Raw genomic sequence first — 57,671 nt, 5'->3', positions numbered from 1 at the left:
TAGTAACTCTGGTAGTGACAGACCGTGCGCAGGTCGGCGTCGGGGAAGTAGCCGCGGTCGGACATCACGGCGTAGAGCGCCTCGACGCAGTGGCCCTTGCTCTGCACGTAGCGATCACGCGTGGGAGAGGCGACGGTCTCGGGCGCGACGTTGAGCACGCGGTGGTAGAGCGTATTCAGGATGTCGAGGCACGACAACCCGCCGCCGGTGTGGCCGGCGCCCGCCTCGTGGATGAGGCGCAGCATGCGGCGGCGGAGCGCGAAGGATTTGAGCGCGAGATCGCGGTCGGTCATGTCACTCCTGCGGCGCGGCGTGGTGATAGACTTCCCAGCCGAGATAGCGCTCGAAGGCCTCGGCGAGCACGCCGGCGGTGCGCGAGGCGTTCATAACGACATGGTGCTCGAAGCCCTCGCGGCAGACGTGGCGCATGAGTTTTTGCAGCTGCGGCACGTGCGCGACGGCGCGGTTGCCGAAGGTCTTCAGTTCGTCGTTGGTGAGCGCGCCTTCGCCGACGTAGGTGCGGATCTTGCCGGCAACGTCGTCCGTCGTGATGCGGCTGTAGGTGAGCGGCGCGGCCGGCGTGCGGCCGTCGAGCGCGCCCCAGGTGTTCTCGACGCCGAGCGTGGAGCCGAGGATGGGCGCGTTGAGGATCTTGACGTCGGGCAGGAACGATTTCGCCCAGTTGCCGCAATGAAAGAGCACGCACTTGTCGTCCGCGGTGCCGTAGTTGTTGTTCCAATCGACGAGCGCGCTCGGCGACTGCGACGCGAGCTGCATCGCATACATCGTGAGCACGCCGGTGACGTCGACCTCGCACGCGCTGGGGAGGAGACTCTCGCTCATCATGCTCATCGACGTGCAGACGTTGCAACCGTGGTTGGCCTGCAGCGAGGTCCAGCACTGGATGGCGGTCGCGTCGAGGTGGTGGGCGGCGACGAAATCGTCGAGCACGACACCGAGGCGTGCCATCTGCGCGAGCTTCGCGGGCGGGACGGCGGTGGCATTCGCGTAGGCGCGGATTTCTTCGATCTTGGCGACGAGCTTTGCATCCTTGTCACCGAGTTTGCCAGCGGCGCCGAGAATCTCGGACAGGTCGACCGTGGTGACGGAGATGCCGTTACGCTCGAGAATTTTCTCCGAGTAGCGGACAGTGTTGAACGCGCCCGGTCGTGCCCCGACGGCACCGATGCGGACGCGGCGGAGACCCTGCACGACGCGGCAGACAGCAACAAAGTTCTCAAGGTCGGCACGGAACGATGCGTCGCCCGGATGCACGACGTGCTTCGTCGTGAGCGTGTAGGCGATGCCGGCCTGGCGGAGATTGTTGCAGACGGAAATCTTGCCGCACCACGAGTCGCGGCGGCGCACGACGTCGAGCTTGTCGAGGTCGTCGGGGTAACCTTGCACGAGCACGGGCACGTTCAGCCCGGCGAGCTTCAGCGTGTCGGCCACACCCTTCTCATCGCCGAAATTCGGCAGGCACACGAGGACGCCGCTGAGGCGGTCGCGGTGCTGGCGGAAGAGTTCGGCGCATTTGCGCGCATCATTGTGCGTCTCGACGCTGCCCAGCTTCGTGGCATTCGCGTCGAGCATGATGGCCTCGAGGCCAAGTTCGCCGAAGAGCTTCGTGATGTCCGCGCGGGCGTCCGGCACGAGCCGGTCGGGGAAGAAGTCGCGGTTGCCGAAGATGACGCCGAGCGCCACGGGAGTTTTTTTCATGGGAACGACCGGCGCAGTTCCGGGCCGCGCCGAATGGGGCTGTTGAGGAAGTAGAAAAAGGGGTGCGCGCGGCCACGCTGGACCGCCGGAAAAGCCTATCGTAACTTCCGGGAGGTTTCTTCCGCCTTTGCGCCGAATTTCGCCGGAATCCTAAGCCGGAAAATTGCGGCAATCTGGACCGCGAACCGCCGATTTCAGCGCAACATCTCCGGCCAGCCTCACGCGCGGTCGTATCGCGGGAGTTGCGCAAGCGCCGCCACGAGTCTTCAGGCAGTGTGCCGCGCTGACGACGCGAGGGGGGGGCTCAGCGCGCGAGCTCGGCGGCGCGCCGCTCGCGCCAGACCGGCTCGAGGCCGGCGGCGGCCTTGATCGCGGTGCCGACCTGCGGACCGTTGTTCAACCAGACGTTGCCCGGGCCGGTGGCATTCTTGAGGAAGCGCTCGGCCGGACACCAGTTGTCGCGCACGGTGATGAACGACGAACCCTCGTCGGTGTAGAGATAGAACCAGTGCTCGGGATCGTGCACGAAGGGGCTCATGACGATCGGCTCGACGACGTTCTCGCTGACGATCGTGCCGGGTTGGTTCGAGAGCGTGTAGATGCCGGCGTTGTCGGCCGTGCGCGTGGCGACGCGCCGCAGCAGGTTGGCGTGCACGCGATTGTTGCGCATCGCGTTCGGCGTGCGCGTCCAGCCGAAGCCCAGGCTGATGCCCGTGTAGGATGTGTCGCGCACCTCGTTGTGCTCGATCGCGGTGTCGCGCACGAAGCCGGCGATGATCGCCACCCCGCCCCAGTCCTCGTTGGCGCAATCGGCGATGAGGTTGTTCGCAACGCGAATGCCGGAGACCACCGCGCGGTCGTCGGCCGGCGCGTAGGGCAGATGCGCCTCGAATCCTCCCTCGGCAAACGCGCCGAGCATCACGCCGTTGATGCCGATGTCGCGCCCGACACAGCCCTCGACGGCGCTGTCGCGGACGCCGGATTGCAGATCGATGCCATTCGCGGCCGCGTGGCGCACGGTGCAATCGACCAGACGCACGTCGCGCGCGCCGCTCACTTCGATCGCGGCCGGCGGGCGGCCGAGCCATGCCTGGTTGTCGAGGCTTCGCCAGTCGGGCGTGCCTTTCGGCTTCAGCGCATACGCGTCGGTCATGAACAAGCCCGCCTGCAACGGCACATGGCCGAGCAGCGACGGACGCAGCCACGTCGTGTGCGCGAACTCGACGCCCTCGACCGTCACATGCTCGACCGGACGGTCGAGCGTGCCGGCGACGCGGACGAGCGTCTCCAGCGCGGGCGCGATCACCTCGGCCTGAGCAAGATCCTCGCCCGAGCGTGGCCAATAATAGACAACGCCGGCGCGCAGGTCGGCGAACCACTCGCCGGGCGCGTCGAGATAGGCAATCGAGTTGGCGAGGAAGAACGCGGCGTTCTTGCCGTCTTTACCCGGCATCGGCGGCTGCGGCCACGGATGCTCAAATTCCACGCGGCTCTCCGGATCGTGAAACTCCACGCGCGCGACCTCGCCGGCCACGGCGCGCGACTTTATCCGCAGCACGGCGATCTCCCATGCTTGGAGCAGAATCATCTCCACCCCGCGCAAATCTTCCGGCAGCGCGAGACTCGCGGGGAATTCCGCACGGCGCGCCGTGCGGTCCCACCCGGTCAGGCGCTCCATCGCGTCGCCGTTCGGCGTGCGCGCGCGGATGGCTTTGCGCCCGGTCACCCAGAGTTGCCGGAATTCGAGCGCGCGTCCGTTAAACATCGGCAACGGCGCCACCCACACATGACCACGCGCGGCGGCGGGCAACCCCGCAGGCGTTTCGTCGGCCGGCCGCCAGTCCACCACGCGAACGCCGCCGCTCACGATCGGACGTTCGTCCCGGGCCGCGACGATCCGCGTCGGCGCGGTCGCCGTGCCGCTGTCTTCGGGACGCAGAAGAATCGGCTCGTAGAGCGAATAGGTGCCACCGCGCAGGACGACGCTCACGCCGTCCGCAGCGGCCGGGTCCTTGAGCCGGCGCCATTCGCGGCCCTTGCGCAACGCGGCGGACACGGTGGCGAGCGGCGCTTCCGCCGTGCCGGCGTTCGTATCCGCGCCCGCGGGCGCGACCCAGATTTCGCCGGCCTCAGCGACGAGCGCGCCGACCAGCGCGAGGGCGGCGAGGCACGCCGCTTTCATTTCTTGGTTCCCTCGTGCATGGCGTGCTGCAGACGATACTCGCGCGGCGTGCAGCCGCAGGCGCGGCGGAAGGTCTCGTTGAAGCGGCTGATCGAGTTGAAGCCCGACGCGAACGCGACCTCGACGATCTTGTCGTCGGTCGTGGCGAGCAGGCGCTGCGCGTGCGAGATGCGATGGTGCATGAGGTAATCGAGCAGCGTCGTCCCAAACGCCTTCTTGAAGAGACCCATCGCGTAATTCGGATGCAGGCCGACGCTGCGGCCGATCTCGGTCACGGTGAGCTGCTCGGTGTAGCGCTGGGCGATGACGCAGGCGATTTGCTCGACCTTGTTGAGTTCGCCGCCTTGCAGGCTGGTGGCGCGCGCCTTGGCTTTCGGGCCGGCCGCGCCGACGGCCAGCGGCAGCGCTCCGATCATGCGCCGCAAGCGCGCCTCCATCTCGAGCATGACGACGTGGCGCACATCGTCGTCGGGTTGCTGGAGATCCTGCTCCCACTGCGCAAAGAGGTCGTGGTCGTGCCGTTCTCGCGGGCCGAGTTTTTCGGTGAGCACCTCGCCGCGCAGCAACGGCTGCACGAAACGATCGGTCAGCTTGCACTGCAGGAACCACGCGAGCGGTATCGTCGCGACGAAATACGAGGTCTCCTTCGCGAAATCGACGATTTGGTGCGGGATCGCGGCCCAGAAGACGTTGAGCGAACCGGCCTCGAGCTGCACCTTGCGCCCGCCGAGCAGGTAGCTGACGTGACCCTTGGTGAGCAGGTTCAGCTCGATCTCATTGTGGTGATCCGGCCGCCGCATGGGCGAAGGCGTCCAGTGCACGCAGGAAAATCCATACGGCGTGAAGTCGGGACGATCGGGATCGAAGGAGACGTAGGGCAAGTCTTAGGAACGCGACAAAAACAGCGGGAAAACCGATAGCAGCGAACCGGGAAATTGGATAAGAATATTTTCAGGTCAACCCCCACAGTCCTCCGGGCCGAAAAATTTCCGTGCCATCGTTGAATCCTGCCACTCGGCCGCTGCGAGCAGCGCGCGCTGCGCTGCTCGGCGTGAGCATTGTCTGGTTCGCCGCGACCGCACTTGCCGCGCCGCTCGCGTGGAAAAGCACCGCCACCGGCACGGATGTGCCGGTCGAGCTGCGCGACCCCACCCACGTCACGACCGCACCGGCTCCGCTGATCATCTACCTGAAGAACCTCGCCGCGCCGCGCATCGGCACCGAGAGCGACGAGGCCATCCTCGCCGATTTCGACCGCACCGGCTATCGGGTGGCGATCTTCGACTACGCGAAAAATGCCCGCGCGCGCTGGCCGTGGCTCAACCGCGATTTTACCGAGCTCCGCGCCGCGATTCACCGGCGCGCTTTTCTCGCCGACATGAAACTCGATCCCGCGCACATCTTCATCGTGCCCGCCGGCTACCGACTGGCGCGCGAGGTGCCGTTCGCCCGCGACGGCGCACGCGTGCTCGCGATGGACATCCTTTACCCGGCGAAGCCCGCGCGCCCGGTCGGCACGGTTCTCGAATTCTCCTGCGACAACGCCGACCGCATGGGCAACTTCTCGCTGCAATTCTGCACCGACACGCTGCTCGAGGGCGCGGCGACCGAGGGTTTCGCCGCTGCGATGGCCGACCATCCCGTGCCCGCGCCCTACAAGGGACTCGATGCCATGCCCGAGTGCGCGCAACGCATCAAAGCCGCCGTGCGCACGCTGCGCGCCGTCGCCACGGAGCTGCCGCTTGACGGTCGCATCGTCCCGGTCGGCTTCTCGCGTGGCAGCGGCATGGCGCTGCTGCTCGCGACGACGCGCGGCCACGCGGAATTCGACTCGCTCGGCGAGCATCGCGCCGTCTCCAGCGACGTGCAGGGCGCCGTCGTGCTCTCGGGTCGCTTCACCTACCTCGATCTGCTCCCGCACGACGCGATGATTCCGCGCTACGTAGCTGCGTGGGGTGAGCGCACGGCGCACAATGAGGTCTGGCGCGCGCATGGCGCGCTCGATTTTCTCCGCGGCCCGACGGTGCCGCTGTTTCTCAGCATCAACGCCACCGAATCTCCCGATGCCCTGCACCAGATGAAAGTGCTGCGCGCGCGACTCGGCGAACTCGGCTCGCCGTTCGAATATCATCCGGAAGCGGAGCCGCGCGGTCACCGTGTGCCGCTCGCGCCGGAAGTGCTGAATCCCCTGCTCTCCTACTTGCGCGCCCAGCTCGGAGCAGCCGCGCCCGCGCCTGCGCCGTCTCCTCTTCCAGCTCGCCTCCCGTCCCCATGAAACTCCGGCTCGCCGCCCTGCTTTGGCTCTGCGCCACGCTCGCACTCGTCCGCGCGCAGGAATTCGCCCCCACCGGCATCACGAACTCCTCGCGCGTGCCCGAGACCGCGCTGCCGCCGCCGGTCGTGCCCGACGCCGCCCGCTTCAACGACTACTTCGAGCCGCTCCGCACCGAACACGCCGCGATTTCCCCTGACGGACGCTACCTCGCCTTTTCCATTCGCGAAGAAAGCAAGCTCTACGTCGTCACCGCCGACTTGAATCAACCCGACGCCGCGCGCGCCAAGATCCTCGTCGCCGACGACGCGACGTCGACTCCGGCGCAAATCGCGCATCAGTTCGAGCCCACTCCTGCGCGCATCCTCTGGATGTCGTGGGCCACGCCGACGCGCCTGGTCATCCAGACCAACCGCGTCACCGACACCGCGATCGGATTTCCGCCCCGCTGGATCAGCGCATCGGGCACCCTTTTCGGAATCGACTTCGACGGCCGCAACGCCGGCCAGCTCGTCGGCCCGCGCGATTTAGCCGAGAGCCAGCTCGAGATCCCCCAATCGACGCTTGTCGACCGATTCACCGTGCAGCGCAACGACACCTCGTTCGAGCAGCGCGTGAACACGCCCGACCGTCCCGCCGCCACCGACACCTCCGGCGGCAAATTCGGCAACGACCTCAACGTCGCGGCCAACCCCGAGCTCGCCTCGACCCCGGAGGCCGCCGCCTCGACACTCACCGAACGTCCGGGCAAGGAGCCGCGCTCGCTGCGCACGTTGCGCCGCGATCCGCTGCACCCGGCCGCCGTGCATCTGCTCGCCACGGGCGTCGGCGAATCGCGTTCGCTCCAGCTTTTCTCCGTCGACACCACGACCGGCAAGCTGACCGGCGTGAACAGCGATCGCGTCCGCGCCGATCAGGACTTCCTGCTCGATCAACAGGGTTTCATGCGGCTCACGATCCCGAACTCGATGCTCACGCGGTTTCCGTTCCGCTACGACTATCTCGGCGCAAAAGCGGAAAGCGCCGGCCGGCCGCTCGCCACCGTCCTCGGTTTCGGCGAGTTCGCGATCTCCCCGCAGAACTATTTCGGCGAACGCGAACTGCCGCTCGGCTTCGACTCGAGCGGCGACATCCTCTTCTACGCCTCCAACCGCGGGCGCGACACCTTCGCCGTCTACGGTCGCCATCTGAGCACCGGCCAGCCGGCCAACGTCGCGTTCGAGAGCCCGCACTTCGACCTCATCGGCGCGCCGACCGACGCGTTCCCGCCCGACACGCTCGTCTTCGATCCGCACACCTTGGAATTCGCCGGCATCCGCTACGACGCCGCGATGCGCACGGCCGCGTGGCTCAAGCCCGAGTGGCGCGACGTGCAGGCCACGCTGGAGAAAAAATTCCCCGGCCACGCCGTCGACATCCTCGACTGGGACGCGGCCGGCCGGCGCTTCATCGTCGCGACGCAAAGCCCCGCCGACGCGGGTGCGTTCTACGTCTTCGACCGCGAACGCAGCCAGCTCTCGCAATTCGCGCGCCGGGCGCCGTGGCTCGATGCGCAACACACCTTCGCCACGATTCCGTGGCGCTACGAGCGCACCGACGGCACGCCGATCACCGGCCTCATCACCGTGCCGACCAGCGCGCGCATCAAGCCTTTCCCCATGGTCATCGTCTGCCCCGACGTCCCGTGGCAGCATGTCAGTTCGAATTTCCGCACGGAGATCCAGGCCCTCACCGACATGGGTTTCGCCGTCGTGCAATTCAACGGCCGCGGCGCGTGGGGACTCGGCGTGAAACACCGCGATGCCCTTCGCGCCGGCTACGATCTCGTGCAGGTCGACGACATCGTCACGACCATCGACGAGTTGGAAAAACGTTTTCAGGTGAACCCGAAGCGCGTCGCGCTCTTTGGCCGCGGGCACGGCGGGTTCATCGCCTTGCGCGCGCTGCAGGATCATCCGGAGCGCTTCCGTTGCGCCGTCGCCCTCGACGCGCCGATCGACCTCGCCGGATGGATTCGCGAGCAATACTGGACCGAGGGCGCGGCCTACCCGCAACTGGTCCGTAGTGCGTTCGGCGACGAGGCGCGCCTCGCCGCCGCGCCGCTCCGGAGCCACCCGGAGAAAATTAGGAAGCCGATCCTCGTGCTCTCATTCCCGGGTCGCGAAGGCGAATTGCGCCGCGGACAATATCTCGCCGCCCGCGCCTTCGCCGCCGCCGCCGAAAAAAATACCGATGTCACTTTCGGGGATTTGCCGACCGACTACGCCCGCGGACTCCCGCGCGCGCGCGCCGGCTCGTTCGCCAAGGTCGAGGAGTTCCTCAACCTCCACGTCTACAGTTACAACGTGAAGCCCGGCGACGTTCGCGAAGTGAAGGAGTCCGCCAAATAAACCGCGCGCCCTGCCGCGGCCGCGCGCCGCGATTTGCGGATTTGTATTTCCGGAATTCTCATCTCGGGCTTAGGAACTAGGCAAATTTCGTCCGAGTGTCGGGAGAATCGGGTATCCGCTCATGGTATAACCCCCATACCCAATCGACCGCGAGCCACCTCCTCGCGGGTTATCCACCCCTCAAACCCTGCACACCGATGCGCTGTATACCACCCACCCGGGCCGGAGCGATGTTGTCTCTTTGCGTCCGCTTCTCCCGCGTCCTCGCGCTGGCCTTCGCCACCACGCTGATCACCGTCTCCGCCACGGCCCAAACTCCCGCCACCGGCACGATCCGCGGTAACGTCACCAACGCCACCAACGGCCGCACGCTCGAGAACGTCGTGCTCCGTGTCAGCGGCGGCAAACAGGCGATCTCCAATTCCTACGGCGACTACGAGTTCACCGGCGTGCCCGCCGGCGAAGTCCAGGTGCGCGCCAGCTACGTCGGCGAGCCCGACATCGTCGCGACCGTCAACGTCGCCGCCGGCGACGTCACGCGCCGCGATTTCGTTTTCCGCGAGAACGCCGTGGAGGGCCAACCCCAGACGAACAAGAACGGCGCCGTCGAACTCAGTCCCTACACCGTCAACGCCGAGCGCTACCGCAATGCGCGCGCCGTGGCCACGGCCGAGGAGAAGAATTCGATCAACATCAAGAACGTCGTCTCCACCGACCAGTTCGGCTACATCCCGAGCGGCAACGTCGGCGAGTTCGTGAAATTCCTCCCCGGCATCCAGCTCGACTACGGCACCCCGAGCGGCGGCGCCGGCGGCTTCGCCGACAGCGCGGCGCAAGGCGTCTCCGTTCGCGGTTTCGGTCCCGAAGACACTACCATCCTCATCGACGGCCTGCCAGTCACCGCCACTCTCCCGGGCAGCCTCACCCGCCAGGTCGGCCTCGACCAGCTCTCGATCAACAACGCCGAGCGCGTCGAACTCATCAAGGTCGCCACGCCCGACATGCCGATGAACTCCGTCGGCGGTCAGATCAACCTGATCACGCGCAACTCGTTCGAATACGCGAAGCCTACCTACAGCGGCCGCCTCTTTTTCAACTGGAATGACATGCAGACGAGCGTCTTCAAGAAGACGCCCGGCCCGGTGAACAAGGCCACCTACAAGACGACGCCCGGCTTCGACGGCACCGCCGCCTACCCTTTCAGCAAAACGTTCGGCGTCTCTTTCAGCGCCGCGTGGAATCAGGAGTTTACCGACAGCTGGCGCGCCCAGCCGCTGTGGAACAACAACCAAGCGGCGAACTACCAAACCGGCGCCTTCGTCAACGCGGCCGGCCAGGCGTCGTCCCTCGCGAATCCCGTCCTCACGCGCTACCAGATTACCGACACGCCCATGATCACCGAGAAACGCTCGGGCAACTTCCGCGTCGATTGGCGCCCCACGCCCAACCAGACGGTCAAGGCGAACGTCCAATACAGCTCCTACGACGGCCGCGAAGCGCAACGCCGCCTCGACTTCCGCCCCACCATCGCCGCCACCGGCGCGGATTGGGACGCCACCAAGGTCGTCGGCACCACTGCCAACAGCACCATCGCCAGCACCGTCACCACCCGCGACCGCGTGGGCAACACCCTCAGCGGCCAGCTGCAATACGACGCTAATTTCTGGGGCTTCCAGATCAACGCGGCCGGCAGCTACTCCACGTCCAAGGCCGACTACGAGGACGAAAAGAACGGCCACTTCTCCGGTCTCGACCTCAACCTGAATCCCGGTCGCGTCGCGCTCTACGGCCTCGACCGCGGCATTCCGAACCAAGTCCTCGCCTACACGCGCACCACGAATCTGCCGGTCGACTACACGCAACTCGCCAACTGGTCCGGCACCTCCGGCGCCAAGGCGCAATCCGGCGAAGCCCACAATGAGCGCGACATCGGTCTCTGGAAGATCGACGTTTCCCGCCCGCTCGACTTCCTGCACTTCCTCGGTTCGAACAGCCTCACCGTCCAGACGGGCTATCGCCACGACGAGGAAACCAACAGAAAGTCCGGCCGCGGCACCGGCTACGCGCAGATTCTGAAGCCCGGCGCGAGCTTCACGGTCGCCGACATTCTCGACACCGACTACCTCAATCAAAGCCCCGGCTTCGGCCTGGCGCCGCAGCAATGGGCGTCGACCTACAAGCTCTATCAGCTGAACCAGGCGCAGAACATTTTCTACGCTCCCACCGAAAACGAATCCACCAACACCGCGGTCAACAACTACGCCAGCTACGTCAATCAGCAGAAGGACCTCAAGGAGAGCACCGACGCCTGGTATGGCATGATCTCGGGCCGCTTCTTCGACGGCCGCCTCAGCTTCGTCGGCGGCATGCGTCAGGAATCCAAGTCCCGCGTCGGCAAGGCCCCCTTCACCGACAACAAGTGGAATTTCGTGAAGAACAACGACGGCACGCTCTACTATGATGCTGCCCATCCGGCCGGCGTGACGACCAACAGCGCCTCGAGCGATCTCTTCGCCAGCACCGCCGCCGGCACCACGCTGCGCAACGCCCTCACCGCCGCCGGCATCGCTTTCCCGACCACGCCCTACGGCGCAGTCGCCAGCGACATCAACGCCAAGCGCCTCCAGCTCATCCCGCTCCGGGAAGTCGACCAGCACATCACCGGCGATCCCTCCTACAGCTTCAACACCGTCTATCAGCTCACCAAGAAGATCAACCTGAAGGCCGCCTTCTCCCGCTCCTTCAAGCTCCAGAATCTCGAGGACGGCAACGTCGGCGTCATCTCCGGCAACAACCAGTTCAGCTTCACCGAATACACGCCCACCGAACAGACGTCGAACAACGGTGCGAAAGGCCAGATCTCGATCGCCAATCCCGCCCTCAAGCCCGAAACCTCCAAGAACTGGGACTTCGAAGCCTCCTACTACAACGATAATGGCGGCAAATTCACCGTCTCCTATTACACCAAGTCGATCACCAACCAGGCGATGACGCTCACGACCTACTCGGGCACGCCCGCTTTCAACGCCGTCATCACCGCCATGGGTCTCGATCCAGCTGAATACGAGGACTGGCGCATCGTCACCTCAACCAACGCCGACACCGTGCAGAAGACCTCCGGCTGGGAATTCGAAATTCGCCAGGACCTCGGCGTGTTCGGTCACTGGGGCCGCCGCTTCTCCGGCTTCGCCAGCTACTCGATGACCGACTTCCCCGCTCCCGCCGCGGCGCAACCCGTCTCGATCACCAATCCCAACGGCACCACGACGGTCTTCACTCCCTCCGTGAAGACCGTCACGCTCCGCGCCAACCGCTTCGGTGGCGCCGGCCTCCAATACGCCGGCGACAAACTCACCGTCCAAATGCGCGCTGCCTACCGGAACGACAACGAAGACGCCTCCACGCGAATCACTGTCAACGTCAACGGCACGCCCGTCATCATCCGCAAAATCCAGCCCGCCGAGACTCGCGTCGATCTCAATGTCAGCTACCTCTTGAGCAAGCACTACAGCCTGTTCCTCAGCGGCCGCGACATCTTCAACGGCGAGCGCGAGCAAATCTGGCGCGACGATAACGGCCAGCTCGCCGGCTACGCCAACCTCTCCGACCTGCGCCGCTTCGGCGTCACCTGGACCTTCGGCGTCAGCGGCTCCTGGTAATTTTGCTTGGGGGTTAGTTTGTTTGCAATCGGCCCGGTCTCTCGCGGACCGGGCCTTTTTTCTCGAATACCATCGTCATACCGTAGCGTTCCACCGCTCGCTCGCGTCTTCTCCGCACATGTTCGCCCGCGTCCTCCGCCCGCTCGCTTTCGCCGCCATCCTCGCTCTCGCCCGCGCCGGCGACACGCCGCCTCCTCCGCCCGCGGAACTCGTGCAACGCGCCGAAAAAATCGTCGCCGCACTGCACCTCGCCGACTCCGCGCAGGCCGTCCGCGTGCGCGACCTCGTTGCCCGCCAATACGAGCAGCTCCGCGGGATTCACCAGCTGCGCGACACCGGCCTCAAAACCGCGAAGGAGTCCGCCGACAACAAGGCCGCCGCCGAAAAGCGCCGCGCCGAAGTCCTCGCACAAACCGACGCGCGCCTGTCCACGCTCCACGCCCAATACCTCGCCGCTCTCGCCGCCGAACTCACGCCCGTGCAGATCGACGCCGTGAAAGACGGCATGACCTACGGCGTGCTCCCGCTCACGTTCCGCGTCTACCAACAGATGCTGCCCGATCTCACCGCCGAGCAGAAGGCCCATATCCTCGCCTGGCTCACCGAAGCGCGCGAGCACGCCATGGACGGCAGCACCTCCGAGGAGAAGCACGCTTGGTTCGGCAAATACAAGGGCCGCATCAACAATTACCTCGCGAAAGCCGGCTACAACATGAAGGAAGCCGAAAAAAATCTCACCCACCCCGCCGCGCCCGCGGCCAAGTAATCCGCCCCGTTTTCATCGCTCCCATGAAGCTCCATCATCTTACGCGCCGCACCGTCGCCGCGCTCGCGCTCGGATTCATCGCGACCGTCGCTCTCGCCCAAGGCTACCCGCAAGTTCCCGCCGATCTCAAAGCCGCCGCCGAAAAACAAAAGCAGGCCGCCGACCGGCGCTCCGACGAGATTTTCGCCCGCCAGCTGCCCGAGATCGAAGCCTGGGCGGCAAAAGGGAAACCCTACCTGCCCGGCGCCGCCAAGCCCGCCGATCTGCCACAGGCGAAGATTCCCGCGTTCCCCGGCGCGTGGGGCGGCGGCATGTATTCCTTCGGCGGCCGCGGCGGCAAAGTCATCGTCGTCACCTCGCTCGCCGACTCCGGCCCCGGCACGCTGCGCGAGGCGCTCGAGACCGCCGGCCCGCGCATCATCGTCTTCAACGTCGCCGGCATCATTCATCTGAAAGACCATCTCCGCATCCGCGCCCCCTACGTCACGCTCGTCGGCAACACCGCGCCGGGCGACGGCGTCTGCATCGCCGGCAACACCGTCGAAATCGAAACCCACGACGTCATCGTCCGCCACCTGCGTTTCCGCCGCGGCGAGACCGACCCGGCCGACCGCGACGATTCCCTCGGCGGCAATCCGGTCGGCAACATCATGATCGATCACGTCTCCACCTCGTGGAGCCTCGACGAGAACCTCTCGATGTATCGCCACATGTATCAGCCGCCCGGCGGCGGCAAGGAGCTCAAGCTCCCCACGGTGAACATCACGATCCAGAATAGCATCTCGTCCGAGTCGCTCAGCACCTATCACCACGCCTTCGGCTCCACCATCGGTGGACTCAACAGCACGTTCCACCACAACCTCTGGGCCTGCAACACCGGCCGCAACCCGAGCGTCGGCATGTATGGCGACTTCACCTTCGCCAACAACGTCCTCTTCAACTGGCGCCACCGCACCATCGACGGCGGCGACCACGCCAGCCTCTACAACATCATCAACAACTACTTCAAACCCGGCCCCGGCACGCCGGACGACGACGTCGCCTACCGCATCCTCAAACCCGAGTCCGAGCGCAGCCGCACTGCCGTGAATCACTTCGGCAAAGCCTACGTCGCCGGCAACGTCGTCGAGGGCAACGCGCGCGTGACGAAAGACAACTGGGACGGCGGCGTGCAGCCCGACGTCGTCAGCCGCGAGCGCAAATTCCGCGAGTTGATGGCCGCAGCTCCGAAAGACGGCGCGAAGCGCGACGAGTTCGCCGCGAAAACCCAGGCCCACGTCGACTCCCTGAAGTTCTACGTCGAGACCGAAGCCGACGCGCTCAAAGCCATTCGCGTCAACGAACCGTTCGCGCACGCGCAATTCCCGCTCACCTCCGCGCAGGAAGCCTTCGCCTACGTCGTCGCTCACGCCGGCGCCTACCTGCCCACGCGCGACGCCGTCGACGCCCGCGTGCTCGAACAAGTCCGCACCGGCAAAATCCCGCCGCGCACCATCTCGCCCGAGACACCGAAACTCGCCAAATTCTACGGCTACCAGCAGAAATTCACCGACGAGCTCCCCCGTTACGTCGCCGCCGGATTCGTGACCAACCCGAGCGAAGTCGGCGGCTATCCCGACTACCAAGGCACCCCCTACGTCGACAGCGACGGCGACGGCATGCCCGACGCGTGGGAAACCGCGCACGGCCTCAATCCGCACGACGCGTCGGACGCGCTCAAGGACGCCAACGGCGACGGCTACACCAACATCGAGAAATTCATCTACGGCCTCGACCCGCGCGCGCCGAAGACCGACTGGACCGACCTAAAAAACAACGTCGACCCGCTCGCGCAGAAATAACTCCGCAATTCCATCGGGCCGTTCGTCGAACGGCCCTTTTCCTTTTTGCCCGGTGGCCCACGACCTCCAGGCGCGGGTTTTCCCGATAACCTTCATCCGCTCCCCCGCCACATGCGCCTTTCGACGCTCGCCGCCACACTCCTCCTCGCCGCCACGTCTTCGGTCACCGCGGCAACGCCCGCGCCGACTTCGCCTTCAGGCTCCCAGCCCTCAGCTCTAGGCACTCAACTCTGGTTCAGCCATCCCGCCGCCAAATGGGAAGAGGCGCTCCCGATCGGCAACGGTCGCCTCGGCGCCATGGTTTTCGGCGGCACCGCCGACGAGCGCATCCAGTTCAACGAAGACACGCTCTGGCTCGGAAAACCGCACGACTACGTTCGCGCCGGCTCCGGCACAGCCCTCCCGGAAGTCCGCCGCCTCCTCGCCGCCGGCGACGTGAAAGCCGCCGAGACGCTCGCGCGCGCCCAAGTCCTCAGCGATCCCGTCCGCCAGAAAGCCTACCAACCGTTCGGCGACCTTCGCCTGCACTTCCCCGGCCACGCCGCCGCGAGCAACTATCGCCGCTCGCTCGAACTCGATACCGCCCTCGCCTCCACGCGCTACAACGTCGACGGCGTGACCTTCACCCGCACCGTCTTCGCGAGTTACCCGGACAACGTGATCATCGTCCGCCTCGAAGCCGACCGACCCGGCGCGCTCACCTTCACGCTAAAACTCGATTCGCCGCACAAGGACGCCGCGACCGAACCGCTCGCCGGTTCAAACGGACTCACGCTCACTGGCCGCGTCCAACCCGACGGCCTCCGTTTCGAGGCGCTCGTCACTGTCGATCACGAGGGCGGCACGCTGGCCGTCGCCGAAAACACCCTCACTCTTACCGGCGCCACCACCGCCACGCTCCGCCTCGTTGCCGCGACGAGCTTCGTCTCTTGGCAGGACATCAGCGGCGATCCCATCGCGCGCTGCGCTGATTACCTCGCGAAACTTGCGCCGCATTCCTACGCGCAGCTCCTCTCGCGCCACATCGCCGATCACCAGAAACTCTTTCGTCGCGTCGCGCTCGATCTCGGCTCCACGCCCGCCGCTGATCTTCCAACCGACGAACGCCTCCGCCGCGCCAAAGTCGCCGGCAACATCGACGCCGACCCCGCGCTCGCCGCGCTCGAATTCGCCTACGGCCGCTACTTGCTCATCGCCAGCAGCCGCCCCGGTTCGCAGCCCGCCAACCTCCAAGGCGTCTGGAACGAGCTCCTCAACCCACCGTGGGAATCGAAATACACCACGAACATCAATTTCGAGATGAACTACTGGCTCGCGGAGACCACCGGCCTCGGCGAATGCCACGAGCCCTTCTTCGCCGCCATCGACGACCTGCGCATCAGCGGCGCGCGCACCGCGCAAAAGCTCTACGGCGCACGCGGCTGGGTGCTGCACCACAACTTCGACCTCTGGCGCGGCACCGCCCCGATCAACAACATCGACGGCATCTGGCCCACTGGCGGCGCCTGGCTCTGCTGGCATCTCTGGGAGCGCTACCTTTTCACCGGAGACCGCGACTTCCTCGCGCAACGCGCCTACCCGGCGATGAAGGAAGCATCCCTCTTCTTCGTCGACAGCCTCATCCGCGAACCGAAGCACGGCTGGCTCGTCACCTCGCCGTCATTTTCCCCCGAGCAAGGCACGATGACGATCGGTCCCGCGATGGACACGCAGCTCATCCGCGCCCTCTGGCGCACCACGCGCGACGCCGCGCGCACGCTCGGACGCGACGCCGACTTCGCCGCCGAGCTCGACGCAAAACTGCAACAGCTCCCGCCCGACCTCATCGGCCAGCACGGCCAGCTCCAGGAGTGGCTCGACGACGTCGACGTGCCCAACAACGTCCACCGCCACATGTCGCCCCTCTGGGCGCTGTATCCCGGCGACGCTTTCACTCCCGCCAACGCGCCTGTCTACGCCGCCGCGAAAAAGCTCCTCGGATGGCGCGGCGACGGCAGCACCGGCTGGAGCTACGCGTGGCGCATTCCGCTCTGGGCGCGCGTCGGCGACGGCAACATGGCCTACCGCCAGCTCTCGCTGCTGCTCACGAAACGCACGCTCCCGAATCTCTTCGACCTTTGCGGCCCGTTCCAGATCGACGGCAACTTCGGCGCCACGGCCGGCATCGTCGAAATGCTCCTCCAAAGCCATCAACGCACCGCCGACGGCACCGTCATCCTCGACCTGCTCCCCGCGCTCCCGAAATCGTGGCCGACGGGCAGCATTAAGGGCCTCCGCGCCCGCGACGGCTTCACCGTCGATCTCGCCTGGCGCGACGGCGCACTTACCCACGCCGTCATCCGTTCGCACCTCGGCCGCCCGGCGCTGGTTCGCTCCGGCTCGTCCACGCTGCAACTCACCTTGCCCGCCGACGCCGAGCGCTCGCTCGACGCCCAGTTGCGCTGATCAGCGTTGCAGCGCCCGCAGTGCGGCCTCAGCCGCTTCGGCCGTGCGCCACGCGCTGACCGGCAACTCGTCGGCGCTCTTGAAAACCCGGAGCGCATCGGGCGACTCCAGCGCGACGTGCGACTCGTCGAAATCCGTCTTCAAACCGAACTGCTGCGCGAGGAAACGATACATCGCCGCCCGCTTCGCCGGACCGTAATCGTGCCCCTCGCCCGCCAGGTGGACGTTGGCCACCTTTGTCGGCGCATCGAAGAGACCGTAGACGTGCTGCAGAAAGGGAAACTCGCTCTCCGGCGTGAACTGCGTCCAGTCCTTGCCGTCCGAGACCACCAGCTGCGGCCGCGGGGCGGCGAGCGCGGCGATCATCGCATTGCTCGCGAAATGCTCCGGGCTGCGATGGATCGGCAGCCCACTCTCGCACGGACAACCGCCGAAGAAATACCCCGACACCATCACGACCGGCACGCTGACCGCGATCCGCGGCTCGAGCGCCGCGAGCAGGAACGCCTGCGCGCCGCCGCCGGATTCGCCGGTCACCGCGATGCGCTTCGCATCCACGCCGGGCAGCGACGCCAGAAAATCCACCGCGCGCAGCGCCGTCCACAGCTGCATCGTGAGCGAAAACGGCCGCCGATGCGCCTCGGGGCCGAAAGCGATGAGCGAGTCGCCATAGCCGAACATGTCGAGCGAGAGCACGACGGCGCCGCAGCGCGCCAGTGTCGCGCTGCGGCGCTGCACGCTCTCGGTAAACCTTCCGTGCCGCGCCCAATCCTCGGGCGCGTTCACTCCGGGTGTGTGGCCGTGCGTGGTCAGCACCGCCGGTGCGAGCTTCGCCGCCCGCAGCGGCCGGTAGAGATTGCCGCCGACAAACACCCCCGGCACGGGCTCGAACATCACGTTCTGCACCGTGTAGCCGTCGTGCGCCCGCGGCTCGCTCACCATCGCGTTCAACGGCGTGCGGCGCGGCCACGGCGCGAGGCCCGCGCCTTCCTGGATTTTCCGCCGCATCACGTCCGCATAGGCGGCCCAGGACGCCCGCGTGTCGAATTCCTTCGCCGCCGCGCGCAACACCGCATCGCCCTGCTCGGGCGTCAAAAAATCGCGCACGCACAACGCCGGGCCGTTCGCTGGCGCAGACGGCACAGACGACGGCAGCCAATTCACCGCCGCCGACGCCGCGGCGGCGGATGCGAACAGCAAGACCAGAGACTTCACCATGGGGCTTCGAAGGAGTAGACGCCTGACACCACCTCGATAACGGCACGGTCGCCCTCGGTGCGAACGAATTTTACCCCGACCGCCTGTGCAAGCGGCACGCCGCTCTCACGCACAGCGCTCGCTTCGCGCGTCGGCAGATGGATCGTTGCCGTCGCGTTTGCCGGCACAACCACGTGCAACCTGAATTTCCCCGCCGACGTCGCTGGCCCGGCAGCGATCGCCTCGCGCTCCCAACGCACCCGAAAATCGCCGCGCAGCGTCCGTTGCGTCGCCTCGGCCCAAGTGAGATCGCCGACCGGCTGCGGCCGAATGATCGCGTGCGCGAAGCCGGGCCGCTCCGGATCGGGCGCGATGCCTGCCACGCGCTGGTAGAACCACTCGGTGATTTGCCCGAGCATGAAATGATTGTGCGAGGCGCCGAGCGAGGCGTGCCACGATTCGGTGAGTGCGGTGGCCCCGAGCTTCAGCTGATAACCGTAGCCCGGCTTCTCGTCCTGATTGATCAGCCGATAGATCACATCGTCGCGCCCGGCCTGCGCGAGCGCGAGCAGCAGGTAACGAAAACCGATGTCGCCCGCGGTCGCATAACCCTTGGCCTCGACATCCTGGATCAAGGCCGCGAGCACCGCCGGACGGTCGCGCTCCTCGACGAGGCCCAGCGCGAGCGGAATGCACAGCGACGCCTGCGATGCCGTGCCGTAGAGGCCGTCGGCGCGGCGGAATTTGGCGATGTAGGCGCGACGGATTTCCTCGGCGCGCTTCGCGTAGTGCGCGGCGGCGTCGGATTGGCCGAGCAGCGCCGCCGTCCGGGCGAGAGAGCGCGCGTCCTCGAAGAGGAACGCCGTGGCCGTGATCGGTGCCGGCGTGAGGTTCGCGCGCTTGCCGCTGTTCAGTTCGTAGTCATACCAGTCGCCGAGTCCGTCACTCAGGATGTCGTGCTCCGCGCGCGACTCGAGGAAGGCGAAGTAGCGCTGCATCGCCGGATAATTGTCGCGCAGGAGCGAGTCGTCGCCGGTGAAGTCGCGCTGCTGCCACGGCACGAGGAGGAACGCCGCGCCCCACTCCGCCGCGTTGCGGAAAGCGCCTTTGAACTCGACGTATTCGGGCGCGATGTTCGGCACGAGTCCGTCGGGCAGCTGCGCCTCGGCCATGTCGCGCATCGCCTTCGCGTAAGTGCGCGTCACATCGAACTCATGGCGAATCGCGGGACCGTTGAGATGGAATTGCTCGATCCAGCCGAGTTTCTCGCGATGCGGGCAGTCCGTCAGGATCGACACGAGGTTCGACGCCTGCGCCCACCGCACCAGACCACGAATGCGATTCAGCAACGGATTCGAGGTGGCAAACTCTCCCGCCGCGGCGGCCGCCGCGCGCACGATCACCATTTGCAGCCGGTCGATCTTCGGCGCGACGCCGCCACTCGCCGCCGGAATCAGCTCCGCGCGGAGGTAGCGCGAGCCGACATAGTAGAATTGCGGGAACCAGGTCTCCGCGCCATCGGTGGCCTTCGTGTATTGCCACCACGCGCTGCCGCGATGCGCGCCGCCCATCGTGCCGCGCTCGATGCTGCCATCCGCTTTCACGACTTCGCCCGGCACGAGGCGCACCGTGACCCCCGCCGGGCCGCTCACCGTGAGCCGCGGCATGAACGACGTGTTCTGACCGAAATCGAACAGCACCGCGCCATCCGCGAGCGGACGCACGCTGACCGGGTCGCGTGTTTCCTGCGCGCGCAGCGGCTCATTGGCAAACGAGAGACCGCGCAGCGCGCCGAGCGGTGCCGTCGCCCGCTTCACCGGCGACCAACCGTCGGCCTTCGCGCCAGCGCGACTCCAATTCTCCGGCAGTCGCCGCGCATCGTAATCCTCGCCGCCGTAGGCGCTCGACCATGTGATCGGCCCCGGATGCGTGCGCCAGTCGTCGTCCGTGCCGACGAACTCCACGGTGCCGTCCGCATACTCGAGCCGCAGCTGCGCGATGGCGCGGAGTTCGCCGTAGTTGCTCGTGAATTTCGCGAAGCGGTTGTCCTTGCGCTCGACGTAATACATGCCGCGTCCGAGCGCGAGACCGATGGCGTTCGCTCCGGCGGCGAGCTGTGCCGTGACATCGTGGGTGTTGTAGAGAACGGTATCGCGGTAATCGGTCCAGCCGGGGGCGAGCAGATCGGCACCGACCTTCGCGCCATTGAGGAACGCCTCGTATTGCCCCAAACCGGTGACATGCAGCACGGCGCGCGTCAGCCCGGGCTTGACCGCGAACTCGCGCCGGAACAGCGCACCTTCGGCGCTCGGGGCCGCTTCGATCCACCGCGCCCGCCAGTCCTCCGATCGCAACACGCCCATCGTCCACTGCGCCGGAGCGCTCCACGGCGTCGGTTTCCCCGCCGCATCCCAGGCACGGACCTTCCAGAACACGCGCTGTGAACTCGTGAGCGCCCGCCCCGCGTAGGCAATCCATGTCGTCTCCTCCGATGTCACCCGGCCGCTGTCCCACAGATCGCCGCGCTCCGCCTCAAGTTGCGCGGGCGACGTGGCGACGAGCACCTGCCAAGCGGTTTGGCGCGAGCCGCGAGCCGCGGCATCGTCGTCGCGCACCTGCCAGCTCAAACGCGGAGTCGCGGCGTCGACGCCCAGCGGATCGACGGTGCTCTCGCACTTCAAGTTCACGACCTGCAACGCCGCCGAGGCAGCGGTGACCGCCCAGAACCAGGACAACGCAGCGAGCAGCTTCATAGTTTTTTCGGATCGAGCACCATGTGTTTGATGCGCGCGCGGTCCCAAGTGTAAGTGATGTGGACGAGTCCATCCCGCGTCTGAATGACCGCCGGATAAGCGTAGCCGGCCTTGTTCGGCTCTGTCTCTAGCGTCAGCACTCGCTCCCAATGCACGCCGTCCTTCGAGATCGCCACATCGAGCGGCCACCGGTCGCCCTTCGCCTCCTCCGCGCGATGGCCGCTGTGATTGTAGACGAGCAACTGTCGCCCGTCCGCGAGCGTGACGGCGTCGGTGCCGGAGTTCGGGTTCGGCAAATCGATCGCCGTGAGCGCGGACCAGGTCTTGCCGCCGTCCTTGGACCAAGTCTGCGCGTTCACGCCCTGGCGCGTGCGCGCGATCGCCTGCAAGCGTCCGTCGGTGTGGAAGAGCACGCTCGGCTGGATCGCATCGAAATGCGGGCCTTGCGGGACGGGCGCAGTGCGCGTCCACGTGGCGCCGCGATCGCGCGAGATCTCGAAGTGCAGCAGCCAGCCTTCCTTGTTGCCCTCGGTGCTCGAGGGCGAGAGCCAAGCGCCATCGGCGAGCTCGACCGGTTTGTTTTTAATCGGACCGAGGATGCCGTCAGGCAGGCGCGCCGGTTTGCTCCACGTTTTGCCGCCATCGCCCGAAGTCGTGACCATGCCCCACCATTTCGCCGGCGACGGGCCGACTTTGTAGAAGAGAAACAGCGGCGCGTTCTTCGGCGCAAAGAGCACGGGATTCCACGTCGGCTCGCGTTTGCCGTCGGCCTGCACACCGTTCGCCACTTCGACCGCTTCGGTCCAGTGACCCTCGACGCAGCGCGCCACCCAGATGCCGACGTCCGGCGCACGCTCCTTGGTGCCGCCAAACCATGCAGCGACCAGCTGCCCCGGCGCGACCTCCGCAATCGTCGACGCGTGACACGACGGATACGGCGCCTTTTCGAAGATGAATTCCGCTTTGACGAGCGCACCTGCTGGCGTCGCCGAGAGCGCTGCGAAGCTGAGTGCAAACCATAGAACGAGGTGACGCATAGATGAAAATCAGACCGCCGTGGCTGGTGTCGTCGGCACATCGCGCCGCGCGAAGACAAACACTGCCGCGAGGAGCAACGCCGCGCTCACAACGTAGACCACGCCGCCGAACGCGATCGCTTCGCTCATGTTGTCGATGTCGCGGGCATGGCGGCCGTATTTCGTCGCGAGGCCCACCGCGATCGGTCCAAGCGCACCGCCGCCCCAGCCCACGGTATTCATGATGCCCGCCGCGGTCGCGCGCGCGCGCGGCTCGACCACGTCGTAGAGCGCGGCAAAGATGTTCGCATCGTAGAGTCCCTTGCAGAGGCCGAAGATCGTCATCGCCACGAGCAGCGTGCGCACGTCCGTGGTCAATCCCACGAGCGCCACGAAACCCGCGCCGACAACCAGACCGATCGCCTGCACGAGAATGCGGCCGCCGGCGAAACGTCGCGCGAGCTTGTCGGCCAGCCAGCCTCCGACCGGCACGCTCAACGCGCTGGCGAGGTGAATGAACACCGACCCCGACAGACCCGCCGTCGTGAGACGGAAGTGAAATTTCTCCGTGAGAAACGTCGGCGTCCAAGTGAGGAAGACCGTCGCGACGAGATTCGCGCCGAGGAACGCCAGCATCAGCAGCACCGCGGTCGGCTTGCGGAAAATCCCCGCCAGCGTCTCGCGCACGCCCATCGGTGCCGGCGGCACCTCCGTCGCGGGCCCTGCGGATTTGTCACTTATTAAGTGACAACCGCCCGGGGTCGCCGCGGAGACGTCGGCCTCGCCGCGCGCCGGTTCGCGCAGGAAACGCCAGAGCACGAGCGCGAGCGCGACGCCAGCCGCTCCGAAGAAATAAAAACCGACGCGCCAGCCCATCTCCTCGGCGAACCACGCGCCGAGCCAGCTGCCGCCGATCGTGCCGGCATAGACGCTCGACTGGTGCAGCGACATCGCGCGCGACCGCGTGGTGCGATCGTGGTAGTCGCTGACCAGCGACATCGTCGCCGGAAAATAAAAGGTTTCACCGAACCCTTCGAGCGCGCGCACGGTGACGAATTGCCAGAATTGCGTGCACGCACCCGTGAAGACCGTCACGCCGCTCCAGAAGACGCAGCCGCCGAGGATGAGCATCTTGCGCGACATGCGGTCGGCGATGAGTCCGGCCAGCGGCGCGCCGGCCGCGTAGACCCACGCGAACGCCGAGCCGATGATCCCGAGTTGCACCGCGTCGAAGCCGAACTCGGCTTTCAGGCGCGGGAAAACCGAGAAGATCGCCTGCCGGTCCGCGTAGTTGAAAAAGCAGACGAACCACAGCATGCCCACGACCGCCCACTTGTAGTTTCGGTGCGCGGGCATGGACGTCAGGGCTGCGGCGGCTGCGCTGCGGGCCAGGCCGTGAGCAGCTGCTCCATCTCGGCGCGCGTGACCGCCACGATGCAGCCGTGGCGCGCATGCGCGGGCATCCGGATGCGCTCGCTCACATCCTCCCAATGCTGCAAATCGCGCGACCGCACCAGGCCAATGGCGTCGAGCCGGTGCTTGTCGAAATAGACGCGATACTCGCCGCCCACCTTGATCGCGGTCGGGCCCTCGGCCCAATAATTGCCGGTCAACGCCGGCGACGCCTCGCTCCACGGGCCCTCGGCGGTCTCGCCGCGGATCATCCGGATGTTCTTCTCGGTTTTCGGCTGCACGGTCTCGTTCTTCACGAACATCAGCCAGTGCCCGTCGTCGTCGCGCAGCAGGTTCGCGTCGATGACGTTGAAACCGCCGTCGTAGAGCAGGCGCGTCGGCTCGAACGTCATGAAGTCCTTCGTCGTCGTCGCGTAGATGCGGTGATTGCGCTCGGGCTTCGTGTTCGAGAGCTCTGTCTCGCGGAATTTTCCGAGGATCGTCGTCGACCAGAAGATCAGGTAGCGCTGGCGGGCATCGTCCCAGACGATCTCGGGCGCCCAGCAATTCTGCGCCCGCGGCTCGTGCGCCATCACCGGCAGAGTTTTCTGCTCGGACCAATGCACGAGATCCTTCGACGACGTGTAGCCGATGTCGCGTCCGGTCCAGCCGGTCGTCCACACGAGGTGCCACGTGCCGTCCGGACCGCGATAGAGACACGGATCGCGCATCAGTTTCTTCTCGCCGGCACCGGCGGTCGGCGTGAGGAGCGGCTTGCCGCCGTTCAGCATCTCGAAGGCGAAGCCGTCGCGGCTCCACGCGAGCCGGAAGCCCTCGGTCTCCTTGTCGTGGTAGAAATACGCGAACAGGTAGCATGTCGCGGGCAACGCCGGCTCGGCCGCGCGCAGCGGCGCGAAAAGCGCGACGATCAAAACGACCCACGCGGGGCAAATGCCAACGCTGCGGCGGCTCATGATCCTTCGAGCAAGAGTTCGAGTTTCACGGGCTGGCCGTCCGCTCCGATGCGGCGGACGCGCACGGCCATGCCGGGTTTGCCGGGCAACGGCACCTTGCGGCCTTGCGCGTCGACGAAGTGGTAATTGTCCAGCTTCCGGGTCACGAACTCGCCCGGCACCGGCGTGATCGTCATCGCCCACGTGTCGATGACTTCCACGACGTAACGCTGGCCGTCGGCGACGCCGTTCTTGTAGAGCTTGAACTCCCACTCGGTCGGCTGCGCGCGGCCAAAGTAAGTGAGGTAATACGTCGCGGGCACGCCGCCGGTGTTCGGATCCTGCCACTTGTCGATCGGGTCAATGCCCTGCGCCGGGCCTTCCTCGAGAATCTTCCGCAGGAACGCCAACCGCGGCGCGCTTTGGCCCTTCAACACACCGCCGAAGGATGTCCACGTGTCCTCGTTCTCGAGGAAGTAATCGCCGTGCCCGACGTAAGTCCCCGCGACCGTGCCGCACCAGAAACGGTGCACCATTTCCTCGCCGCTGAGCTGTCCCCAGCGATACGGGCTGCGCCCCTCGTATTTCACCTCATCGTAGACGACCGGCTTGCGCCACACGCCGCGATACATCTCGGCCCGACCGGGCTCCTCGACGGCCGCGCCGTTCTGGATGGAAGCGTGCGTGACCCAGGCCTTGTTGTTGTCGTAGAGCGCGGCGCCGTTGTGGATCGAGCGGAGATGGCCGTAGGGATCGCAGGCCTGGACGAGCGCACCGAGGCGATCCCAATCCGCTTCGGTCTTCGTGCGGAGGAAATCGTATTCGTTCGCGAGCGACCACCAGACGTTGCGGAACGCGCCGAAGCGCGCGACGACGTAGCGCACGAAGCGCTCGTCCGCGGCGGCGTCCATCGTCTCGAAGCCCCATTTGCCATACGGGTTGAAGAGAATCACGTCCGCCTCCACGCCGAGGTCGCGCAGCTGCGCGATCCGCATTTCGAAGTGGCGGAAATAGTCCGGGTTGAACCGCGCGTAGTCCCAGCCGTGCGGCGGCGTGCCGGCGAACGGCCAGCGCGGCGGCGCGAACTTGCCCTGAAACGGATTCGGCTGCGGCGTGAGCAGCATGCGGGCCTTGTTGAACGGCGCGGCCGCCAGCGTGCGCAGCGTTTCTTCCTGCACCGCCTCGGGCGTGTCGGTCCAGTTGTAGATCGTGGTGCCGATCTGCTTGAACGGCGTCCCGTCCGCGTAGGCGAAATGGAACGTGTGGACCACGCGCACCGGGCCATGGTTGCCCTTCGCCGGCGCCGTCGCGGTGAACACGCCGAGCTTGCCGGTCAGCGGCCAGCGATTGCTCTTCGTTTCGTAGCGCCACTCGCCAACCGCGCCCGGCATGAAGCGCACCTTGTAGACGCCGTCGCCGTCGTAGAAGCCAGGCACTTCGAGCGTCGTCGCGCCGTTCGTGAACACCGCGCTGACGCGCACATCGACGAAGGGATTTGCCTCATCGGGGCCTTTCAGCTCGAGCTCGAACACACCCCATTTCTCGACGGTGGCGGGCGCAGCCGCAAACGAGGGCCGCGCGACAGCCAGCAGAAGGGCGAACGCTAGAGCGAACGAACGAGTCAGTTTCATGGGGAAATGGGATCAGGGCTGCACGTCGCCGGCCTCGGGCAAACCCGTGAGGATCGCCTTGCCAGGGAACTTGGTGCGATACTCGGCGGCCATCGCGGCGATCGAGGCGGCGCTCGGACGTCCGCTTTTCCACAGGCGCAGATGCTGCCGCGGCGCGAGGTCCGTGCCGCCGTGCGGCGCGAATTCGTCGCCCTTCGCCGTGCGGAACCAGTAGGTGAGATCGATCACGTCGACGACCGCCGCGCGCTTCGCCTCCGCGAGGATCGCATCCTGCACGTCCTTGCACGCGCTGAGTGCGATGAGCGGGTGTCGCCCCGTCTCGGCCTCCCACTCGGCCACGACATCGAGCCAGAACTGCATGAAGGACAGCGGCCCGCTGTTCTCCGCGCTGAGCGTGTGGATGACGTTCGGCTCGTCCGCGAGATTGGCGAGACATTGCCGGATGTAGGCGCGGTGCAGCGCGCGATACGCCGGGTCGGACAAGTCGTAGAACTCTGCGGCCATCTTCACCGTGTCGCCATCGAACGGCGGCGGCTCGGTGAAGCGCGTGCCGTTGACGTTGTTTGTCGGACGCCACGGCGAATCCACCCAATGCGCGCCCGCCTCGATGATGTTGTGCTGAAAATACATCTCGTTCACGAGCACGAGCCCCTTCTGGCGCGCGAGCGCGGCGAACTCCCGCAGGCGCGCGAAATACCAAGCGTTGTATTTCGTGAGATCGTAGCGGCTGAGCCCGTCCCACGCGCGCCCCTGCCCGCTGCGCGCGAACGGTTGCTCGAAGAACGGCGGCCACACGTCGCCGTCCGGCCGGCGCATACGTTCGTGGTCCATCCGGCGTCGCTCATACCACAATCCGTAGTGATGCCGCAGCACGACCTGCTTCTGCGCCACCATCGCATCGGTCAACTGGTCGAGATCGTCGGTAAGGAACGCGCCATGCATGCCCGGCGCGAAACGCGTGATCGCCGGCTTCGTCGGCTCGGCGCCGGCATAGAGATATCCGCGCCACCACGAGATGTCCTCCTCGCGTCCGCTCAGCCGCGCGCCGCCGACCGTGAGCACGCCGTTCGCGAGCGCCAGCGGCTTGCCCGGCGCGCGCGGTTTCGGCGCAATGCGCGCGGCAAGATCAGTGACCGCCCCCTCGATATGCGGCGCATTGTCGATCGTGTGGCGCCGCGGCAGCAACGCATCAAGTGCGGCGGTGCCACTTCGGGCGGCAAGTTGCGCGCGATACAGGCTCTCGGGTTTAATGAACTCGTTAACCTCACTCCAGTAACCGTCGCCCACGAATTGCCCCCACACGCCGTCGGCCCAGTTCTGCGCGGTCGGCGGCTGACGGCAGATCACGACCGGCGCGGAGCACTGCCACAGCATCGAATTCGCCGCGGCCCAACCGACGCCCTGGTTCCATGTCTCGCGGTTGTTCAATTCCAGCGTGCCGCCATCGAGCGTGACGTTGTCGAACAGGAGGCCCGACGCCCAGCTGCCCACCGAGCCGCTGAAACCCGTGCTGCGCTCGGCGCGGCACTCGAGAAACACATTCGGCCCGCCGGTCAGATAACCGACCGTGAAGTCGTTGCGCCCGTCCTCCGCGCGGCAACGTAGGAACAGCGTCTGCTCGCCGCTCGTGTGGAAAGTGTGCCGACGATAGCCGCCGAGCTCCGAAACTGGCGCGACCGACGCGCAGTCCTGCACCGTCACCCGCCGGCAGCCCGCACCGACATTGAAGACCGTGCCCGCAAAATGCGCCGCCGTGATCTCCGCCACCCAGCCGTCCTCGACGTGCTCGAAGAACACCGCTTCCCACGCGTGCTGCTCGTCGAGCGGATTCGCCGCATCGTAGACCGACTCGCAGCGCAAATTCTCCACGCCGACATGGCGCAACCGGCCGCTCGCCTTGATCGCCGCCAGCTTGCCGCCGCCGAACTTCGCCTCGAGCGCCGTCGTGAGCGGCGCATCGAGCGTGACGACATTGCCCTCGATCGCTGCGATCGTGCGCGTCCACCGCAGCGTCATCGCCGCCGGCTTCCACGCGAATTGCTGCCGCCCCGGTGCCACATCCATGCCGAGTTCGTGCGACCACTCCTTCGTCGTCGGCCGCGTGATCGCAACCGTCTCGCCCACGCCCAGACCGCTCGCGTCGCTGAGCGTCAGCCGCGTCGCGCCGACCGGCACGCGCGCGTCCGTGACCGCCCGCGCCGAGCCAAAATCTTCCTTCGCCACGCCGCGCGCCGCGATCAGTGCGCCGCGCTCGGTTCCGGCCGCAACCAGCACGGTCTTTTCACCCGCGCCGCGCAGCACGACGCCGCTCGCTTGGATCCGGAGCCGCCCGGCCAATTCGTAGCGGCCCGGCAGCAGTTGCACCGCGCCGCGAAAACCTTGCGCATCGGCCGGCCGGTCCGCGACGAAGTCCAACGCCGCCTGAATGCGCGCAGTCGCATCGCCCGCCGCCGGCGCCACCACAATCGCCGCCGGCACCAGCGGCAGCGCCACGCCGCCACCCGCATAGCCGGCCGTCGAAAAATCCGGCACGCGATCGCCATTCGCGTCGGCGACATATTCCACCTTGCCGCTCGCCGCGCGCACGACCGGCGGACGCTGCACAGCGAACACGAGCGCGGGAGCCAGCGCGATCAGGGCGGCGAACGAAAGTCGGATTCTCATGGCTTGGGCAATTCCGCGGTAAGTCGGCTCACATTATCGGCGCGGGCGGCAAGTTTGCCATCCACGAACAGTCGGAAGCCGCGCGCCCCGAACCGGCTGCCGTCACGGTCCCATTCGATCGCGAGCTCGTGTCCGTGGTAGCGCACGCCTTCGAGGCGGAACCACGCCCACGCGTCCGCCGGCAGCAGCGGCGCGACTTCGATCATGTTGTCCGCCCTTGGTCGCAAGCCGATCACCTCCGCGATCAGCAGATCGGCGAAGGTCGAGTGGTTGTAGAAACGACTCCGCGGATTCGCGCCCATGATCCACTCGCCCGTTTTCTCGTCGAGATACTCGCCGACATAAGGCCTGCCGTCGTAGCGGTGGCAGTGCACATAGGCGCAAAACGCCGCAAAGAAATCGCGCACCGTGACGACGTCCTGCGGGTAATCGCGCAGCACGCGACCAAGCGCCGTCAACGTCTGCGATGTCGCGAACGGCCACACCGCGCCATCCCACTCACACGTCCGAATGCCGCGCGTGCGGAACGTCGGATCGCGCCGCTCGGCCGTCGTGATGCCTACCGGCGCCTTGAAACCGCCCTCATCGAGGAGCTGCTTCCAGGCGATCTCGTAGCCGTGCCCGCTTTCCGGGAGACCAAAATACCACGGAATGAAACCGATCTGCTCGCGCACCGGGATTCGCTCGAGCTGCTCCGTGCGCGACGTGAAAAACGCGCGCTCCGGGTCCCACAGCGTGTCCTGCACGAATCGCCGCAACTGCGCGGCTTTCGCGGAAAATTCCTGCGCGAGTCCGTCGCGGCCCGCCGCGTGCGCAAGCGCCGCGATCGCGGTGGCATTGCCGAACATGTAGCTGCTGATCGTCGGACGGACATTCTGCACCTCGCGCCCGCCGCTGATGGATTCCTCCATCGCATCGCGCACATCGTATTGCCAGAAGAGTCCGTCAGGCCGGCCGTTCTCCTTTTCCCACGCGCGATAATCCGCCACCAAATCGTCGAGCAACGCCGTCGCGCCGCGTATGTCGCCCGTCGCGAGTGCGCGCTGCCACACGGAGAACGCGAGCCATTGCGAGTATCGGTGCAGGTGTGTCTGCGGCGCGCCGGCGTTGCCGCGCAGCCAATAAAGCAGGTAGTCGTCGGCGAACGTCGGATCGCGCAGCCACCGCAGTTCCATCAAGTGATGGCCCAACGCGCTGCTGATCGGCCGCGGCTTGGTGATGAACTCCGTGAACACCCAGCGCCCGCTCGCCGGGTCGCGTTTCAGGTGCTTGCGCAGCGACCACCAGCGAAACCAGTAGATCTCCTCGACCTCGGCGTCCGCACAGGTGAACGACGGGACATTCGCCCGCAGCCACGCCGCGGCCCCGGCATTCGGCACCGCGTTGACCACGCCCTCGTCCTCCATCGCGTTGAACCGCGCGACGTGCCGCGCGATCGCGTCGTCGCCGTCCGCCGCCCGCACGCCCACCCAACCCACGGCGCAAAGCGCGACGAGCAAAAGGGAGCGGGGTGACAGCAAGGGGAGCACAGCGGGGAACGACACCGGCAAAGACGCGCGGACGAGCGTCTCGATTTCGTCCGCGATGTCCAGACAGGTGCCACACGGCCTCAGGGCCGGAATCTGAACGCAGCATCCTAACGAAAGCCTCCGCGAATTACTCCCGGCGGCAGGAATATTTCTTTCGGAATCATAATGCACCCGCGCCCGCCCAGCCCGATGCCTTTTCCGCCGCCTCGGTGCGCCGCCTCTCCGACCACCGGCCAGCCAGCGATTAACGAAATCCTCCGTCGCCTCGCACGGCGCACCGTCATCGCGACCACACGCGTGCGCGTCTTTTTTTCCACGCCGGGAGCGGTCACGTTCCGCCATTGCCATCGCCAATTTCACGGTCACTGGATATCGGTGCCCGGCTCGCGCCATGAGTCGGCCCGTCTGCTCATGCGCCGTCACCACCCCTCCCGCTCCGCCTCCGCCGGCCCGCTGCGCGCCGCGCGACCCGGCCGGCTTTTCGCATGAACGACGCCCGGCCCATCACATTGCTCCAGCCCGCCCGGATCGCATTCGGCGCCGGCTGCACCGCGAACGCCGCGCTCGAGTTTTCCCGCGGGCAACATCGCCGCGCCGTTATCGTCACCACCGGCGCACTCGCGCCCGCCGCCGAGTCGCTCGCGGCCACTCTGCGCGGCGCCGACATCGTTGCGGAAATTTTCGTCGAACCGGCGACCGAGCCTACCGTCGCCAGCTGCGAGGACCTGCGGCGCCGCACCCGCGCCGCACAGCCTGACGTCGTCTACGCGCTCGGCGGCGGCAGCGTGCTCGACGTCGCGAAGCTCGCCGCCGCGCTGCACGATCGCGACGAACCGGTGGAAAATTTCTTCGGCAGCGGCCTCGTCCCGCCGCGACACACCGCCCTGGCCTGCCTCCCGACCACCGCCGGCACCGGCAGCGAGGTCTCTCCCAACGCTCTCCTCCTCGATGAATCCGCACAGGCCAAGAAGGCCGTCATCAGCCCGGTCCTCGTGCCCGACATCGCCATCGTCGATCCGGAGCTGATGCGCTCGCTCCCGCCGGCGCTTACGGCGACGACCGGCATCGACGCGCTCGCCCACTGTCTCGAAGCTTACGCGAGTCTCTCCGCCCATCCCGTCGTCGACCACTATGCGTTGGAAGGCGTGCGCCTGATCGCCGCGCATCTCCCGCGTGCCGTCGCCGACGGCAACGACATGGCCGCGCGCGCCGCGGTCGCGCTCGGCAGCCTTTACGGCGGCCTCTGCCTCGGTCCGGTCAACACGAACGGCGTGCACGCGCTCGCCTACCCGCTCGGCGGTGAACATCACCTGCCGCACGGCCTGTCCATCGCACTGCTGCTGCCGCACGTCGTCGCGTTCAACTGCTCCGCGCTGCCCGAACGGCACGCGGCGCTCGCCCGCGCGCTCGGCGCGCCCGACCGCACCGACGCCGCGTCGACCGCCGCCCAATTACCCGAGCGCCTCCACGCGCTGCTCGCCGCGTGCCGCGTGCCGCTGGGCCTCCAGCGCCACGACATTCCCCGCCACCGTCTCACGCACCTCGCGGAGGCCGGATTGCTCGTCACGCGTCTGCTGAAGAACAATCCGCGTCCCGTTTCGCGCGCCGACGCCATCGCCATCTACGAAGCCGCCTACTACGCATGAAGACCTTTCCTCACGACGGTGTCATCGTCCCGTTGGTCACTCCGGCCACCGCGGACGGTCGCCTCGACGAATTCGGCGCCGAGCGTCTCGTCGCCCACGTCGCCGGCCACGGCTGCGGCCTGCTCATCGCCGGCACGACCGGCGAAGTCGCCTCGCTGCCCGACGCCGTGCGTCGCCGCTTCGTCGAGATCGCCGTGCGCGTCTCCGCCGGCCGCGTCCCCGTGCTCGCGTGCGTCGCGCACAACTGCCTCGCGGACAGTGTCGCCCTCGCACGCGAACACCTCCGCATCGGCGCCGACGCCGTCGTCGGCATGCTGCCCAACTACTTCAAACTCGAGCCCGCCGAGATGCAGCGCTACTTCGAGCAACTCGCCGCCGCGACGCCCGGTCCGCTTTATCTCTACAACATTCCCGCGACCGTCGGCATGTCGATCCCGCTCGATGTTTTCGCCGCGCTCTCCGCGCGCGAAAACATCGTCGGCCTGAAGGACTCCGAGGCCACGCCCGGCCGCAAGGAGGCGCTCGCCGAGCGCTTCGCGGGGCGCGCCGACTTCGCCCTCTTCATGGGCGCCGCCGCGCACAGCACCGCCGCGTTGCGGATCGGTTTTCGGGGCTTCGTGCCCAGCTCCGGCAACCTCCGTCCCGATCTCGCCGCCCAACTCTTCGCCGCGGCGCGCGCCGGCGACTGGCCCCGGGCGGAGCAACTGCAGCGCGACTCGGATGCGGTCACCGCCGTCTATCAGAAAGGCCGCACGCTCGGCCAATCCCTCGCCGCGTTGAAGGCGGCGTTGGACTTGCAGGGCATCTGCGGCTCCGCGATGTTCTCTCCGCTCGCCCCTCTTTCCTCCGCGGCCCGCACCGGCCTGCGCGCCGAACTCGACTCCCTCTCCTGCCCGCCATGCCCCGCCTGCCGCTGATCGTCATCGCCGACGACCTTACCGGCGCCGCCGAACTCGCGGCGCTGGCCCACCAAGCCGGCCTGCGCGCCGTGGTGCTCACCGAGCCGCCGCGCCGCGCCGTCCCGGCCGACGTCATCGTGTGCGACAGCGGCACGCGCCTCGCCTCTCCCGCCGCCGCCGCCCGCGCCGTCAAGCTGCTGGCCCGTCGCCTGCGCGCCATCCCGAACGGCGGCATCTTCAAGAAAGTCGACTCTGTCCTCCGCGGCAACGTCATGGTCGAGATCGAGGCCTGCATGGAAGTGTTCGGGCTCGAGCGCACGCTGCTCGTGCCGTGCAATCCGTCGCTCGGCCGCAGTATCAACAACGGCCGCTACTACATCGCCGGCGTGCCGCTGCACAAAACGCCCTTCGCCCGCGAGCCGCATCATCCGCGCAAAACTTGCCTCGTCGACCGCCTCCTCGCGGACGGCACCTCCGCCGTGAAGTGCCACCACCCCGCCGAGGAGTTGCCACGCGCCGGCGTGAGCGTGGGCGAGGCCAGCAGCCCCGCCGATGTCGCACTCTGGGCCTCGCGCCTCGACGCCGGGACCTTCCCCGCTGGCGGCGCGGATTTCTTCCGCATGTGGCTCCAGCATCTGCGCGTGGGCAAGCGCATCGCGCCCGCCCCGCCGCCGCGCATGCGGGCGACACTCATGCTGAGTGGCACCGCGACCCCGACCGATCCGGTCACGCCGCTGCCGGGTCCCGCCCTCGCGCTCGATCCCGTCAAGCTGCCGAAGCCCGGCCCGCTCGCCGCCGCCGCGTTCGCCCACTTGCGCGCCGGCAAAATGGTATCCGTCTTCATCCAGGCCAAGCCCAAGGGCGGCAAAGGCTCCTCGCCGGCCATCAACCGGATCTTCCTCCACCTCATCCGCCGCCTCCGCCCCACGAAAGCGTTCGACCACGTGCTCATCGCCGGCGGCACCACCACCGCGCTCGTGCTCGAATCGCTCGACTGGCACCGTCTCGAAGTCGTCCACGTCTGGGGCCCGGGCGTCGTGACGCTGCGCCCCATCGAGGCGCCCGCGATTCTCGTGACGACGAAACCGGGCAGTTACCAATGGCCGGTCAATCTGCGCCGGCATTTCTCCGCCCCCGTGGAGCTCGCCGCCGGATGACCTCCACCCCGCTCATCGCACTGACCCTCGGCGATCCCGCCGGCACCGGCCCGGAGCTGATTCTCAAGGCCCTCGCGCAACCCGATGTCCGCGCGCTCGGCCCGCTGCTCGTCATCGGCGACGCCGCCGTCCTCGCGCGCGCGCAACGCTACACCGGCACGACGTTGCCGATCCGCACCGTCAAAAAAGCGGCCGACGCCCCCGCCTTTGCCGCCGACGGCATCGCGGTGCTCGACCTCGCCAACATCGACGCCGCGCGCCACCAGCTCGGCCGCGTCGACCCGATGTGCGGTCAGGCCGCCTACGAATCCATCCAGCGCGCCACCGAACTCGCGCTCGCCGGCGACGTCGGCGCGATCGTCACTTCAGCGATCAACAAGGCCGCGCTCAACGCCGCCGGCCACCACTTCGACGGCCACACCGGCCTGCTCGCGCATCTGTGCGGCGCACCCGGCGCCACCATGATGCTCGTCGCCGACACGCTGCGCGTCAGCCATGTCTCGACCCACGTATCGCTGCGCCAGGCCATCGATCGCGTCCGCCCCGAGCGCATCGTGAAAGTCCTCCAGCTCACGCACGACGCCGTGCGCCGCCTCGGCATCGCCCAACCGCGCCTTGCCGTCGCCGGCCTCAATCCGCACGCCGGCGAAGGCGGCCTCTTCGGCGACGAGGAGGAAAAATTCATCGCCCCCGCCATCGCGCAGGCGCGCGCCCTCGGCCTCGATGCGCACGGGCCGTTCGCGGGCGACACGGTTTTCTTCCGCACGCTCCAGCGCGAGTTCGACGCCGCCGTGGCGATGTATCACGATCAAGGCCACGTCGCCGCCAAGATGCTCGGCATCTGGCGCGGCGTGAACGTCACGCTCGGCCTCCCGATCGTCCGCACCTCCGTCGAGCACGGCACGGATTTCGCCAACGCCGGCACCGGCCGCGGCGATCCGCGCAGTCTTGTCGAAGCGATCAAGCTCGCCGCCAGCATGGCGCGCAACCGCACGCCCGCCGCCGCATGATGCCACGCTGGCTAAGCTTCCTCTGCCTGCCCGCCGCGCTGGCCGCCGCGCCGTCCGCACCGCCGTTCGTTTTCACCGGCACCGAACGCGCCGACTCCACCTCCGACGGCGGCCTGCGCCCGGTCGCCGGCGTGCAGAACATTCAAGTCTATCGCGCCAATCGCACCCACCCCGCCAACGCAGACAAACTCGGCCACACCTATTTTCACCAGCCGATGCTCGCGTGGTGGCGCGGCAAGTTCTACCTCGAGTTTCTCAGCAATCCCGTCGGCGAGCACCAGGGCGCAGGCTCGACGTGGCTCACCAGTTCCGCCGACGGCGTGGCGTGGGACGCGCCGCGCGTGATCTTCCCGCCGTTCGCGCTGCCCGACGGCACGTCGACCCTCGCGCACCAGCGCATGGGTTTCTACGTCGCGCCCGCCGGCCAGCTGCTTGCCCTCGCGTTCTACGGGAAGCTGCCCGAACCGAATGACGGCACCGGCCTCGGCCGCGCCGTGCGCGAGCTGCACGAGGACGGTTCGCTCGGGCCGATCTACTTCATCCGCTTCAACGCGAAGCAGCCGTTCGCGAACTTTACGCCGCCCTACCCGCTCTACACGGCGTCGCCGGCCCGCAGCTTCGTCGCCGCGTGCGACGCGCTGCTCGCGAACAAACTCATGACCGGCCAGTGGTGGGAAGAGGACCAGCTCGACGAGAGCGGCTTCTACACCATCCGCGGCAAGGCGATGTCCTCCGTCCACCGCCCCGACGGTGCCGTCCTCGGCGTCTGGAAGAACGCGCTCGTCGCCCTCTCGCGCGACGAGGGCCGCACCTGGACGGAAAAGCAATTCGGCACTAACCTGCCCAACAACACCTCGAAATACGCGCTAGCGCGCACTGGCGACGACCGCTTCGCGCTGTTCCTCAATCCGACCAACCGGCTGCGCTTCCCGCTCGCGGTGATGACCAGCGACGACGCCGAGCATTTTTCCCAGCTGCTGACCGTCCACGGCGAGACGCCCGACCAGCGCTTCGCGGGCAATTTCAAGAACCTCGGTCCACAATACGTCCGCGCCATCGCGGAGGGCAATGGCACGCCGCCCGACCACGCGCAGGCGACGTGGGTCACCTACAGCGTCAACAAGGAGGACATCTGGGTCGCGCGTGTGCCCACCCCGATCACCGGCCGGGTTACCGGCGCCGTGCACGATGATTTCGAAAGCGACGCCGTCGGCACACTGCCCGCCGGGTGGAATGTCTACAGCCCGCTCTGGGCGCCGGTGCGCGTCGTCGATGCCCCTGTGGGAGCTCGCTCGCTCGCGACAGCTTCAAGTGTCGATTCGCGAGCAAACGCACTCCCGCACTCCCAGTCGAACCACGCGCTCGAGCTGCGCGACGAGGATCCCTACGACTACGCGCGCGCCACGCGCATCTTCCCCGAGACGCACGGCTTGAAAGCCGCGTTCAAGGTTCTGCCGCGCCAGACCAACGCGCGCCTCGAGATCGAACTCACCGACGCCCGTGGCAACCGTCAGCTGTTCCTCGCACTCGGCGAAGACGGTCGCGTCTGGGTTTCGCACGAGGGCGTGTGGACCGACAACGGCGCCTACCGCGTCGGTGAATGGCTTGCGTTCGTCTACGACGCCTCGCCCAAATCCACCTCCGACCGCGGCGATCTTTTTCTCAACGGTCAATCGGCCACGCCGCGCGCGATCGGTCCGACCGAGGCGACGACGACGGTCGAGCGACTCACCTTCCGCACCGGCCCGGCGCGCCCGCGGCCCTTCGGCGGCCGCGACCTTGCTGGTGCCGACGAGAAAACGCCCGCCACTTCCTTTTTGATCGACGATGTCACGCTCACACCGGTGGCGTCGCCGTAGCTTTCGCTGTTCGTCACTTTCCCCATGAATTCCCTCCGCTGGCTGGATCTCGCGGTCATTGCCGTCTACATGCTCGGCATGATCGCGCTCGGCCTGCGCTACAGCCGCCGGCAGAAGACGACCGAGGATTACTTCGTGGCCGGGCGCTCGATTCCGGCGTGGGCGATGGGCGTGTCGATCTTCGCCACGCTGATCAGCAGCATCACGTTCATCGCCTATCCGGGCGGCGCGTTCGGCGGCAACTGGGCCGAGCTCGTGCCCGGCTTCATGGTGGTCGTCGTTCTGGTGCTCGTGGGCTCGATCATCATTCCGTTTTTCCGCGAGGTCGTCCGCATGAGCGCGTTCGAGTATTTCGAAAAGCGCTTCGGCTACAGCGTGCGGCTCTACACCTCCCTCGGTTTCACGCTCGGGCATTTTTCGAAGATGGGCTTCGTGTTCTACCTCGTCGCGCTGACGGTGCAGAGTCTCACTGGCTGGGACATGTCGCTCGTCATCGTCGCCTCGGGCGTCGTCACGGTAATCTACACCTACGCGGGCGGCCTCGAAGCAGTCATCTGGACCGACGTCGCGCAGGGTTTCATCATGTGGTTCGGCATCGCGATCAGCCTCGGCACGCTGCTCGTGCTGATGCCGGGCGGCGCCGCGGCGGGTTTTCAGCTCGCGTGGGAAAACCACAAGTTCGACCTCGGCACATTGAAATTCGACCTCACCGGCAAGAGCTTCTGGGTCATGGCCGCCTACGGCTTCTTCTGGTATCTGCAAAAATACACTGCCGACCAAACGATCATCCAGCGCTACCTCGTGGCGAAGGACGACCGCTCGGCCATCCGCGGCGTCGCCCTCGGGGCGCTCCTCTGCATCCCGGTGTGGGCGCTCTTCCTTCTCATCGGGACGCTCACCTGGAGCTATTATCAACTGTCTGGCGAAGTCCTGCCGCCGCACATCGTGAAGCCCGACCAGTTCTATCCGCACTTCCTCACCACGCACGTGCCGGCCGGTTTCGCCGGCGTGATCATGGCGTCGCTCTTCGCCGCCGCCATGTCGACGATCTCGTCCGACCTCAATTGCTTCGCCGTCGTCGGCGTGGAGGATTTCTACACGAAGCTCCGACAAAACTCCACGGACCGCGAACGCCTTTTCATGGGCCGCGTGATCGTCGCCGTCGCCGGCGCGCTCTGCACCCTCGTCGCGCTCTGGCTGGCGAGCACCAAGGGCACGGCGCTTTCGCTCTACTTCACCGCCACTTCCATCCTCGCCGGCGGTCTCTTCGGCGTGTTCGCCCTGGCCTTTCTCAGCACCCGCGCGCATCTCCGCGGCCTCTGGGTGGGCATCGCGGCGTGCATCCTCTTCACCGCCTACGCGACATTCACCTCCGGCAAGGCGCCCGTCCTCGACCTCGGCACGTGGAACTTCAAGCTCAACGGTGTGCTCATCGGCGTCATCGGCCATCTCCTCGTGGTCGTGATCGGCTACGTCGGCAGCCTCGTCATTCCCGGCCCGCGCGCCCCGGCCGGCCTGACGATCTGGGGCTGGCGCGCACAGCGCCTCGCAGCGACAACCGCTTCCTGATCATGCGTGCGTGGCTCTTTCTTGCTGTCTTCCTCCCGTTTCTCGCGGCCCAAGCCGCGATCGAGATCCCCTCCGACGCCTCGCCGCGCGTGCGCTACGGCGCCGAGCGACTTGAGCACGCGCTCCCGTCTCCCGCACCGCACGTCGTCTTGACCAAGGACATTTCGCTGCGTGGCCTGCTCCAGCCCGAGGGCTTCCAGATCACTAAGTCAGCCGGCGGAACCATCGTCGTCTCCGCCCTCGACGACTCCGGCCTGCTCTACGGCTGCCTCGAGCTCGCGGACCGCCTCAAGTCCGGCCAGCCGCTTCCCTCCCGCTTCACCGACGCCCCGCAATTCGTCCTGCGCGGCCCGTGCATCGGCATGCAGAAGACCTACCTGCTGCCGGGCCGGAAGGTCTACGAGTATCCCTACACGCCCGAGGAATTCCCGTTCTTCTACGACAAGGCCACCTGGACCGAATACCTCGACTACCTCGCGAGCCTGCGGATGAACACGCTCTACCTCTGGAACGGCCATCCCTTCGCCTCGCTCGTCAAGCTGCCCGATTACCCCGAGGCACTCGAGGTCTCGCCCGAGACCTTCGCGCGCAACGTCGAGATGTTCCGCTGGCTCGCCGCCGAGTGCGACCGCCGCGGCATCTGGCTCGTCCAGCAATTCTACAGCATCATCATCTCCAAGCCCCTCGCGGAGAAACACGGCCTCTCCACCCAGCTGCACGCGTGGAACGACCTCGCCGCCGACTATACGCGCAAATCGATCGCCGCCTTCGTTTGCGAGTATCCCAACGTCGGCCTCATGCCTTGCCTCGGCGAAGCGTTGCAGGAACAAGCCACGCAAACGCGCTGGATGACCGAGGTGATCCTCCCGGGCGTAAAGGACGGCATGGCCGCCGCCGGCCTGACCCGCGAGCCGCCCGTCATCATGCGCACCCACGCGACCGATGCCACCAAGGTCATGCCCGAGGCCTTGAAGGTCTACCGCAACCTCTACACCGAGGCGAAATTCAACGGCGAATCGCTCACCACGTGGGAGCCGCGCGGCGTCCGCCAGCAGCTCCACCTGGCGATGAGCCGCCTCGGCTCCACCCACATCGCCAACGTCCACATCCTCGCCAACCTCGAGCCCTTCCGCTACGGCAACGTCGAGTTCATCCAGAAATCCGTCGTCGCCATGCGCGACCGCCTCGGCGCCCACGGCCTGCACCTCTACCCGCTGTTCTACTGGGACTGGCCCGTCTCGCCCGACATCACCCCGACGCCGCTGAAGCAATGGGAGCGCGACTGGATCTGGTTCGAGGCGTGGGCGCGTTACGCGTGGAATCCCGACCGCCCCGCCGCTGGCGAGCGCGCCTACTGGATCGGGCGCCTCGCCGAGCGCTACGGCGAGGCGGCCGCGCCGCACATCCTCGACGCCTACAACGCCGCCGGCGAGTGCGCGCCGCGCATCCTGCGCCGCTTCGGCATCACCGAGGGCAACCGCCAGACCATGTCGCTCGGCATGACGCTCGACCAACTCGTGCGCCCCGAGAAATACCGCGAGTTCCCAGAACTCTGGGAATCGCAATCGCCCCCGGGCGAGCGTCTGAAGGAGTTCGCCGAACGCGAGGCCAAGGGCCTTCCGCACGAGGGCGAAACGCCGCTCTCGATCAATGCCGAAGTCCTCGACTTCTCCGCCCGCGCCCTCGCCGCCATCGATGCCGCCGCTCCGCTCGTGACCGCCAACCGCGATGAGTTCGAGCGCCTGCGCAACGACGTCCGCTGCATCCGCGCGCTCTCGCAAAGCTACACTGCGAAAACCACCGCAGCACTCGAAGTCCTGCGTTATCAGCAAACCAAAGACATCGCGCACATGCGGACCGCCGAAGGTGAACTAGCTGCGAGCCTGGATCATTATCGCACCCTCGCCGCACTCACCAAGGACACCTACAAGGCCGCCAACTCGATGCAGACCAGCCAGCGCCGCGTCCCGCTCCCCGGCGGTGTCGGCGGCCACGCCGCGAACTATCACTGGACGCAACTTCTGCCGGTCTACGAAAAGGAACTCGCCGATTTCCGCGCCCAAGTCGCCGCGCTCGAGCATCAGGCGTCCGGCCGCACCCACGCACCGTTCCCCGCCGCGGACTTCAAGCTGCTCACGCCCGGTCTCGAAACCTTCACCGCCCAGGTCGGCAACACGGCCTTCAGCGACTCGGAGGCGGTCATCAAGTCCCTCGCACCCGAACTCGAAGGATTGCAGGGTATCAAGCTCTCGCTCGCCGCCACGCGCGCCCCGGCTCCGTTGAAGATCCAGTTCTCTTGCGCGAAACCCGTGCGCGTCCTCGTCGGCTACTTCCAGGCGAGCGGCCCCGAGTGGCGCAAGCCGCCCGAACTCGAGACCGACGCCACCGCCGGCGAGCGCGGCGGCGTCGAGGCGCTGCTGACACACGCCGTCGAGTTCGACTCGTTGCCAGCCTTGAACGTCCACGCCTTCGACTACCCGGCCGGCACCCACACGCTCGATGTGCGCGGCACCGGCGCCTTCGCCATCCTCGGCATCGTCCAACCCTAGTCCGCCATGCGCTCCGTGCTTCGCCTCCTCGCCGCCACCCTGCTCGCGCTCGCCGTCTCGCGTCTCGAAGCCGACGGTGCGCCGCTCTCGACCGAGACGCTCTACCTCTCCGGCACCGGCAGCCACGACGCCGTGCCGTGGGACTTCTTCTGCACCGGCGGCCGCAACAGCGGCGTCTGGACAAAGATCGCCGTCCCGTCCTGCTGGGAACAGCAGGGCTTCGGCACCTACGACTACGGCGTGGAGTTCAAGCCGAGCAAACGCCTCACCACGCAGCAGCGCGTGCCGGATGAAAAGGGCATCTACCGTCGCGAGTTCACCGTGCCCGCCGAGTGGAAGGGCCGCGTCGTGCGCTTGATCTTCGACGGCGTCCTGACCGACACCGAGGCGACGCTCAACGGCCAATCCGTCGGCCCCGCGCACCAAGGCGGCTTCTACCAGTTCCGCTACGACATCACCGACAAGCTCCGCTTCGACGGCCCGAACCGCCTCGAGGTCACCGTCAGCAAACGCTCCGCCAACACCAGCGTGAACGTCGCCGAGCGCATGGGCGACTACTGGAACTTCGGCGGCATTTTCCGCCCCGTCCGCCTCGAGGCGCTGCCGCCGCAGTTCATCGACCGCGTCGCCATCGATGCCAAAGCCGACGGCGCCTTCCGCGCGGACGTTTTCCTCGGCGGCAATCTTCCCGCCGGCAATCAGGTCGTCGCTCAGGTGAAAACCCTCGCCGGTGAACCCGTCGGTGCGCCGATCGGCGCCGCCGTGCCGAGTGGCGCGCGCGAAGTCACCCTGCGCGGGCAAATCGCCTCGCCCGCGACATGGACCGCGGAAACGCCGAACCTCTACCGCGTCGATATCACGCTCAACGCCGGCACCTTCGCGCCCTCCGGCCACACCATCACCCAGCGCTTCGGCTTCCGCACCTTCGAGCTGCGCCCCGGCGACGGCCTCTATCTCAACGGCCGCAAGATCGTCCTCAAGGGCACCAACCGCCACAGCTTCTGGCCCGAAACCGGCCGCACGCTCTCGCCCGAGCGCCACCGCGAGGACGTTCGCCTCCTGAAAGAGGCCAACATGAACGCGGTCCGGATGTCGCATTACCCGCCCGACGCCGAGTTTCTCGACCTCTGCGACGAGGCCGGGCTCTACGTGCTCGACGAGCTCAGCGGCTGGCAAGGCCACTACGACACGCCGACCGGCCGCCGCCTCATCGGGCAGATGGTCGCGCGCGACGTGAACCACCCGAGCATTCTGTTTTGGGACAACGGCAACGAGGGCGGCTGGAACACCGAGAACGACGACGAGTTCGCCAAACACGACCCGCAGCAGCGCCCGGTCCTGCACCCGGGACCGCTGTCGCCGCCGTTTGCCTTCCGCGGCATGAACACGCGGCACTACCGCGAATACGGCGAGACCGCGACGTTCACCGACGGTCCCGACATCTTCCTGCCGACCGAGTTTCTCCACGGTCTCTTCGACGGCGGCCACGGCGCCGGACTCGACGACTTCTGGCCGCTGATGAGCGAGAAGCCGCACGCCGCCGGCGGCTTCCTCTGGTCGTGGATGGACGAAGCCGTCGCCCGCACCGACGAGAACGGCCGCCTCGACGCTCGCCGCGACCTCGCGCCCGACGGCATGGTCGGTCCGCACCACGAAAAGGAAGGCAGCTTCTACACCGTGCGCGAGATCTGGTCGCCCGTGCAGATCCCGCTGCGCGATTTGCCCGCCGATTTCGCCGGCACGCTGCCCGTGCGCAACAGCTACGATTTCCTCAGTCTGTCGACCGTCACGTTCGAGTGGCGCCTGATGAAGTTCGCCCCGCCCGGCGCGCCGCTTTTCCACCGCACCCTGCTCGCGCTCGGACGCTTCGCCGGCCCGGACGTCGCCGCCCGCGCCGATGGGGAACTCAAGCTCGCGCTCCCCGCCGACTGGCGCGACGCCGATGTCCTTTTGCTCACCGCGACCGACTCGCAGCAACGCGAACTCTGGACCTGGTCGTGGCGCTGGAAATCCGGCGCCGCGGCGATCGGACACGCGACGGAAACGAAGTCCGCCGTGCAACTCGACAATCTCGACGCCGAAATCGTCGTGACGTCCGGCCGCAACTCGGCGCGCTTCGACCGGCGATCTGGTCTGCTCCTGTCGCTCGCCCGCGACGGCCGACGCATCTCGCTGGGCGGCGGCCCGCGCCTTGTCGCCTACAAGCGCAACGAGCGCCTGTTCGAGCCGGTCGCACTGGCCGAGCCGAAGGCCACGACGGTCCAGGCGACCCGTGCAACCGATCACGCGACCGTCACCACCGAGGGCAACGGCTCACTCCGTCACTTTGCGTGGACCTTCACCGCGGACGGCGACCTGCGGCTCGACTACGAATTCACCGGTCCCGGCACGGTCGACTTGCTCGGCCTCGATTTCGACTACCCCGAGGAGAAGATGAAATCCAAGGAGTGGTTCGGCAGCGGCCCGTATCGCGTCTGGGCCAACCGGCTCAAGGGCGGCTCGCTCTGGCGCTGGGACACGGAATACAACGACAACATCCCCGGCCTCACCTGGCAGCTGCCCGAGTTCAAAGGCTGGTTCTCGCGCTGGGAATGGATGGCGTTCACGACCACCGAGGGCCGTTTCGCGCTGCTCAACGACGGCGGCTCGCCCTACGTCGGCGTCTACTCGCCGCGCGACGGCAAAAACAACCCCGTGCTCACCCTGCCGCGCCTCGGCCTCGGTGTCTACCAGGTCATTCCCGCCATCGGCACGAAAGGTTCCCTGCCCTCGAACCTCGGCCCGCAAGGCCAGCCACAGAACATCACGGGCACCGTCAAGGGCTCGCTCGTCATCCGCCTGCTCGAGCAACCGTGAGCCTGCGGCGCACAGTCGTCCTTGCCTTCGCGCTATGCGCCGCGATCGCCTTTGCCGCGGAGCCGCGCCGCGAGTGGCCACTCGCCGACGGCTGGCGCACCGCGATGGACGAGACGAATCGCGCGCGCTACGACGGTTTCGAACAACCCGCGTTCGACGACTCAGCGTGGCAAACCGTCAGCGTGCCGCACAACTGGGACGACTACGGCGGCCTCCGTCGGACCGTGCACGGCAATCTCCACGGCTACGCGTGGTATCGCCGCAGCTTCGCGGTCCCCGCGAGCGAGCAGGGCCGGCGCGTCTTCCTCTTCTTCGAAGGCGTCGGCTCCTACGCCACCGTGTGGATGAACGGCCAACTCGCCGGCCGACACGCCGGCGGCCGCACTACCTTCACACTCGAAGTCACCGATCTCGTCCGCTTCGACGCGCCCAACTTGCTCGCCGTCCGCGCCGATCACCCAGCCGGCATCACCGATCTGCCTTGGGTGTGCGGCGGCTGCTCGCCCCAGCCCGGCTTTTCCGAAGGCAGCCAGCCAATGGGAATCTTTCGTCCGGTCACGCTGCTCACCACCGGCGACATTCGCGTGGCGCCCTTTGGGGTGCACGTCTGGAACGACGAGACCGCGACCGCCGCTTCCGCCACGCTTCACTACACGATCGAACTCAACGGCCGTTTCCCCACCCGCTCGCTCGTGGTTGAAAACCGAGTCCTCGACGCTCAAGGCAAGATCCTCGTCACGCACCAAGCCCCCGTCCGCTTCCCCGGAGAATCCATGACGCTCCGGAATTCGCTGCCCCTCGGTTACGTGACGCTGTGGTCCCCGGATCAACCCTATCTCTACACGCTCGAAACCACCGTGCTCGAGGATGGAAACCGCCTCGTCGACCGCGTCGAGACTCCCTTCGGCATCCGCACCATCCATTGGCCCGCGCCCGATGCGCCGTTGCCCGCGGCCTTTCTCCTCAACGGGCAGCCCGTCTTCATCAACGGCACCTGCGAATACGAGCACAACCTCGGCGCCAGCCACGCATTCATTGCCGAGCAAATCGCCGCGCGCGTCGCGCAGATCCGCGCCGCGGGCTTCAACGCCTTCCGCGACGCCCACCAGCCGCACAACCTCCGCTATCAGGACTACTGGGACCGCGAGGGACTCCTGTGGTGGCCGCAGATGGCCGCGCAGGTGTGGTTCGACACGCCGGAATTCCGCGCCAACTTCAAGCAGCTGCTCCGCGAGTGGGTGCGCGAGCGCCGCAACAGCCCATCGCTCGTGCTGTGGGGGCTCGCCAACGAGAGCAAGCTGCCTGCCGACTTCGCCGCCGAGTGCGTGGCCATCATCCGCGAACTCGATCCGACCACGCCGTCGCAGCGCCTCGTCACCACATGCAACGCGGGCAAAGGCACCGACTGGAACGTCCCGCAAAACTGGTCCGGCACCTACGGCGGCAAGCCCGAGGACTACGCCGAAGACCTGAAGCGTCAGCGCCTCGTCGGCGAATACGGTGCCTGGCGCAGCCTCGGCCTGCACTCCGAAGGCGGCTTCATCGCCGACGGCCCGCGCAGCGAATCGCGCGCCGACGCCCTCCTTGCCACCAAGATCCGCCTCGCCGAGTCCGTGCGCGCGGAGGTGCCCGGGCACTTCCACTGGCTCTTCGCCACGCACGAAAACCCCGGCCGCACCATCGGCTCGAAAGGCCAGCAAGGCACCGACGGCTGGGCCGAACTCGACCGCCTCGGTCCCGCCAACAACAAGGGTCTGCTCACGCTCTGGGGCGAGCCGACCGACGCCTTCTACCTTTTCCGCGCCAGCTACGCACCGCCGTCCGACCCGATGGTCTATATTGTCTCGCACACCTGGCCCGACCGCTGGGATGCGCCGGGCGTGAAGGACGGCATCGAGGTGTATTCCAACTGCGACGAGGTCGAGCTCTTCAACGACGCCGGCGGACGCGAATCGCTCGGCGTCCGTCGGAACGGCGGACGCGGCGTGCCGTTCCGGTGGGACGGCGTGAACGTCCGCAACAGCGTCCTCGCCGCCGAGGGCCGCATCGGCGGCCAGGTGGTCGCCCGCGACGCGATTGTCCTTCACCATCTGCCCGCCGCGCCGCATCAGGCGGAACTGCTCGGCGCGACGGCCGATCTCACCGCACCCGAGCCGGGCCAGAACTATCTCTACCGCGTGAATTGCGGCGGCCCCGACTACACCGACCGCCATGGCGCGCTCTGGCAAGCGGACGACGGCTCGGTGAGCCGGCCCGGCTGGCAAAGCTATTCCTGGGCGATCGGCTACGAGGATCTGCCCAACCGCTTCGGCAGCCTGCGCGTGAGCAGCGAGATCGTCCGCGGCACGGAGGAGCAGGCGCTTTTCCAGACCTACCGTTACGGCCGGGAAAAACTCTCCTACGTCTTCGCCGTGCCGGAGGGAGACTACCGTCTCGAGCTCTACTTCATGGAGCCCGCCTATGGCCTCGGAGGCGGCGACTGCACCGGCTGGCGGCTGTTCGACGTCGCCGTGAACGGCACCACGCTCCTCCGCGATGTCGACCTCTGGCGCGAGGCCGGTCCCACCCACGCTGTCCGCAAGGTCGTCCACGCGCGTGCGAAGGACGGGTGCCTGGTCGTTTCCTTCCCGCGCGTCGCCTCCTATCAGGCCGTCATCTCCGCCCTCGCGGTCTCGACCTCCGACCCCAAGGCACAAGTTCCGCAGGAGGTTCTTGAGCTGTTCCACGCTCCGAAGCCGGCATCCGCCCAGGTCAGCCCCGCGCTCGACACGGCGCCCCAGCGCCTTCCCGTCTCGGCTGCGCAACGCACGGGGCAGCTCTGGACCTGGAGCGTCCCGCTCGGCCTCGGCGGCGCTCACGACTTCGCGTTCGACTACATCGCCACCGCACCCGCCGACGTCGAGCTGCAAGTGCACGCAGCCGACGGCAGCATCGTCGCCTCCCGCCGCTTCGTCCTTCCCTCCGGCGCCGGCTCCGCCTCGCTCGAGGGCGCGGGCATGAACGCCGGGGATTACCGCGTGACGCTACAGGTGCTATCCGGCGCGCTCACCCCCGACGCCTTGAAAGTGAAATGAAACGCACGCTGCTCTGCTGCACTGTCCTGCTCGCGCTGGTTTCCGCCTTTGCGACGGACGCCTCGTCCTACTCCGTTGCCGTCTGCGATTGGATGATTCTCAAGCGCCAGAAGCTCGGTGCCTTCAAACTCGCTCACGAACTGGGCGCCGACGGCGTCGAGGTCGACATGGGCGGCCTCGGCAACCGCGCCACCTTCGACAGCAAACTCGGCGATCCCGCCGTGCGCGTGCAATTCGTCGCCGAGGCGGAAAAATACTGCCTGCACATCAGCTCGATCGCCATGTCCGGTTTTTATGCCCAGTCGTTCGCCGAGCGCGACGGCGTCGAGCGCATGGTGCAGGACGCCATCGACACCGCGGTCGCGCTGCGTGTGCGCGTGCTTTTCCTCCCCTTGGGCGTGCAGAGCGATCTGGTGAAGCGCCCCGAACTGCGCCCCATCGTCGTCGCACGCCTCCGCACCGTCGGCGAGCGCGCCGCAGCCGCCGGCGTGGTCATCGGCATCGAAACCTCGCTCGACGCCACCGCCGAAGCCGCGTTGCTCGACGAAATCGCCAGTCCGGCGATCAAGAGCTACTTCAATCTCGCCAACGCGCTCCAGCACGGCCGCGACGTCCTCGCGGAGCTCCGCACACTGGGCCGGAACCGCATCGCGCAAATCCACGCGTCGAACCGCGACGGCCACTGGCTGGAGAAAGACCCGCAGGTCGACCTGCCTGCGCTCAAGCGCACGCTCGATGCGATGGGTTGGCACGGCTGGCTCGTCGTGGAGCGCTCGCGCGATGCCACGCGCGCCACCGACGTCCGCTACAATTTCACGGCCAACGTCGCCGGCTTGCACCGAATCTTCGGACCTTCGGCGGCGACGCGCTGAGCCCCGCCGCGCGCACGAAATACCCGCTGCGGTTCATCCCCGTGCAGGGGTGGCGTCCGGCAAAGGGCGGCCAATGTCCGACAAACGCCGCGCATCGGCCGGCGCCCGTTTGGGTTATCCTCCGGACGTTTCCCGCCATGAACTCCAAGCCCACGCTCCTCGCCAAGACCCTCGTCGCCGCCTTCAGTTTTTCCCTGATGGCCGCCGTGCCGCTGCTGACCGTCCAATACGCGGTGAGCGCGCACGCCGAGACGAAGGCTCCCGAGCCCGCCAAGGCGCAATGCCCGCGCACCTGCCCGGCCGGGGAGAAGAAAGCCTGCGACAAGGACCACGGGAAATGCCCGCAACCGGAATCCTGCAAGGACCAAGGCTGCGGCAAAAAGTGAGCCGACCCGCCGTCAGCTAGCGGCGCGCCTCCCGGGCGACGCTGTTGCCGTGCGGCATTCGACTTCTCTCACGGAGCCGCCCGCGCCGGACCTCCGCGTTCCCGACAAAAAAGTGGAGGCCGCGTCGGGGATCGAACCCAAGGGGCTATCATCCCCTGCCATCCAACGTGCAGCGCAGCCTGACTTCAAACTAGCGCAATACGTCCGCCTGCGAAACGCAGCGAATGCGCTTCTCACAGCATCGGTTGCTCCCCCCCGCTCAGGGTTTACTCTCCGTGTTTGCTGCAGTCCCCGATCACGAGCCACGCCAGCACGGCGGCCGACCCGAGAAAAATCCACACGGTTAGGTCAAATGACATGCCTGTTCGATGCAGAGCGCGCCGTTTCGTTCAAAAATAGTTCGGCCCCCAACCTTTGGGCGGGTTTCGTCACGTCGCGGAGCCGCCGACCCCGAGGTCGCGCGCTAGCCCTTCGTCAATCGAGGTGGAAAACCTCGCGCAGCTCCTGCGACACCGGACTGTTGTCCGGATGACTCGGCATGATGTCGCGCATGTGCGCCCACCACTTCCGACATTCCGGCGTCTGCGCGATGGCGGCCCAACGCGCCTCGTCCTCGATCTCGACGTAGCCGAACAGCTGCCGCGTCCCCGCATCGAGGAAGATCGAGTAATTGCGCACGCCGTGCCGGCGCAACACGGCCTCGAGTTCGGGCCAGATCGGCTGGTGCCGACGGGCGTATTCGGCCTCCTGGCCGGCGTGCACGGACATCACGAAGGCTTTTCGGATCATGGCTGGAAAATCACGCGCGCACCGCCGTCGGCAATGACCGATCGTGAAACGCGCGCTGCAAGATCTCCTCCAGACCCGGCGAGCAGAACATCGGCTCGCCGCCGCCTTGCCGCGCCCGACTCTCGACACCACCCGGTGCCGGCGTGATCTCCGCCACCGCGTGCACGCGCTCGACCAGCTCGGTCTGCCGCAACGCGATCTCGGGGGTGCACACGAAAGCCTCGGCATCGTCCAAACGCCGCAGCACCGCGCGCATCATCTCCGTGCGCGTCACGCTCGTGTCGGGCAGTGCGACACACTGCGCCGCGCCCTCCGCGGTCGTGATCAAGCACTCGCGCTCATGCCGCCACACGACCTGGCCGCGCTCGCCCTCGATCACGATTTCCGGCTCCCGCACGACCGGCGCCGCATGCGTGACGCCGAACCACAGCGCGACGCCGTCCGTCGTCTCCGCGCGGACCACGCCGGTGTCGAAGCTCTCGATCGAATTCGTGCGCCACAGCACCGCATCGACGTTCCGCGCCTGCGCCGCGGCCGCGAACTCCCGCCCCGCGAAGAACAGCCCGAGGTTCACGAAATGCGCGAAGGCGTTGTTCAGCGGCGAATCCAGCACCAGCGCGCCGTCCGCTCGCAGGCGCCCCGCCCAGCTGTTGCGCGAGAAATAGCTCGCCGGCCGCGGCCATAGCCCGAGCAGCCGCACGGAACGGATCGGGCCGATCACGCCGTCGAGCAGCTTGCGCTTCAGCCACTGCGCCTCGGGCGCGTAGATGTCTTGAAAACCCACCGCCACGAACCGCTGCGCCGCCGCCGCCGCCGCCTGCACCTCGTGCACCTCGGCCACCGACGCTGCGAGCGGCTTCTCCACCAGCACATTCATGCCGGCGCGCAACGCCGCCACCGTCATCCGCGTGTGCCACGCGATGCCGGTGGGGATCAGGCAGAGATCGATGCGGCCCGCCTCGGCGCGCAGCATCTCCTCGTAATTGCCGTAGATGCGGCAGCCCGCCGCCTCGAGCGCGCGCACATTGGCGGCTTCCTCCTGCGGGTTGATCACCACCGCGGCGGCGAGCGCCAGCCGATCCGCCACTTCGCGGGCCAGCCCCAGATGAATCCGGCCGTAACCGGAGATGCCAATGATCGCGGCGCGAGAGCGAGCGGGAGCGTTCATCTTCCAGAAGCGAATTTCAGAACCAGCACGAAAAGCGCGATGATGCCGCCGGAGACCGCGCAGCAGAGCGCGAAGCCCACGGCGTCCTCGCGCGTCCAGCGCGCGAACTCCCAGTCCGTGCGCGGGAAGAGCTTGGTGTGGTCGAAGCGCGTCGGCTCGCGGCGCGTCTTCGCGATCTCGGCCTCGTCGAGCTCCGGCGTCTCCGCCACCGGCGTCTTCATCTTCCCGTAGAAAAAGTCCGTGCGCGCCTTCTCGGTGCGCGGCGTGAAATAGCTGACGAGGATCAGCAGCAGGAACGGAAACAGTCCATCCACGAAGAACTGCGCCGTCTCGCGCCCGTTCGGCGTCAGCCGCGCCGTGTTCACGCCCACGCGGTCGAGCAACCAGCACTCGAAGTTGAAACGCCCGCGGCCTTCCAGCGCGCTGTCTTCCCGCGCCGGATCGGTCCGCACCAGCTGGCGCCAGTAGACCGGCGTCGGCTGACCGTCCGTCCCCGTCCCAGTGATCGTGAGCGACGACGCCTGCCGGATCGCGGGCACGAAATCGCTCGCCAACGGAACCACGAGGATCGCCAGCACGCTGACGATCACGGAAACCCACACCGCCTGCGCCGTGAGCCTCCGCCAGAAGAAAATCATGAACACCGCCGCGCCGAACGGCACATTCACCGTCAGCACCAGCACGACGATCGCCTGGAGATTATCCATCAGGATCGCCGAGATCACGCCCATGACGAGCACCGCCACCACCGTCACGCGCGCCGCCACCAGTGCCTGCTCGGACGTCGCGTCCGGCCGGAAATGCCGGTAGAAATTTCGCACCGCGAGCGAGGAGATCGCCAGCGCCTTAGCCGCCAGCGTCGACATCGTCCCGGCCAGCACGCCCGCGAGCATCAGCCCCACGAGCCCCGGCCCGAGCAGCTGCTTCGACATCGTGCCCCACGTCATGTCCGGATCGGACAACCCGCCGACGCCGAACAGCGCGATCGCGATCAAACCCGTGAACGCCCACAGGATGATCATGAACCGCTTCAGATAATTGCCGGTCACGCCGAACCGCGCCGCGAACTCGTTCTTTGCCGAGCCGAAGATCGTCATGTTGTGGCTCAGCGCATGGATCTGCACGATGCTCACCAGCAGCACCGCCGCGATGAACCACAGCGAAATGCCCGGCCCGGCGAACAGGTCCGTCATCGGCTGCGGCACGCGCTGGGCGAACTCCTTCCAGCCTCCGACCGCCGCGATGCCCGTCGGAATCAGAATCACGGAAAACACGATGATCAGCACGCTCTGCAGCCCCTCGTTCACCGCCGCGGCCGACATGCCGCCGAGCACGATGTAGGCGCCGACGATCGCCGTGAACGCGAGGTAGAACGGCACGGGGTTGAGCAAGGTGATGTAGTTGCGCAGCTCGCCGCGCGCATATTGGTCGCGCAGATCGGTCAATTCCGCCTGCTGCGCCGCCGCCAGCGGACCGGCCGTCGCGGCACGCTCGAGCTTCTTGAACTGTTCGTAGCGCTGCACCGAACTGTGCTCCGCCGCCGTCATCTGCGCCTCGGTCTTCACCACGAGCGAAGACGCGATCTTGTAGGCCACGAAATTCGCGAAACCGAGAAACACGCACGCCACCGCCACCTGGCTCAGCGTATAGAGCCGGCTCAACCCGCGGCTGGCGAAGCGATCCTCGAACAGGTCCGCCGAGGTCATCAAGCGCACCCGCCGGAACCACACGTTCATGAACCAGAAATACGGATTCATGAACACCGTCTGGAACGCGAACCACACGCCCGCCACGCCGCGCTGGTAGACGAGGCTCGCCGTGCTCACCGCCCCCTGCGGCTCGGTCGCGTTGCCGAACGAGAGGAAAAACTGGTAGAGTTTCCCCAGCTTCCGGCCCGCCAGGAAGAAACCCTCCTCGCTCTTCGTCGCCTTCGACGCGCGCTGTCCGATGGTGATGACCGCCGCGAAGTAGGCGACGACCACCGCGATGTCCAACCAGTGCAGGCTGCCGAAGATCATCAGGAATGTGGGGTGTGGCGAGGGAGCGACGGAACCGCACTCACGGGCGTTCGCACGGGTTCAGGGGCAACAGCGCCCCGCCAAACTACGGCCCGCCCCCGCAGCGACCACGCCGCAGATTCCTGACAGTCCGACCTGTCCGCTTCCGATCCGCACGGCTGCGAAACCTGCGCGCCCGCTCCGCACGCCGCCACCTCAAATTGCGGCGGCGCGATCTTGGGCATCCTCCCGCGCACCGTCCGCTCCCGCCGTCGCGATCTCAAACTGTCAGTCGCGCCCGCCCCCGTGCGCTGTCTTGCGGCCTGCGCCGCATTCCGCGAACCTCCTCTCCCATGGCTCCCCAACGCATCGCGCTCGTCGGCACCGGCGGTCGCGCTTTGTCCTTCGTCGAACCTGTCTTCGCCCACTACCGCGCGCACAACGAGCTGGTCGCCTTCCTCGACCCCAGCCCCACGCGCATGGCCTACTACAACGAGCTCATCGCCACGCGCTGGTCGGCCGCGCCCGTGCCGACATTCGCTCCGGCGCAGTTCGACGAGATGCTCCGCACCACGCGCCCGCAAATCGTGATCGTCTGCTCCGTCGACGCCACGCACCACGACTACATCGTGCGCGCCCTCCGCGCCGGCTGCGATGTCATCACGGAAAAGCCGCTCACGATCGACGCCGGAAAATGCGCCGCCATCCTCGCCGCCCAGCGCGAGAGCGGCCGCCGCGTGCGCGTGGCGTTCAATTACCGCTGGGGCCCCTTCCGCACCAAGGTCCGCGAGCTCCTCACCGCCGGCACCATCGGTCGCGTGCAGTCTGTCAACCTCGAGTATCTCTTGGATACCTCGCACGGCGCCGACTATTTTCGCCGCTGGCACTCGCACATGACGCAGTCCGGCGGCCTGCTCGTCCACAAGTCCACCCACCACTTCGATCTCGTGAACTGGTGGCTCGACGCCATCCCCTCTCAAGTGTTCGCCCACGGCTCGCTCGTTTACTACGGCAAGCAAAACGCCCTCGCGCGCGGCGACGAGCGTTGGACCACTTACCCGCGCTACACCGGTGCCACGACCGGCGACGATCCCTTCAAGCTCGACCTCAACGAGAGCGAGAGCTTCCGCCGTCTCTACCTGAACGCGGAGAAGGACACCGGTTATCTGCGCGATCAAAACGTCTTTCGCGACGACATCGACATCTACGACCAGATGTCCGCACTCGTGCGCTACCGCACCGGCCAGGTGCTCAACTACTCCCTCGTCGCCTACAGTCCGCGCGAAGGCATGCGCGTCACCTTCAACGGCGACCGCGGCCGCCTCGAATATCACGAGTTCATCGGCTCGCACATGAACCGCGCGGTCGTCAGCTCCGAGTTCAAGCTCGAGCAACACGGCAGCGCCGAAGCCGAGGGCGAGTGGATCCGCGTCTTCCCGCATTTTCAGCCGAGCTACCTCGTGCCCATGCCGCCCGCCACCGGCCCGCACGGCGGCGCCGACGTGGTGATGACCGAGCAACTTTTCTCGCCCGCCCCACCCGCCGACCCGTGGCAACGCTCCGCCGGCCACGAACAAGGCGCCGCCTCGATCCTCGTCGGCATCGCCGCCAACCGCTCGATCCAGACCGGCGCGCCGGTCACCATCACCGACCTCGTGCCGCTCGCGCCCGCCGCGCAGAAACTGAGCGAACTCGTGTGACCTCCGTTTTCTCAATCCTGCGGGAGAGAGCTTGCTCGCGACAACTCCACGCCCGCGCCGCCTTCTTGTGGGAGCGAGCTTGCTCGCGACTCATCCGTTTCCCGTCGCGAGCCAGCTCGCTCCCCCAACCCAGCCACACGCTGGCGCTCCACACGCTTGTCGCTGCCCTCGCGTTTATCGCCGTCGCGAGCACAGTCCGCGCCGCGCCGTCCGCGCCGCGCGATTTCGACCTCACGTCGCCCGACCGCATCGACGCCTACTCCGCGGCCAACGGCGCGGGCTTCGACCTCGGCACGCGCCCGCACGGCGACGCACCGTTCTATTTCTCCGTCACCGCACCCGAGGGCAATTACCGCGTCACCGTCGTCCTCGGCGACGCCGCCGCGCCCGCCGCCACTCTCGTGCGCGCCGAATCGCGCCGGCTCATGCTCGAAACTGTGAAGACCGCCGCCGACGAGTTCGCCACGCGCTCGTTCATCGTGAACGTCCGCCACGCCGCGCTCCCGCCGCCCCCCGCCAACGCGCCCGGCGCCTGCACCGTCGCGCTCAAGCCGCGCGAGCAAGGCTCCTTCACTTGGGACGGAAAACTCACTCTCGAATTCAACGGCCCCGCGCCACGCGTGCGCTCCATCCGCCTCGAGCCCGTCGACGTGCCGACCGTGTTCCTCCTCGGCGACTCCACCGTCACCGACCAGCGCTCCGATCCCGCCGCGAGCTGGGGCCAGATGCTGCCGCGCTTTCTCCGTGCCGATATCGCCCTCGCCAACCACGCCGAGTCCGGCGAGACGATGAAATCCTTCCTCGCCGAAGGCCGCCTCGCCAAGGTCCTCAGCCTCGCGCGCCGCGGCGACTGGATGCTGATTCAGTTCGGTCACAACGACCAGAAAGCCAACTGGCCGCAGACCTACGCCGAGGCCCACACGACCTTCCGCGCCTACCTCAAAGCCTTCATCGCCGAGGCGCGGCTGCGCGGCGTGCAACCGATCCTCGTCACCTCGCCCGAGCGCCGCACCTTCGGCCCCGACGGAAAAATCCGCACGACGCACGGCGATTACCCCGCCGTCGTGCGCGCCGTCGCCGCCGAGGAAAGCCGCCCCTGCCTCGACCTGCGCGCCGCCAGCGCCGCCTTCTACGAGGCGCTCGGCCCGACGCGCGCCCCGCTCGCCTTCAACGACGGCGGCAAGGACGCCACGCACCACAACTCCTACGGCGCTTACGCGCTCGCCGCGTGCATCGCCGACGCCATCAAGCGCGACGTCCCCGCTCTCGCCGCGCACCTCGCACCGGACTTCGCCGGCTTCGATGCACACACCCCACCGCCGCCCGAGTCGCTCTCCTTCCCCGCCAGCCCGACGCGCACCGACGAGAAAATCGCCGGCAACTAAACCTCCGCCAGCGCCCCGCCCAACCCGAATGAAAGCCCTCCGCCACGCCCTTTCCATTCTCGCTCTCCTGATCGCGACCGCCGCGACGCACGCCGCCGATCCCTCCGGCGTTTGGCAATGGAACACCGCGAGCGCCAACGGCCCGATCGAGACGAAGCTCACACTCGCCCTCAAAGACGGCCAGCTCACGGGCGCCTATACGAATCAGTTCGGCGACACCGCCATCAGCAACGCCGCGCTGCAGGACGCGGTGCTCACCTTCGACGTCGTGCGCAATTTCCGCGGCCAGAAATACGTCGTGCACTACCGCGGCACGCTCGCAGGCGATACGATCACCGGCACAATCGAAGCCCCCGGCCACGACGGCGGCCAACCGGTCACCTTGCCCTGGACCGCCCAGCGCCACCGCCCCGCGCCCACGCCGGCAACTCCGCCGAAGAGCTGAGCTAGACGCGCCCTCAGCCCTCAGTTCTCCGCTCTCCGTTCTCGGTCATCCGTCCCCCGCTTACCGATCCAGCGGCGAGCGCACGCCCAGCCCCGGCTTCTTCATCACGTGCGTGTAGATCTGCGTCGTCTCGACGCTCGCATGGCCCATGAGTTCCTGCACCGTCCGGATGTCGGTGCCGCCCTCGAGCAAGTGCGTCGCGAACGAATGGCGGAAGACGTGCGGCGTCACCCGCTTGTTCGTGCCGGCTCGCTCCGCCGCCCGCTTCACGATGCGTTGGAATGTCGTATCGCTCACATGATGGCGCCGCACCACGCCGCTCACCGGATCGCGTGACAGGTCTCGCGCGGGGAACAACCACTGCCATTCCCACCTCTCGCCCGCTCTCGCATATTTGCGCGCCAAACCCTCCGGCAACCAGACTCCCGCGTAACCGGCCGCGCGATCCGCCTCCCACTGCGGGCGCAGCCGCGCCAGATGATCGCGCAACCGGCCCTGCAGCGCTTCCGGCAACACCGTGACGCGGTCCTTGTCGCCTTTGCCCGCAAGCACCCGCAACTGGCCGCGCGCGAGATCCAGATGGTGCACCCGCAGCCGCAGCAGCTCCATCAACCGCAATCCCGCGCCATACGCGAGTTCCAGCATCAGTCGCGGCGTGCCTTCCAACTGGGCGAAGATTGCCTGACATTCGCCCGTCGTCAGCACCGTGGGCAGACGGCGTTTGGGAAAGGCCCGCGTGAACTCCATGTCGCCCAAATCGCGCGACAACGCCTCTTGCATGAAAAAGACCAACGCATTCAGCGCCTGCTTCTGCGCGGACGGGCTTGCCCGGCCGTTCACCGCCAGCGCCGACAAGAACTCCGCGACGTCCCGCCCTTCGGCCGCATAAGGGCTGCGCGGCGCCAGAAACCGCGCGAAACGCACCGCCCACTCGCGATAAGTCTGCTCCGTGCGCCAGAGCATTCCTCGCTCCCGCAACACGCGCACCAGTTGCCGCTCCCAAGGCTCCCGCCCCAAATCGTCGGCCGCCAACGGCGGCGGGGCCGCGCTTCCGATCCTCGCCGGTGGAGTGCTGCGTTCAGCCGCGTTCGCCGGCCGCGAGACCGCCTTGACCCGCCGCACTCCGACCGCAGCCGCCTGGCCATCATTGTCCACTGCTCTCGCCCCCCGCATCCACCGCGCGCCCTCTCGAAAAAACCACCGCAACGCCTCCCGCGCCGGTCCACGCGAGAGCTTCTCCCGTCCCTCCAGATACTGCTTGGCCAACTCCGCCGTGGCTGGCGAGTGCGTGGTTTTGCAATGCCTCAAAAAAGAAAGGATTTCGCGCCGGAACGCCTCCTCATCCGTCGCGCATAGACCACCCCGCGCCAGCTCATCCTTCCACACCGGAAAAGAAATCGGGCCATTCATTGATGTAAAACGGCCCGTGTAAAAAGTGAGGTTTTTGTCGGGCCGTAGCGCAACCGCAAAAACCGCTCCGACAGCATAACGTCCTTGAGCCACAGGCAGTTTGCCTCAACCTCACCGCCAAGGGCCAAACCACAGTGAGGTTTTTCACTGAATCTGAATAACACTGATCGGCAGAAGAGCGATGCGAACGAGAGCCCAGTATTTCGCGGAGGAGTTTGGGGAGAAGAGTTCGCAGCGTGAGCGCGGCGTTGTGCGCGGTGGCGCTGTGCGGCGTGGCCGCTGCGAAGAAGGAAGGGACGCGTTGGATTTTCGGGCGGCCGAGCCGAGTGCGAGGCAGCGGCGTTCAGCGACGGCGTCGAGCGAGCCGGTTTCGAAAGAGTCGCGTCCGTTGCGCGGCTGCATCCCCGAAGTTGCCGATCCAGGCGCCAGAGACAACGCGCGGAGTTTGACCGTCATTCGCGTGGCCCGGCTCCGCTCAGCATTTTCCATTT

The 57,671-nt window shown here is 67.1% G+C and carries 37 protein-coding genes (1 of these 37 running past the window's edge); 20 read left to right on the top strand and 17 right to left on the bottom strand.

Annotated features, from left to right (window positions below):
• The 4 genes from KF715_00185 to KF715_00170 form a co-directional block, all read right to left on the bottom strand.
• Positions 1–293: the beginning of a transketolase gene (locus KF715_00185; protein MBX3735078.1), read on the bottom strand. 541 nt of this gene lie to the left of the window's left edge; the window shows 293 of its 834 coding nt (coding positions 1–293); it begins with the start codon at positions 291–293; its stop codon lies off the left edge, out of view.
• A gap of 1 nt (position 294) precedes the next feature.
• Entirely contained in the window at positions 295–1,719 is a 1,425-nt protein-coding gene (locus tag KF715_00180) for an L-fucose/L-arabinose isomerase family protein (GenBank protein ID MBX3735077.1), read from the bottom strand.
• A 304-nt stretch (positions 1,720–2,023) separates the two neighbouring features.
• Positions 2,024–3,901: a right-handed parallel beta-helix repeat-containing protein gene (locus tag KF715_00175; GenBank protein MBX3735076.1), complete on the bottom strand. Its 1,878-nt coding sequence runs from the start codon at positions 3,899–3,901 to the stop codon at positions 2,024–2,026.
• Positions 3,898–4,701, bottom strand: coding sequence for a helix-turn-helix domain-containing protein (locus KF715_00170; protein ID MBX3735075.1), 804 nt, complete (start codon positions 4,699–4,701; stop codon positions 3,898–3,900). The genes KF715_00175 and KF715_00170 overlap by 4 nt, the downstream gene beginning before the upstream one ends.
• 200 nt (positions 4,702–4,901) lie before the next feature.
• Between KF715_00170 and KF715_00165 the strand changes: the two genes are divergently transcribed.
• The 6 genes from KF715_00165 to KF715_00140 all read left to right on the top strand — a co-directional run bounded on the left by KF715_00165 (position 4,902) and on the right by KF715_00140 (position 17,274).
• Positions 4,902–6,176, top strand: coding sequence for a hypothetical protein (locus KF715_00165; GenBank protein ID MBX3735074.1), 1,275 nt, complete (start codon positions 4,902–4,904; stop codon positions 6,174–6,176).
• Complete coding sequence (locus KF715_00160; protein ID MBX3735073.1) at positions 6,173–8,563, top strand: prolyl oligopeptidase family serine peptidase; 2,391 nt, start codon at positions 6,173–6,175, stop codon at positions 8,561–8,563. The genes KF715_00165 and KF715_00160 overlap by 4 nt, the downstream gene beginning before the upstream one ends.
• A 230-nt stretch (positions 8,564–8,793) precedes the next feature.
• The gene (locus tag KF715_00155; protein MBX3735072.1) at positions 8,794–12,222 is read left to right on the top strand and encodes a TonB-dependent receptor; all 3,429 of its coding nucleotides are present in this window, start codon (positions 8,794–8,796) and stop codon (positions 12,220–12,222) included.
• Positions 12,223–12,340: 118 nt separating this feature from the next.
• Positions 12,341–12,988 carry a DUF3826 domain-containing protein gene (locus KF715_00150; protein ID MBX3735071.1) on the top strand — a complete coding sequence of 216 codons (648 nt, stop codon included), beginning with the start codon at positions 12,341–12,343 and terminating at the stop codon, positions 12,986–12,988.
• Positions 12,989–13,011: 23 nt separating this feature from the next.
• Entirely contained in the window at positions 13,012–14,829 is a 1,818-nt protein-coding gene (locus KF715_00145) for a hypothetical protein (GenBank protein ID MBX3735070.1), read from the top strand.
• A gap of 111 nt (positions 14,830–14,940) precedes the next feature.
• Positions 14,941–17,274, top strand: a complete 2,334-nt coding sequence (locus KF715_00140; protein ID MBX3735069.1) for a glycoside hydrolase family 95 protein — start codon at positions 14,941–14,943, stop codon at positions 17,272–17,274.
• On the opposite strand, the gene KF715_00135 is transcribed toward KF715_00140, so the two are convergent.
• Genes KF715_00135 through KF715_00100 form a run of 8 tightly spaced genes read right to left on the bottom strand, consistent with a single transcriptional unit; the run spans position 17,275 to position 30,400 of the window.
• A complete protein-coding gene (locus tag KF715_00135) occupies positions 17,275–18,492 on the bottom strand; it encodes an acetylxylan esterase (protein ID MBX3735068.1) in 1,218 nt (405 codons plus the stop codon).
• Positions 18,486–21,224, bottom strand: coding sequence for a family 78 glycoside hydrolase catalytic domain (locus KF715_00130; GenBank protein ID MBX3735067.1), 2,739 nt, complete (start codon positions 21,222–21,224; stop codon positions 18,486–18,488). Before KF715_00130 ends, KF715_00135 begins: the two co-directional genes overlap by 7 nt.
• On the bottom strand, positions 21,221–22,261 hold the full coding sequence (locus KF715_00125) for an exo-alpha-sialidase (protein MBX3735066.1): 1,041 nt from the start codon (positions 22,259–22,261) through the stop codon (positions 21,221–21,223). The genes KF715_00130 and KF715_00125 overlap by 4 nt, the downstream gene beginning before the upstream one ends.
• 9 nt (positions 22,262–22,270) lie before the next feature.
• Complete coding sequence (locus KF715_00120; protein MBX3735065.1) at positions 22,271–23,596, bottom strand: MFS transporter; 1,326 nt, start codon at positions 23,594–23,596, stop codon at positions 22,271–22,273.
• A 5-nt stretch (positions 23,597–23,601) separates the two neighbouring features.
• Positions 23,602–24,606 (bottom strand): glycoside hydrolase family 43 protein, encoded by a 1,005-nt coding sequence (locus tag KF715_00115; GenBank protein ID MBX3735064.1) that lies wholly within the window; start codon positions 24,604–24,606, stop codon positions 23,602–23,604.
• Positions 24,603–26,216: a DUF5060 domain-containing protein gene (locus tag KF715_00110; GenBank protein MBX3735063.1), complete on the bottom strand. Its 1,614-nt coding sequence runs from the start codon at positions 26,214–26,216 to the stop codon at positions 24,603–24,605. Before KF715_00110 ends, KF715_00115 begins: the two co-directional genes overlap by 4 nt.
• A gap of 12 nt (positions 26,217–26,228) precedes the next feature.
• On the bottom strand, positions 26,229–28,880 hold the full coding sequence (locus KF715_00105) for a hypothetical protein (GenBank protein ID MBX3735062.1): 2,652 nt from the start codon (positions 28,878–28,880) through the stop codon (positions 26,229–26,231).
• On the bottom strand, positions 28,877–30,400 hold the full coding sequence (locus KF715_00100) for a hypothetical protein (GenBank protein ID MBX3735061.1): 1,524 nt from the start codon (positions 30,398–30,400) through the stop codon (positions 28,877–28,879). Before KF715_00100 ends, KF715_00105 begins: the two co-directional genes overlap by 4 nt.
• A 494-nt stretch (positions 30,401–30,894) precedes the next feature.
• Between KF715_00100 and KF715_00095 the strand changes: the two genes are divergently transcribed.
• From KF715_00095 to KF715_00045, 11 genes are all read left to right on the top strand, one after another.
• Positions 30,895–32,055 (top strand): iron-containing alcohol dehydrogenase, encoded by a 1,161-nt coding sequence (locus tag KF715_00095; GenBank protein ID MBX3735060.1) that lies wholly within the window; start codon positions 30,895–30,897, stop codon positions 32,053–32,055.
• Positions 32,052–32,972, top strand: coding sequence for a dihydrodipicolinate synthase family protein (locus KF715_00090; GenBank protein MBX3735059.1), 921 nt, complete (start codon positions 32,052–32,054; stop codon positions 32,970–32,972). The genes KF715_00095 and KF715_00090 overlap by 4 nt, the downstream gene beginning before the upstream one ends.
• Positions 32,954–34,111 (top strand): four-carbon acid sugar kinase family protein, encoded by a 1,158-nt coding sequence (locus KF715_00085; protein ID MBX3735058.1) that lies wholly within the window; start codon positions 32,954–32,956, stop codon positions 34,109–34,111. Before KF715_00090 ends, KF715_00085 begins: the two co-directional genes overlap by 19 nt.
• Positions 34,108–35,121, top strand: coding sequence for a 4-hydroxythreonine-4-phosphate dehydrogenase PdxA (gene pdxA, locus KF715_00080; protein ID MBX3735057.1), 1,014 nt, complete (start codon positions 34,108–34,110; stop codon positions 35,119–35,121). The genes KF715_00085 and pdxA overlap by 4 nt, the downstream gene beginning before the upstream one ends.
• Complete coding sequence (locus KF715_00075; GenBank protein ID MBX3735056.1) at positions 35,118–36,980, top strand: exo-alpha-sialidase; 1,863 nt, start codon at positions 35,118–35,120, stop codon at positions 36,978–36,980. The genes pdxA and KF715_00075 overlap by 4 nt, the downstream gene beginning before the upstream one ends.
• A 24-nt stretch (positions 36,981–37,004) precedes the next feature.
• A complete protein-coding gene (locus KF715_00070) occupies positions 37,005–38,549 on the top strand; it encodes a sodium:solute symporter (GenBank protein ID MBX3735055.1) in 1,545 nt (514 codons plus the stop codon).
• A gap of 2 nt (positions 38,550–38,551) precedes the next feature.
• A complete protein-coding gene (locus KF715_00065) occupies positions 38,552–41,098 on the top strand; it encodes a hypothetical protein (GenBank protein MBX3735054.1) in 2,547 nt (848 codons plus the stop codon).
• 6 nt (positions 41,099–41,104) lie between these two features.
• Positions 41,105–43,954, top strand: a complete 2,850-nt coding sequence (locus tag KF715_00060) for a hypothetical protein (protein ID MBX3735053.1) — start codon at positions 41,105–41,107, stop codon at positions 43,952–43,954.
• Complete coding sequence (locus tag KF715_00055) at positions 43,951–47,028, top strand: DUF4982 domain-containing protein (GenBank protein ID MBX3735052.1); 3,078 nt, start codon at positions 43,951–43,953, stop codon at positions 47,026–47,028. The genes KF715_00060 and KF715_00055 overlap by 4 nt, the downstream gene beginning before the upstream one ends.
• A complete protein-coding gene (locus KF715_00050) occupies positions 47,025–47,900 on the top strand; it encodes a sugar phosphate isomerase/epimerase (GenBank protein ID MBX3735051.1) in 876 nt (291 codons plus the stop codon). The genes KF715_00055 and KF715_00050 overlap by 4 nt, the downstream gene beginning before the upstream one ends.
• 137 nt (positions 47,901–48,037) lie before the next feature.
• Positions 48,038–48,286, top strand: coding sequence for a hypothetical protein (locus tag KF715_00045; GenBank protein ID MBX3735050.1), 249 nt, complete (start codon positions 48,038–48,040; stop codon positions 48,284–48,286).
• A gap of 474 nt (positions 48,287–48,760) precedes the next feature.
• Here the strand turns inward: KF715_00045 and rhaM are convergent, their stop codons facing one another.
• The 3 genes from rhaM to KF715_00030 are packed head-to-tail and all read right to left on the bottom strand — an operon-like array spanning position 48,761 to position 52,261.
• A complete protein-coding gene (gene rhaM, locus KF715_00040; GenBank protein ID MBX3735049.1) occupies positions 48,761–49,075 on the bottom strand; it encodes an L-rhamnose mutarotase in 315 nt (104 codons plus the stop codon).
• 10 nt (positions 49,076–49,085) lie between these two features.
• On the bottom strand, positions 49,086–50,243 hold the full coding sequence (locus KF715_00035; protein ID MBX3735048.1) for a Gfo/Idh/MocA family oxidoreductase: 1,158 nt from the start codon (positions 50,241–50,243) through the stop codon (positions 49,086–49,088).
• Positions 50,240–52,261 (bottom strand): hypothetical protein, encoded by a 2,022-nt coding sequence (locus tag KF715_00030; protein MBX3735047.1) that lies wholly within the window; start codon positions 52,259–52,261, stop codon positions 50,240–50,242. Before KF715_00030 ends, KF715_00035 begins: the two co-directional genes overlap by 4 nt.
• 332 nt (positions 52,262–52,593) lie before the next feature.
• On the opposite strand from KF715_00030, the gene KF715_00025 reads away from it, so the two are divergent.
• The 3 genes from KF715_00025 (at position 52,594) to KF715_00015 (ending at position 55,770) form a co-directional block, all read left to right on the top strand.
• Positions 52,594–53,940 (top strand): Gfo/Idh/MocA family oxidoreductase, encoded by a 1,347-nt coding sequence (locus KF715_00025; GenBank protein ID MBX3735046.1) that lies wholly within the window; start codon positions 52,594–52,596, stop codon positions 53,938–53,940.
• Between the two features lie 140 nt (positions 53,941–54,080).
• Positions 54,081–55,325, top strand: coding sequence for a rhamnogalacturonan acetylesterase (locus KF715_00020; protein MBX3735045.1), 1,245 nt, complete (start codon positions 54,081–54,083; stop codon positions 55,323–55,325).
• 28 nt (positions 55,326–55,353) lie between these two features.
• Positions 55,354–55,770 carry a hypothetical protein gene (locus KF715_00015; GenBank protein ID MBX3735044.1) on the top strand — a complete coding sequence of 139 codons (417 nt, stop codon included), beginning with the start codon at positions 55,354–55,356 and terminating at the stop codon, positions 55,768–55,770.
• Between the two features lie 60 nt (positions 55,771–55,830).
• Here KF715_00015 and KF715_00010 read toward each other — a convergent pair whose 3' ends face one another.
• Complete coding sequence (locus KF715_00010; GenBank protein MBX3735043.1) at positions 55,831–56,943, bottom strand: integron integrase; 1,113 nt, start codon at positions 56,941–56,943, stop codon at positions 55,831–55,833.
• Positions 56,944–57,324: 381 nt separating this feature from the next.
• On the bottom strand, positions 57,325–57,671 hold a 347-nt coding region (locus KF715_00005), incomplete at its 5' end, for a hypothetical protein (GenBank protein MBX3735042.1).

Origin of the sequence: Candidatus Didemnitutus sp., assembly GCA_019634575.1 — a bacterium.
In the GTDB taxonomy this organism is placed as follows: Bacteria; Verrucomicrobiota; Verrucomicrobiia; order Opitutales; family Opitutaceae; genus Didemnitutus.
This window is presented reverse-complemented; position numbering and strand designations above follow the sequence as displayed.

Bases quoted from the DNA above. Each gene is read 5' to 3' on its own strand.
- KF715_00180 (MBX3735077.1), bottom strand. From the start codon at position 1,719: ATGAAAAAAACTCCCGTGGCGCTCGGCGTCATCTTCGGCAACCGCGAC.
- KF715_00175 (MBX3735076.1), bottom strand. From the start codon at position 3,901: ATGAAAGCGGCGTGCCTCGCCGCCCTCGCGCTGGTCGGCGCGCTCGTC.
- KF715_00125 (MBX3735066.1), bottom strand. From the start codon at position 22,261: ATGCGTCACCTCGTTCTATGGTTTGCACTCAGCTTCGCAGCGCTCTCG.
- KF715_00060 (MBX3735053.1), top strand. From the start codon at position 41,105: ATGCGCTCCGTGCTTCGCCTCCTCGCCGCCACCCTGCTCGCGCTCGCC.
- pdxA (MBX3735057.1), top strand. From the start codon at position 34,108: ATGACCTCCACCCCGCTCATCGCACTGACCCTCGGCGATCCCGCCGGC.
- KF715_00085 (MBX3735058.1), top strand. From the start codon at position 32,954: ATGCCCCGCCTGCCGCTGATCGTCATCGCCGACGACCTTACCGGCGCC.
- KF715_00065 (MBX3735054.1), top strand. From the start codon at position 38,552: ATGCGTGCGTGGCTCTTTCTTGCTGTCTTCCTCCCGTTTCTCGCGGCC.
- KF715_00095 (MBX3735060.1), top strand. From the start codon at position 30,895: ATGAACGACGCCCGGCCCATCACATTGCTCCAGCCCGCCCGGATCGCA.
- KF715_00035 (MBX3735048.1), bottom strand. From the start codon at position 50,243: ATGAACGCTCCCGCTCGCTCTCGCGCCGCGATCATTGGCATCTCCGGT.
- KF715_00130 (MBX3735067.1), bottom strand. From the start codon at position 21,224: ATGAAGCTGCTCGCTGCGTTGTCCTGGTTCTGGGCGGTCACCGCTGCC.
- KF715_00025 (MBX3735046.1), top strand. From the start codon at position 52,594: ATGGCTCCCCAACGCATCGCGCTCGTCGGCACCGGCGGTCGCGCTTTG.
- KF715_00075 (MBX3735056.1), top strand. From the start codon at position 35,118: ATGATGCCACGCTGGCTAAGCTTCCTCTGCCTGCCCGCCGCGCTGGCC.
- KF715_00110 (MBX3735063.1), bottom strand. From the start codon at position 26,216: ATGAAACTGACTCGTTCGTTCGCTCTAGCGTTCGCCCTTCTGCTGGCT.
- KF715_00090 (MBX3735059.1), top strand. From the start codon at position 32,052: ATGAAGACCTTTCCTCACGACGGTGTCATCGTCCCGTTGGTCACTCCG.
- KF715_00135 (MBX3735068.1), bottom strand. From the start codon at position 18,492: ATGGTGAAGTCTCTGGTCTTGCTGTTCGCATCCGCCGCCGCGGCGTCG.
- rhaM (MBX3735049.1), bottom strand. From the start codon at position 49,075: ATGATCCGAAAAGCCTTCGTGATGTCCGTGCACGCCGGCCAGGAGGCC.
- KF715_00155 (MBX3735072.1), top strand. From the start codon at position 8,794: ATGTTGTCTCTTTGCGTCCGCTTCTCCCGCGTCCTCGCGCTGGCCTTC.
- KF715_00015 (MBX3735044.1), top strand. From the start codon at position 55,354: ATGAAAGCCCTCCGCCACGCCCTTTCCATTCTCGCTCTCCTGATCGCG.
- KF715_00105 (MBX3735062.1), bottom strand. From the start codon at position 28,880: ATGAGAATCCGACTTTCGTTCGCCGCCCTGATCGCGCTGGCTCCCGCG.
- KF715_00045 (MBX3735050.1), top strand. From the start codon at position 48,038: ATGAACTCCAAGCCCACGCTCCTCGCCAAGACCCTCGTCGCCGCCTTC.
- KF715_00170 (MBX3735075.1), bottom strand. From the start codon at position 4,701: ATGCGGCGGCCGGATCACCACAATGAGATCGAGCTGAACCTGCTCACC.
- KF715_00140 (MBX3735069.1), top strand. From the start codon at position 14,941: ATGCGCCTTTCGACGCTCGCCGCCACACTCCTCCTCGCCGCCACGTCT.
- KF715_00145 (MBX3735070.1), top strand. From the start codon at position 13,012: ATGAAGCTCCATCATCTTACGCGCCGCACCGTCGCCGCGCTCGCGCTC.
- KF715_00150 (MBX3735071.1), top strand. From the start codon at position 12,341: ATGTTCGCCCGCGTCCTCCGCCCGCTCGCTTTCGCCGCCATCCTCGCT.
- KF715_00010 (MBX3735043.1), bottom strand. From the start codon at position 56,943: ATGCGGGGGGCGAGAGCAGTGGACAATGATGGCCAGGCGGCTGCGGTC.
- KF715_00160 (MBX3735073.1), top strand. From the start codon at position 6,173: ATGAAACTCCGGCTCGCCGCCCTGCTTTGGCTCTGCGCCACGCTCGCA.
- KF715_00115 (MBX3735064.1), bottom strand. From the start codon at position 24,606: ATGAGCCGCCGCAGCGTTGGCATTTGCCCCGCGTGGGTCGTTTTGATC.
- KF715_00030 (MBX3735047.1), bottom strand. From the start codon at position 52,261: ATGATCTTCGGCAGCCTGCACTGGTTGGACATCGCGGTGGTCGTCGCC.
- KF715_00050 (MBX3735051.1), top strand. From the start codon at position 47,025: ATGAAACGCACGCTGCTCTGCTGCACTGTCCTGCTCGCGCTGGTTTCC.
- KF715_00120 (MBX3735065.1), bottom strand. From the start codon at position 23,596: ATGCCCGCGCACCGAAACTACAAGTGGGCGGTCGTGGGCATGCTGTGG.
- KF715_00070 (MBX3735055.1), top strand. From the start codon at position 37,005: ATGAATTCCCTCCGCTGGCTGGATCTCGCGGTCATTGCCGTCTACATG.